This window comes from Enterobacter sp. A103, from assembly GCF_034427535.1.
In the GTDB taxonomy this organism is placed as follows: domain Bacteria; phylum Pseudomonadota; class Gammaproteobacteria; order Enterobacterales; family Enterobacteriaceae; genus Enterobacter; species Enterobacter asburiae_B.
In genome coordinates, this window is record NZ_JAXQPQ010000008.1 from 1 (window position 1) to 57,671 (window position 57,671).

Sequence of the window (57,671 nt, forward strand, 5' to 3'; positions counted from 1 at the left end):
ACCGGAGATGGAGAATACGTCTTCGATTGGCAGCAGGAATGGCTTGTCAATCGCACGCTCTGGTTCTGGGATGTAAGAATCCAGGAAGCCAGCCAGTTCGATGATTTTCGCTTCCCACTCTGCGTCGCCTTCCAGCGCTTTCAGAGCAGAACCACGAACGATTGGGGTATCGTCGCCCGGGAAATCGTACTGAGACAGCAGTTCACGAACTTCCATCTCTACCAGTTCCAGCAGCTCTTCGTCATCAACCATGTCGCATTTGTTCAGGAACACGATGATGAAAGGAACGCCTACCTGACGACCCAGCAGGATGTGCTCACGAGTCTGAGGCATTGGGCCGTCAGTCGCAGCAACAACCAGGATCGCGCCGTCCATCTGCGCAGCACCGGTGATCATGTTTTTAACATAGTCGGCGTGGCCTGGGCAGTCTACGTGTGCGTAGTGGCGAGTCGGGGTGTCGTACTCAACGTGAGAGGTGTTGATGGTGATACCACGAGCTTTTTCTTCTGGTGCGTTATCGATCTGGTCGAATGCACGAGCAGAACCACCGTAGGTTTTTGCCAGAACGGTAGTGATTGCAGCGGTCAGCGTTGTTTTACCATGGTCAACGTGGCCGATAGTACCGACGTTAACGTGCGGTTTTGTACGTTCAAACTTTTCTTTAGACATCGATTGTCCCTCTAAGACACGGATAAATCGGTGATATCACCACATCAACCAGGCGAAATGCCTGAATTGTTGAATACAGTAAAATTGAAACAGAGAGAAACGGGAAGGAGAAGTGAAGTGGTGCTGATACCCAGAGTCGAACTGGGGACCTCACCCTTACCAAGGGTGCGCTCTACCAACTGAGCCATATCAGCACGTATTGGAGCGGGCAGCGGGAATCGAACCCGCATCATCAGCTTGGAAGGCTGAGGTAATAGCCATTATACGATGCCCGCATCCTGAAACTCGGCTACCCAGTTCTTTCTGTAACAAAAAAAGAGATTTCTCTCTTTTTCAGTTTGAGCTGGCTAATTTTTCCAACCAGCTCCGGCGGCATTTACGCTGCCAGAAAGTGGTGGTGGGGGAAGGATTCGAACCTTCGAAGTCTGTGACGGCAGATTTACAGTCTGCTCCCTTTGGCCGCTCGGGAACCCCACCGGACTTGATGGTGCCGACTACCGGAATCGAACTGGTGACCTACTGATTACAAGTCAGTTGCTCTACCTACTGAGCTAAGTCGGCATCAAGTAGCGCGCATTCTATGGATACCTGCGCGGTCATGCAACTAAAAATTTGCATAAAACGTTCTTTCGCTCACATTTTATGCGAACAGCGTATCGGACGCTGTAAAAGTAGTCATTTGAGGTTAAATATTCAACATATCATCGTGATTTGCACCGTATTCACCGTAGCGTGACGGCTTCCGCGTTACGCAGCGCTTTCCATCTTTTTTCTTATTATTCCCGTCATCTGGTGTTAACCTCCTGCCCATTGTCCAAAATTAACTGTGTGATGAGCCACGATCCGGCAGTGTGATGCTGGCTCACTGAAGCATGCTTATGAGCAAAAAAGAGCAAACGTTAATGACGCCTTATCTTCACTTTAACCGCAGCCAGTGGGCTGCCCTGCGTGATTCCGTCCCTATGACGCTGACGGAAGGTGAAATCGCACGGTTAAAAGGGATAAACGAAGATCTGTCCCTGGAAGAGGTGGCAGAAATTTATCTCCCCCTCTCTCGCTTGCTTAACTTCTATATCAGCTCGAACCTGCGTCGTCAGGCCGTGCTGGAGCAGTTTCTCGGGACGAACGGTCAACGCATTCCTTATATCATTAGTATCGCAGGCAGCGTGGCCGTGGGTAAAAGTACCACCGCGCGCGTCCTGCAGGCGCTGTTGAGCCGCTGGCCGGAACACCGCAGCGTGGAGCTGATCACCACCGACGGCTTCCTGCACCCGAACGAGGTGTTAAAAGAACGTGGGCTAATGAAGAAGAAAGGTTTCCCGCTTTCTTATGATATGCACCGTCTGGTGAAATTTGTCTCTGACCTGAAATCCGGCGTGCCGCACGTGACTGCGCCAGTCTATTCGCACCTGATCTACGATCGCATCCCGGGTGGGGATAAAACCGTGGTCCAGCCGGACATCCTGATTCTGGAAGGTCTGAACGTGCTGCAAAGCGGGATGGACTATCCTCACGACCCGCATCACGTATTCGTCTCGGACTTCGTCGATTTCTCTATTTATGTCGATGCGCCGGAAGACCTGCTGCAAAACTGGTACATCAACCGTTTCCTGAAGTTTCGCGAAGGGGCGTTCACTGACCCGGATTCCTATTTCCACCACTATGCCCAGCTTTCTGAAGAAGAAGCGATCAACGTGGCGACGGGGCTGTGGAATGAGATCAACTACGTGAACCTCAAAGAGAACATCCTGCCGACGCGCGAGCGTGCAAGCCTGATCCTCACCAAGAGCGAGAAGCACGCCGTCGACCAGATTCGCCTGCGGAAATAATCGAGCAGACATAAAAAAAACCGGCCTAGCGCCGGTTTTTTTCGTTATGCCTGTGGCTTCTCGCCATTTTCATCCTGATCGACCGCGAAGCAGGCAACCAGCTGGCCGCCATAATCCTTCAGCTGCGGCTGGAGCTGGGTGCACGGACCAAAGCGGCGACTGCAGCGGGCGTTGAATGCACATCCCGGAGGCGGATTCAGCGGGCTTGGCAGCTCACCCGTCAGCTTAATACGCTCACGACGATCGTCCGGGTTCAGACGCGGCGTTGCAGAGAGCAGCGCCTGGGTATACGGGTGACGAGGGTTATTAAAGATCTGGTCTTTAGTTCCCTTCTCCACGCAGCGCCCCAGGTACATCACCATCACTTCATCAGCAATATGCTCCACCACCGACAGGTCGTGGGAGATGAACACGTAAGACAGCCCCAGCTCCTGCTGGAGATCCATCATCAGGTTCAGCACCTGCGCACGCACGGATACGTCGAGCGCGGAGACCGGCTCATCGGCAATCACCACGTCCGGATCGAGCATCAGCCCGCGCGCGATAGCGATACGCTGACGCTGGCCGCCGGAGAACATGTGCGGATAGCGGTCATAATGCTCGGTTTTGAGGCCGACCTTCGCCATCATCGCAAGCGCTTTTTCACGGCGCTGCTCTTTGCTCAGATTACTGTTGATCAGCAGCGGCTCTTCCAGAATCTGCCCGACTTTTTTACGCGGGTTCAAAGAACCATAGGGGTTCTGGAACACAATCTGGATTTTCTGGCGACGCAGCTTCTGCGCCTGCGGATCGTGCTTGAGCAGGTCCTGCCCCTGATAGTAGAGCTCCCCGCCGGTCGGCACTTCAATCATCGTCAGCAGACGGCCCAGCGTGGATTTACCGCAGCCTGACTCCCCCACCACCGCCAGCGTTTTGCCGCGTTCGAGGTTAAAAGAGACGCCGTCCAGCGCTTTCACCAGGCGTTCAGGGGCAAACAGCCCCTTCTTCACCGGGTAGTATTTTTTCAGATCGATGGCCTGCAACAGCGGCTGTTGCGTGGTGGCCTGTTGCGTACTCATAGTGTTGGCCTCCCGGCATCATCGAGTGGGTAGTGGCATTTCGACTGACGACCGTCAGCAAGCTGGTTAAGCTCTGGCTCTTCTGCCCGGCATTTGTCCGTCGCATACGGACAGCGCGGATTGAGCAGACAGCCCTGCGGACGGTCATATTTACCCGGTACCACACCCGGCAGCGACGCCAGACGCGCTTTGTCCTGGGCAAACTCCGGCAGCGCGCGTAAAAGCGCCTGGGTATACGGGTGACGCGGCGCGCGGAAAATATCGTGTGAATTTCCGGTTTCGACCACCTGACCGGCATACATCACGATGATTTTGTGCGCGGCTTCGGCCACCAGCGCCAGATCATGCGTAATCAGCACCAGCGCCATATTCTCTTTCTGCTGCAGCTCCAGCAGCAGTTCGATGATTTGCGCCTGAATGGTCACATCCAGCGCCGTCGTCGGTTCATCCGCAATCAGCAGTTTTGGTCGACAGGCAATCGCCATCGCGATCATCACGCGCTGGCTCATCCCACCTGAGAGCTGATGCGGGTAAACGTCCAGACGCGATGCCGGGTCCGGAATACCCACCTGGTTCAGCAGGTCGATCGCCCGCTGACGACGGGTTTTCTTATTCCCGCCCTGATGCACCTTAATCGCTTCCATAATCTGGAAACCAACGGTGTAGCAGGGGTTCAGGCTGGTCATGGGATCCTGGAAAATCATCGCCACTTCGGCGCCCACCAGCTGGCGGCGCTGTTTTTCAGAAATGCGCTTCAGATCCTGACCGTTGAACTGCAGGTTTTCCGCCATCACGCGGCCCGGGTAATCAATCAGCCCCATGATCGCCAGTGAGCTCACTGACTTACCGGAACCGGACTCCCCGACAATGCCAACCACTTCGCCCTGATTTACGCTGTAGCTGATGCGGTCCACGGCGCGAAACGGGGTGCCTTCGTCGCCGAAGTGCACCGATAATTTATCTACATTTAATAACGCCATCTCGTGCCTCTTACTGCTTCAGTTTGGGATCAAGCGCATCACGCAGGCCATCACCCATCAGGTTAAATGCCAGCACCGTCAGCAGAATTGCCAGACCCGGGAAGGTGACAACCCACCAGGCGCTTTGTGCGAACTGCAACACGTCGGAGAGCATGGTGCCCCACTCCGGTGTTGGCGGCTGCGCACCCATGCCCAGGAAGCCAAGAGCGGCCATATCAAGAATGGCGTTAGAGAAACCGAGCGACGCCTGAACAATCAGCGGCGCCAGGCAGTTAGGGAAGATATTCACGAACATCTGGCGCATCGCACCGGCACCCGCCACGCGAGAGGCCGTGACGTAATCGCGGTTCACTTCCACCAGTACCGCCGCACGGGTTAAACGCACGTAGTGAGGGAGCGCCACGAAGGTCAATGCCAGCGCGGCATTGCCTATCGACGGGCCGAAGATTGCCACCAGCACCAGCGCCAGCAGCAGGCTTGGCAGCGCCAGCATGATATCGACGATACGCATGATGATGTTATCAACGATGCCGCCGAAGTAACCGGCAACCAGGCCGAGTACAACGCCCATGATCAGCGACAGCACAACAACGAGACAGCCGACCAGCAGCGACAGGCGCGCGCCGTACATCAGACGCGACAGCACGTCGCGGCCCACGTCATCGGTACCCAGCAGGTGCGTCAGGCTACCGCCATCCTGCCACGCAGGCGGCGCGAGCAGCGCATCGCGGAACTGGTCCGCCGGGTTATACGGTGCGAGGAAGTTCGCAAACACCGCAATCAGGATCATGATTACGACATACACCAGCCCTACCACCGCGCCTTTATTGCGCTTGAAGTAGTGCCAGAATTCCTGCAGCGGCGTCATAGGAACCGGTGCAGCGACCACTTTATTTTGAGTGACTTGTGACATGATGGTCCCTTACTTCTTATGACGAATACGCGGGTTCACCACGCCGTACAGCAAATCGACCAGCAGGTTGACGAGGATAATCATCGTCGCGACCAGCAGTACACCGCCCTGCACAACCGGATAGTCACGGCGTTGCAGCGCGTCAATCAGCCAGCGTCCAAGGCCCGGCCAGGAGAAGATGGTTTCGGTCAGGATCGCCCCCGCCAGCAACGTACCCACCTGGAGGCCGATAACGGTCACCACCGGCAGCATGGCATTACGCAGCGCATGGACGATGATGACGCGCATACGCGTCAGGCCCTTTGCGCGCGCGGTGCGGATATAATCCTCACCCAGCACTTCCAGCATCGATGAACGGGTCATTCGCACGATCACCGCCAGAGGAATAGTGCCCAGCACCATGGCAGGCAGGATCATGTGCGCCACGGCATCAATGAAGTTGCCCTCTTCGCCCCAGATAGCCGTATCGATCAGCATAAATCCGGTGAGCGGGTTGGAGTCATCAAGGAAGACCATATCGCTGACGCGCCCGGAGACCGGTGTCAGGTTAAGCTGCACCGATACCAGCATGATCAGCATCATGCCCCACCAGAAGATAGGCATGGAGTAGCCGGTCAGCGCCAGGCCCACGGCGGTGTGGTCAAAAATAGAGCCACGCTTGACGGCAGCCAGTACCCCAACAGGAATACCCACCGCAGTGGCGAAAATCATAGCGCAGACGCCAAGCTCCAGCGTCGCTTTAAAACGCGGCACGAACTCGTCCCACACCGGAAGACGGCTTTTCAGCGAAATCCCTAAATCACCGTGCAACACGCCCCATATATAGTGGAGGTACTGCTGCCACATCGGCTTATCGAGACCGAGTTCCGCCAGCAGCTGTGCATGGCGCTCAGGGGAAATACCACGCTCGCCCGCCATAATCATTACCGGGTCGCCGGGGATCATATGGACGAAGGCAAAAGTGAGAAGGGTGATACCGATAAACGTGGGGATAACAAGTCCCAGACGTCGGAGGATGAACTGCAACATAACCCGGATTCTCTCTGATGACGCACGACCAGTGGCGTGACGTCTGTATTGCTCACAAATGTAAATTCCCTCTCCCAGCGGGAGAGGGTTAGGGTGAAGGGCGTGCATGCATCCCCTCACCCCTGCCCTCTCCCGGAGGGAGAGGGAGAACACCCTACTTATTATTCAACAGATACGTTTTCGAAGTGGTGTTTGCCCAGTGGATCAACCACGTAGCCCTTCACTTCTTTACGCACTGGCTCGTACACGGTGGAGTGAGCAACAATCAGCGCCGGAGCCTGATCGTGCATAACAACCTGAGCCTGCTTGTACAGTTCAATACGTTTGTTGTGATCGTCGGTCGCACGCGCCGGCTGGATCAGGTCTTCAAACGGCTTGTAGCACCAGCGAGAGTAGTTAGAACCGTCTTTCGCCGCCGCGCAGCTGAACAGGGTGGCGAAGAAGTTGTCCGGATCCCCGTTATCACCGGTCCAGCCCATCATTACCGCCTGGTGCTCACCCGCTTTGGCGCGCTTCAGGTACTCGCCCCACTCGTAGGTCACAATCTTGGCCTGAACGCCAACTTTAGCCCAGTCAGCCTGAACCATTTCCGCCATACGGCGTGCGTTCGGGTTGTACGGACGCTGTACCGGCATCGCCCACAGCTCAACGGTAAAGCCTTTATCCTGGCCCGCTTCTTTCAGCAGCGCTTTCGCTTTCTCAGGATCGTAGGTGTAGTCTTTAACGTCGTCGTTATAGCCCCACATGGTTGGTGGGATCAGGTTTTTGGCAGCAACGCCAGCGCCCTGGTAAACCGCTTTGATGATCGCTTCTTTGTTCACAGCGTAGGTCAGCGCCTGACGCACTTTCACGTCATCAAACGGTTTCTTCTCGGTGTTGAAGGAGAGATAGCCCACGTTCAGGCCAGCCTGCTCCAGCAGGTTGATGTTCTTGTCCTGCTTCATGCGGGCGATGTCAGCCGGGTTCGGGTACGGCATCACCTGGCATTCGTTTTTCTGCAGTTTTGCATAACGCACTGACGCATCAGGCGTGATGGAGAAGACCAGACGGTCGATCTGCGGCTTGGTGCCCCAGAAGCCTTCGAACGCTTTGTACAGAATGCGGGAGTCTTTCTGGTACTGCAGCAGCTGGAATGGACCGGTACCGATTGGGTTCAGGTCGACTTTTTCCGGCGTACCGGCTTTCAGCATGTTGTCCGCGTACTCTTTGGACAGAATTGAAGCGAAGTCCATGGCCAGGTCAGCCAGGAATGGCGCTTCCGGACGCGTCAGCACGAACTGAACCGTTTTATCGTCCACTTTTTTCACTTCAGCGATCAGGTCTGGCAGACCCATCCCTTCGAAGTATTCATAGCTGCCGCCAGACACTTTGTGGTACGGGTTCTGAGCGTTTTTCTGACGGTCGAAGGAGAACACAACGTCGTCGGCGTTAAAGTCGCGCGTTGGTTTGAATTCTTTGCTGTCCTGCCACTTCACGCCCTGGCGCAGGTGGAAGGTATAGGTTTTACCGTCTTCGCTGACGTCCCACTTCTCGGCCAGACCCGGAATCACTTCCGTGGTACCGGTTTTGAATTCAACCAGACGGTTATAGATCGGTACAGAGCTTGCGTCGTAAGTCGTACCAGAGGTAAAGAGCTGTGGGTTAAAGCCTTCCGGCGAGCCTTCAGAACAGTAAACCAGGGTTTTTGCCTGTACGCTTGCTGCCACGGTCATAGCCACCAGGCTCAGACCAAGCTTCAGCATCCCTGACTTCTTCAAGGAAATACTCATTATTCTGCTCCAATGTGATGTTTTGCTTTGTTGTGTTACGCCGCCAGACCTTTATTTATTTTTTACCCGGTCCGGTCGGTGATGCCCGAAGGCTTTAAAGGGATGGAGAATCCTTTCAGAAGAGCGTTTGAGTTGCAGCGCAGATCGTCCCTGAAATGCCCCTCATGCCCTACAATCTGTCAACAGAATGTGAAAACGTCAATACAGGTGACGGGGATTTACGCTGAGTGTGAGAAACCGCAAACAAAGATTAAAAAAACTATGCATGCCAGTTTTCAGCAGGGAAATTTATGCTACTCGCTATCTTGCAGCACAAGTCTCTTCATATTTCGCAACAATCAGTGATTAACTTTTATTCAGAATGGGTAAATTTTCTTGCAGAATGGTGATTATCTGAGCACTAAATACCGCGAACGTTAAAACGCACAGCGAAAAATGCTGAGGTTATCCATAAGCAACGCGAAAAAAGATCAATCTATATATAAAAAAATACAATGGATTATGTCACAAAATCGTTAACAGGCAGGGAGAAGCAGGCCTAAGGGGCGTTTTGGATACTCTGACGGGATAAGATCATAATGCAAAAAGGGCTAACCTTGCGGTTAGCCCTTTTCAGAATGTGGTCGGCGAGAGAGGATTCGAACCTCCGACCCACTGGTCCCAAACCAGTTGCGCTACCAAGCTGCGCTACTCGCCGAATGCGGAGCGCATCTTACTGCTGAGGTGCGCCCCCGTCAATCCCTTATTTTCAAAAAGCCATTCAACTGGCGATATTCTCGCCAGGGCAGCTACTGCGCGGCTTTTACGCTGTTATCAGGGAGTTTACACCAGTTGTTGTTTTCGTTAATCCCACCATTCGGTGAGGTATAGCCGAGACAACCCATAATGGTGTCGTACAGCTCAACGTGACGGCGCGGCACCTTCATCTCCGCCTCTTTTTTCAGCTGAGCAAACATCTTCGCCTTCTCCGGATTTTCAAGATACTTATCCGACATCCACATGATCATCGGCACGCGGAACTGCTCCGGCGGTGCCAGCTTGCGCGGCGTACCGTGCAGGTGCTCTTTCTCATTGATGGATTCACCGTGGTCTGCTGCGTAAATCACAATCGCTTTTTTATCGCGCAGCTGGTCGATCACCCGGCTCAGGAAGGTATCCACGTACAGCACCGAGTTATCGTAGGCGTTGATCAGCTCCTGCTTGCTGCAGTCTTTATTAATGCCCACGCACTCAGGCTGCCACTTCGCAAAATCACGCGTGTAGCGCTGGTAATAGCTGTAATGCGACCCTTTGGTATGCAGAATAACCAGATGCTTACCCTGCGGATGGTTCTTGAGGGACTGCGACATCTCTTCCAGCAGCAGCATGTCGTCGACGTTTTTACCGCGGTTACGCGGCTCGGCGCCAATCTGCTCGCGGTACGCGATGTTATCTGCAAGGGTGTTGGTGTAGAACCACATCTCACTTTGCATCGCGAACAGGTCAGAGCTAAACCCAAGCTGCTTCAGCACGGCAAACACGTTCTGCTCTTTCAGCGTGCGTTGCGGGTTATCGCTTGCACCGCCTTCACGCACAAACATACAGCGCAGCGAGAGCTTGGTTGCGGTATCGCAGGAGTAGCCACGGTAAGCCACCAGGTTTTTCTCCTGCGCCAGCTTTGGCGTGGTGTCCCGGTTATAGCCGAGAATACCCATATGATCCCAGCGCGTCGTTTCGCCGATGACGAAGACGACGTACGTATCATCAATCCCGTCGGCTGGCGGCTGGTAGGTGAATTTTTTCGTTGGATTGATCAGCGATTTCACATCACTGGATTCGTCCGCCTGCGCCCAGGCATACAAACCTAACGCTGACAGCCAGTTAGACGGCAAATAGGAGTTTGCCACCACGCCGCCATAGCTTGGCATATCCACGCCCGTCGCTTTTTCGACGCGTTTTTGCTGCGTTTCCATCAGGCGGATTGGCGCCCATACCAGCAGTCCGGCCAGCAGGACAACGACGATATTGCGGATCCGCTGTCCACGCGTGCGCAGCTGGCGTAACAGTGTATAGCGGCACGTATTGTTCCAGATAAAGAACAGCGGTATCAGACAGGTTAAAACTGTCCAGACGATAAAGCCTTTCCCTACCACCTCTTTCGAGAGATCGATATCCGTGGTCATCACCGAGGCAACGATACCGTACCCAATGACCACGTTCATAAAGGTCATGTAATAGCTTGCGGCGGCGGAAATAATCACCACCAGCGAGGCCAAAATTTGCCAGGTACGTCGGCCAAAAAGGGACAGCAGGCGTAAGAGGAAGAAGGTAGCGAGGACGGAGCCGAACACTTCAATGGCGGCAAAAATACCATTACTCACGGTAAGGTGTTCAAAATAACCTTCCACTCTTCTGAACAGTACCGCGCCATTCAGAAATAATCCGATATAGACAGCCAGCATCAGACACAATCTTTGCTGGGTAAGAGACCTAATGTATTTCATGCAAACAACCCTGGGGGAAGGGGTATAAAAACCCGACGAATCTCAAAGAGAAAGCGGACAGAGTACGTAAATGCGTAAGGAAGCGTTATTAGAAACGTCTACAAGCGCGATAAGTAGACCACAGCGGGAGAGAAAAGTGGCAGCAGAGAGTGTGATCGGTGTAAATTTTTACAAATTATCGAGACGGGAAGCCTCTCGCATAAAGAAAAAAGAGGCCACAGAGGCCTCTTTCATACTGCTTACGCGTGCGCTTCTTTGAATACTTCACGCTGCGGCTGGCGAATCGTGGTCGAGAGCGCCAGCGAGATAATCAGCAGGGCAAATATGACGCAGAAGGTCACGTAGAACCCACCGAACAGAGAGGCAATCAGCGAGCCGCAGATGCTGCCGATCCCGAAGCCAAGATAGATAACGCCGTAGTTTTTCGCCAGATTGTTCAGCCCAAAGAACTCGCTCACCAGTGACGGGAAGACGGTAATCGTGCCGCCGAAGTTAAAGGCCACGCAGGCAATCGCCGCAAAGAAGGTGGCTTCATTCAGCGGAGCGAACAGCAGCGCCGCCATACCGACCAGCGAAACCACCTGCCCAATCGTAATCACACGGATGCGGGCAATTTTGTCAGACAGAATGCCGAGCACCAGGCGACCGGAGAGGTTGGCTATGGAGATGACCGTCACCGCATTCGCCGCCGTGACCGCATCCAGCTTCACCATCCCCTGCGCGATATCCTTCGCCACGCCGATGACATACAGTCCGCTCATGCAGGCCGTCAGGAACATCACCGCCAGCATCCAGTACTGCGGTTTACGCATGGACTGCGCGAGGGTGAAGTCGTTCTCCACCACGCCGTTAACGGATTTGACCTCCTGCTGCGGCGCATCGGTCATCAGCGTGGCGCCGAACAGAATCATCACCAGCACGATTGCGCCCCAGATCATAAAGGTGTTTTCGAGGCCAACGGACGCCAGCAGATGGGAGTCGATAAATTTGAACCCGAGGCTGCCCAGGCCATAGGAACCGATGGCGAACGCGGAGATTAAGCCTTTACGCTCCGGGAACCACTTCACGCAGTTCGACAGGGTCAGCAGGTAACCTGCGCCATCGGCCAGACCCACCAGCACGCCGGCGCTCAGCCACAGCATCATCAGGTTGCTGGAGTGCGCCGTCAGGAAAAAGCCTAAACCCAGCAGAATGCCGGACGCCATGGTCACACGCTTCACCCCAAAACGCTCCTGCAGCTTGCCCGCGACGGAAGACGAAATCGCCAGACCCAGGCTCAGCAAACCAAAGGAGAACGCGACCTGGCTGACCGGCGCGCCGAGTTTATCGGAAAGCGCGCTGTTAAACAGGCTCCAGGTATAGACCGACCCCAGCGCAAACTGGGTGACAATGGTGCCAAAGAGCGTAAGCCAGCGCGTGCGGTTATAAGTTGATGTGTTCATGGCAGTTGTCCTGCAAGAGAAATTAAGGAAGTTCGCTGAGGACAACGATAAACAAAACCTTAATACGCCTGGGGTAAAACGGCATGAAATGCAGGCGGAACGGAATGAAATGCCTGGAATCGGGAATGAATGGCCTGGCCCGGGAATAAAGCGACAGCGTGTTAGTACCCGCTATCGCTGTAAAGCCCGTGGTTGTTGTATTCGAGATGTTATCGTAACGTTTAAAAAAGTAACAACTCTAGAAATTTGCGCTAACGCCTAGGGTGTATAAAAACTCCTCACCGGTGGTGGTGTGCTCCCCCTGAGCCAGCGACGCATAGGCCGCCACGTGCGTATTAAAAGGAATATCCGTTCCCACGGTGACGTCCATCCAGCTACCGTTTTGGGCAGGGGCTGGCGTTTGCGGCATGCCAAACTGCGATTTCCACTGGTTTTCACCAAACTGCTGGTTATAGCTAATCTGCGCCCACGGACGGAGATCGCCATACTGGGTATTCACGCGCCACCCCAGCGTGCTGACGCTGGCATGCCAGAGCGGGTCGGTGAGTGCCTGCGTCGACGCGCTATCACCAAACTCGTTGATCATCATGGGAGCCGTGCCGTCGTACCGCCACGCCACTACCGGACCGGTGGTGATACGCGCTGAAACCGGAAAATTCCAGCCCACGCTCATCGCCCCCTCCGTCGTGCTGCCAGACGGTATATTCAGGGCAAGACCCGGCGCGTTTTGCGAAGACTGAATACGCTCAGCAAGAATATCCTCATAACGCGGTTGGTGATCCGCGTCCCATGTATAGCGTTCCGCCGTATTATTTTGGGCGTCTGAAACGATATATTCCTGTTGCCAGGCAGACGCTGTATTACAAAAGAACAGGCAGGCTGAAATTCCCACCAGGCCAGAAGCAGCATGGCGACCACTGATTTTTTTTATCATCATCAACGCGACCCCAGAGAGAGCCGAATTCGGCGATATTTGTCGTTATTCAGGAAGAGCTTATAGCCCTTGTATTAACTATTGTCTTTATAGTAAACACGTCAAGCCAGTCAGAATGAAAATTTTGCGAAATCAGTATCAATAAGGGAGATGACGGATGGAACGTTGCGGTTGGGTGAGCCAGGATCAGCTTTATATCGACTATCACGATCGGGAATGGGGCGTGCCGGAAACGGATGGCAAAAAACTCTTTGAGATGATCTGCCTGGAGGGCCAGCAGGCGGGGTTGTCATGGATTACGGTACTGAAGAAACGCGAAAACTACCGTAACGCCTTCCACCAGTTCGATCCTGTCGCCGTCGCCGCCATGACTGATGAGGATGTGGAACGGCTGGTGCAGGACGCCGGCATCATCCGCCATCGCGGTAAGATCCAGGCCATCATCGGCAACGCACGCGCTTACCTGGCGATGGAACAAAACGGCGAATCGTTCTCAGATTTTGTCTGGACGTTTGTGAACAACGATCCGCAGGTCACCCAAGCCGCCACGCTCGCGGAAATCCCGGCCTCTACCCCGGCCTCGGATGCGCTCTCGAAGGCCCTGAAAAAACGCGGCTTTAAGTTTGTCGGTTCCACCATCTGCTACGCCTTTATGCAGGCCTGTGGCCTGGTCAACGACCACGTTACCGGCTGCTTCTGTCATCCGGGAGGCCATCATGATCCGCAAATGGCAAAGTGAGAATACCGCGCCGCTTCTGAGCCTCTGGCTTGAAAGCACCACGGAAGCGCATCCGTTTATCGAGCCGGGTTACTGGAAAGAGAACGAGGCCATGGTGCGGGACGTTTACCTGCCGTCGGCGGAAACCTGGGTCTGGGAACAGGATGGCGAGCCATACGGATTTATCAGCGTGATGCAGTCTCAGTTTGTCGGCGCGCTGTTTGTCGCACCGTCATGCATCGGGAAAGGCATCGGGCGCGCGCTGCTGAACCATGTTCAGCAGCGCTTCCCGCATTTAACCCTGGAGGTATATCAGAAAAATGTGCGGGCGGTGAATTTCTACCATGCTCAGGGCTTTCGCATTGAAGACAGCGCCTGGCAGGATGATACCCAGCACCCGACGTGGATCATGAGCTGGCAGGCGGATCAAACGCCGTTAAGGTAAGCTCGGGTCCCTGATATTTTTCTACCCAGGCCAGCGCCGTGTTCCCTGCGCAACCGTTCCCCAGCTTCGAGCTGGGGAGATCTTTGGTCAGCACGTTAACCGCCCCGTTTTTACAGATCCCTCCCTCGGCGGGCTCAAGGTCGGGCCATGCGCCCTGATGAATGCAGATCACGCCCGGTTTAATTCCGTCGCTCACCACCGCCCCTGCCAGCACCTGCCCGCGCGAGTTCCAGACGCGCACCACGTCGCCGTCCGCGATCCCCCGGGCTTTCGCATCGAGGGTATTCAGCGTGACCGGCTCTCGCCCGGCGACCGCATACTGCTCGCGCAGAGACGTATAGTTAAGCTGGCTGTGCAGACGGTGCGCGGGATGCGCAGACAACACCTGCAGCTGTTCCGGCTGGGCGTTGCCGTGCCACTCGTCCGGCTCGAGCCACATAGGGTGTGGCGGGCAATCAGCATAGCCAAAGCTGGCGATGCGCTCGCTATAGATCACGATCTTTCCGCTCTCGGTTTTCAGCGGGTGGCTCTCCGGGTCGCGGCGGAAATCGGCAAAACGGACAAACTTCGCGTTCTGTTCGCTCTCCGGCATCTCGACGATCTGGTTCGCTTCCCAGAATTCGGCAAATGGCGGAAGCGTCACGCCCTGCGCCGCGCCGCGCTGGCCGGCAATCTGGTAGAAGGTTTCCAGCCATTGCAGATCGCTTTTCCCTTCGGTAAAACGCTCGCGACCGCCCGCTTCCCACAGCTCGCTCAGTTCAGCAAACACGTCAAAATCATCACGCGCTTCGTCTCGCGGGGCCACTACGCGCTTCATCGGGACCATATGCTGGTTGCTGTAGTCGCCGGTCATAGTGAGATCGTTACGCTCAAACGAGGTGGTCGCTGGCAGGACAATATCTGCATGCTTAGCCGAGCCGGTCCAGAAGCACTCGGAAATCACCACCAGCTCCGGCTTCTGCCAGGCGCGGATCAGGCGGTTGGTATCCTGATGGTGCGTGAAGTTCGACCCGCCCGCCCACCAGACAAATTTAATGTCCGGGAAGTGGCGGTCCAGACCGTTGTGCTGATAGAAACCGCCCGGGTTTTCCAGGGCTTCAACAATACGCGCCACCGGTATTTTATCCACGGCATCGACGCCGCCCTGCACCGAGCCTTGCAGAGACGCCAGCACCGCCGCTTTACGCGTCGGGTTACCGCCGTTTGCAAAGTGATAGGAGAGACCAAAACCTCCGCCCGGCGTGCCGATCTGCCCAAGCATTGCGGCAAGCGTTACCAGCATCCAGTGTTTTTGCTCGCCAAACTGCTGACGCTGCATTCCCCAGCCGGACATTAACATCGTGGTATTTTTATGGAACAACGCCGCCAGTTCGCGGATTTTCTCCGCAGGTACGCCGCAAATATCTGCCGCCCACGCTGCCGTTTTCGCCACCCCATCGGATTGGCCCGTCAGGTAGTCGGCGAATTTATCGAAGCCGGTGGTACAGCGCGTCAGGAATTCAACATCGTGCCAGCCGTTTTCTACCAGCGTATGGGCGATCCCCAGCATCATCGCCACGTCGGTGCCCATATGGGGGGCAATCCACTCGGCGCTGTCGCCGAAGAAATCCATAGTTTCAGAGCGCATTGGGTCAATGCAGATGATGCGCTTGCCGCTTTTGCGCAGCGCGTCGAAATACCCAATCCCCTGCTCGTCGCTGGCATTCCAGGCAATTTTCAGCGTATTGAGCGGGTTGGCGCTCCAGAGCACTACCACGTCGGTATGCGCCAGCACCAGCGGCCAGCTGGTCTGCTGCTGGTACACTTCGTTCCCCCCTACGACGTACGGCATGATCGCCTGCGCCGCGCCGGTGGAGTAATCCCCGAGATGGCCGGTATAGCCTCCCGCCAGGCTCATGTAGCGCTGCAGCAGCGTCGAGGCCTTGTGCAGCACGCCGTTAGAACGCCAGCCGTAGGAGCCGGCAAAAATGGACGACGGACCGTAGCTGTCGCGAATGCGCTTATGCTGGGCGTGGATCAGCGCCAGCGCGTCATCCCAGCTCACGCGAACAAACTCATCCTGACCGCGGATCCCCTGTGGCTTATCCGGCGAGGCCAGAAAACCTTTACGCACCATCGGCCAGCGCACGCGCGTTTTGCTATGCACCTGATCGCGAACGACGGTCTGTAACGAGTTGGGATGTTGGGTTGGCAGTGCCCCGCGGGACGACAGAACATTTTCGCCATCGGTTTCGACCAGCATCGGCCCCCAGTGGGCGGCGGTCAGAATGGTTTTCGTTGAGGTGCTCAAGCGTGCGCTCCTGGTTGCGTGCAGGTTTACGGCCTTCTTTCTGAGGCAGTTTATGGTTTGTCACAAATTTCAGAGTTATACCCGGAATTTTCTCCGTATCTGGACGTCATAATCAACTGCCACGCTCGCCGTGGCAAAGAATAAAAAGGATTAAGGAAAGAAGATGAAAAAACGCGTACTCGTTATTGCCGCTCTGGTGAGCGGTGCACTGGCTGTTTCTGGCTGCACAACTAACCCTTACACCGGTGAGCGTGAAGCGGGTAAATCCGGCATTGGCGCGGGTATCGGCTCGCTGGTCGGCGCAGGCGTGGGGGCGCTCTCCTCCTCCAAGAAAGACCGCGGTAAAGGCGCGCTGATTGGCGCAGCGGCGGGCGCGGCACTGGGTGGCGGCGTCGGCTATTACATGGACGTGCAGGAAGCGAAGCTGCGCGACAAAATGAAGGGAACCGGCGTGAGCGTGACGCGCAGCGGCGATAACATCATCCTGAATATGCCGAACAACGTGACCTTCGACAGCAGCAGCGCGACGCTGAAACCCGCGGGCGCGAACACGCTCACCGGCGTGGCGATGGTGCTGAAAGAGTACAACAAGACCGCCGTGAACGTGATGGGCTACACCGACAGCACCGGCAGCCAGGATCTGAACATGCGTCTGTCCCAGCAGCGCGCCGATGCCGTAGCCAGCTCGCTGATTACCCAGGGCGTTGAAGCCAACCGCATCCGCACCAGCGGCATGGGCCCTGCCAACCCTATCGCCAGCAACAGCACGGCGGAAGGCAAAGCGCAGAACCGCCGCGTTGAGATTACGTTAAGCCCAATTCAGTAGGTAAAAGCAAAACGGCAACGCTCGTTGCCGTTTTTAGTGGTTGCACCCTATCCCGTGGGAGAGGGTTGGGGTGAGGGCACCAGACCGCACCCTCCGGTAAGCGCAGCGCCACCGGGCAAATTACTTGATTCGTCTGATTTTCCCGTTAAGGTATTCTCACTAAATTCAGGGAAATCAGCGATGAGCAAACCAGCCCGGGCCACCATTAGCGACGTGGCGAAAGCCGCTAAAACCGGTAAAACCAGCATTTCGCGCTACCTTAACGGCGAGAAACACCTGCTGTCCGACGCATTGCTGGCGCGTATTGAACAGGCCATTGCCGATCTCGACTACCGTCCCAGCCTCATGGCGCGCGGGCTCAAACGCGGCCGCACCCGCCTTATCGGGCTTATCATCGCCGATATCACCAACCCCTATTCCGTTAACGTCCTCAGCGGTATTGAAGCCGCCTGTCGCGAGAAGGGCTTCACGCCGCTGGTCTGTAATACCAACAACGAAGTCGACCAGGAGCTGCATTACCTCGATCTGCTGCGCAGCTACCAGGTCGAAGGGATTGTGGTTAACGCGGTGGGCATGCGGGAAGAGGGTTTAAATCGCCTGCAGCAATCCTCCCTGCCCATGGTCCTCATCGACCGTAAAATCCCGGAATTTGCCTGCGATGTGGTCGGGCTGGATAACACCCAGGCCGCTACTACCGCCACCGAACATCTGATCGAACAGGGCTTCGAGGCGATTCTGTTTCTGAGTGAACCGTTAGGGATGGTCAATACCCGTCGCGAGCGCCTGAGCGCATTTCGCACCACGCTGGAGCGATATCCCGGCGTGATCGCCGAAAATGCCGAAACGCCGCTTCACGAAGCCGACCAGCTCGACAACACCCTGCGCCAGTTCCACACGCGCCATCGCGGGATGCGCAAAGCCGTTATCTCCGCAAACGGGGCGCTGACGCTTCAGGTCGCCCGCTCGCTTAAGCGCATTGGCCTGCACTGGGGCAGCGATATCGGTCTGCTGGGGTTTGATGAACTGGAGTGGGCGGAACTGGCGGGCGTCGGCATTACGACCCTCAAACAGCCCACCTGGCAGATTGGCTATGCTGCTGTTGAACAAGTGGTTCGTCGTATTGAAGGCACCAGCGATGCCGTTCGCGAGCAGGTCTTCTCCGGCGAGCTGATCGTTCGCGGCTCCACGGCGCGTTAATTTTCCCTTGTGATACCGATCATAAATTCAACATCCTGACCTTTTCTTTGGAACCGGTTCCATCTAGCGTAATAGTATTGATATGTTGCGATGGAGTCCGAAGATGGGCAGGAAAATTATGGTGGTCACCGCCGCGTACGGTGCGGAACAGGTGCGACAGGCAGGCGGTCAGCGGGCGATGCTTCCCGTTATTGCAGGCGCAGGGGCAGACGGCGTGGAGATCCGCCGGGAACTGTTCAGCAGCGAAGAGCTGCTGACGCTGCCTGCGCTGGGAGAATCCATTGAGCTGCTCGGCCTGCTGGCGTGCTACTCCGCCCCCGCCGCCCTGTTTATGCCCGACGGCACCCTCAACCCGGATCTGACCCGCTATCTCTCTGAGGCCAGCACCCTGAACGCCCTGTGGCTGAAGGTTTCCCTGGGCCATTTCCGCGACGCGCAGCCTCTCGACGCCCTGCGTACCCTGCTGAACGCAAGCGGCATGGCGCTGGTCGTGGAGAACGATCAGACCGACTGCGGACAGCTCGCGCCGATGCAGCGCTTCCAGGCCGCCTGTCGGGAAATGGCATTGCCCGTCACGCTGACCTTCGACATGGGCAACTGGCTGTGGGTCGGTGATTCCCCCGAAGAGGCCGCGCGTCACCTTGCCCCTGCGGTGAGCTATATCCACGTGAAAGCCGCCGTGCCGCATAAAGATAACTTCCGCGCCGTGGCGCCGGACCACGCTGATGCGCGCTGGCTGGATCTGCTCGGCCAGCTGCCTGCCGATGCCCCGCGCGGTATCGAGTTCCCGCTGGAAGGGACGGATTTAACCGCCGTTACCCGCCATTACGTCAACCTGCTGCGCGAGGAGTAAACCATGCACAAGACGCTGGATGTCATCACCATCGGCGAGGCCATGGCGATGTTTGTCGCCACTGAAACGGGCGAGCTGAGCGCGGTGGAGCACTTTATCAAGCGTGTGGCGGGCGCAGAGCTGAACGTCGCGACCGGCCTGGCGCGTCTCGGCCTGAATGTGGGCTGGGTCAGCCGCGTGGGGGACGACAGCTTTGGCCATTTCGTTCTCGACTCGCTGAAAAAAGAGGGGATTGATGCCGCAGGCGTCACCCTCGACGGACGCTTCCCTACCGGCTTTCAGCTTAAATCAAAGGTCGAAAATGGAACCGATCCCATCGTGGAGTATTTCCGTAAGGGATCGGCCGCAAGCCACCTCTCAGTGGCGGATTACCACGCCGACTATTTCGCCTCCGCGCGCCATCTGCACCTCAGCGGCGTGGCGGCAGCGCTGTCCGCCAGCTCGTATGAACTGCTGGATCACGCGGCAGCCACTCTGAAAGCCCAGGGAAAAACGATCTCTTTCGATCCGAACCTGCGCCCGGTGCTGTGGAAAAGCGAAGCGGAAATGGTCGAGAAGCTCAACCGTCTGGCGTTCAGAGCGGACTGGGTTCTGCCGGGCCTGAAAGAAGGGATGATCCTGACCGGTAAAAGCACGCCGGAAGGCATTGCCGATTTCTACCTGAATAAAGGGGTAAAAGCGGTGGTGCTGAAGACCGGCGCCGATGGCGCATGGTTTAAGACGGCCGACGGCGAACAGGGCGCGGTCGCGGCGGTCAAGGTTGAGAACGTGGTCGACACCGTCGGCGCGGGCGACGGTTTTGCCGTGGGCGTGATTAGCGCCCTGCTGGAAGGCAAAACGCTGCCGCAGGCCGTGGCGCGAGGCAACAAAAGTGGCTCGCTGGCCATTCAGGTGCAGGGCGACGGCGAAGGATTACCCACGCGAGCAGAGCTTAACGACTAAACATCCCCCTCACCCTAACCCTCTCCCCAGAGGGGCGAGGGGATGACTTGCTCCCTCTCCCCTCTGGGGAGAGGGCCGGGGTGAGGGGCATAAATCGCACTCAGCAAAACAAGCCACCGTGTACCCTACAGACAACGGCGGTAACAACCTCAACAACAGAGGCAAGCCTATGAACAGTTCGACCAATGCAGTAAAACGCTGGTGGTACATCATGCCAATCGTGTTTATCACGTACAGCCTGGCGTATCTTGACCGTGCCAACTTCAGCTTCGCGTCCGCGGCGGGGATCACAGAGGACCTTGGCATCACCAAAGGTATCTCCTCCCTGCTGGGAGCCCTTTTCTTCCTGGGCTACTTCTTCTTCCAGATCCCCGGCGCGATTTATGCGGAACGCCGCAGCGTGCGTAAGCTGATCTTCGTCTGTCTGATCCTGTGGGGCGCCTGCGCGTCACTGACCGGCGTGGTGAACAATATTCCTGCCCTGGCCGCCATTCGCTTTATCCTCGGCGTCGTTGAGGCGGCGGTTATGCCGGCGATGCTGATCTACATCAGCAACTGGTTTACCAAATCTGAACGCTCGCGCGCGAATACCTTCCTGATCCTCGGTAACCCGGTGACGGTACTGTGGATGTCGGTGGTGTCTGGCTACCTGATCCAGTCCTTCGGCTGGCGCGAGATGTTTATCATCGAAGGGGTCCCGGCAGTGATCTGGGCATTCTGCTGGTGGGTGCTGGTGAAAGATAAACCTGCCCAGGCGAAATGGCTTTCCGAAGACGAAAAAGCGGCGCTGCAGGCGCAGCTGGATAAAGAACAGCAAGGCCTGAAGGCGGTACGTAACTACGGTGAAGCCTTCCGCTCGCGCAACGTGATCCTGCTCTGCGCGCAGTACTTTACCTGGAGCATTGGCGTGTACGGCTTTGTGCTGTGGCTGCCGTCGATTATCCGCAGCGGCGGCGAAAACCTCGGGATGGTAGAAGTGGGCTGGCTCTCTTCCGTACCGTACCTGGCCGCGACCATCGCCATGATCGTCGTCTCCTGGGCGTCGGACAAGCTGCAGAACCGAAAATTGTTTGTCTGGCCGCTGCTGCTGATCGCTGCTTTTGCCTTTATCGGCTCGTGGGCCGTGGGTGCAAATCACTTCTGGGCCTCTTATACCCTGCTGGTGATCGCCGGTGCCGCCATGTATGCCCCGTACGGTCCGTTCTTTGCCATCATCCCGGAAATGCTGCCGCGTAACGTCGCGGGTGGCGCGATGGCGCTGATTAACAGTATGGGTGCGCTGGGGTCGTTCTGCGGCTCCTGGTTCGTCGGCTACCTGAACGGTGCCACCGGCAGTCCGTCCGCATCGTACATCTTTATGGGGGTGGCGCTTTTCGCCTCCGTGTGGCTTACTCTGATTGTTAAGCCTGCTAATAATCAACAGCATCCTGTCGGCGCACGCCACGCCTGAATCCTTAAAAATCAACGGAGATTAGCATGAAGCCGTCCGTCATTTTGTACAAAGCACTGCCGGAAGATCTGCAGAAACGCCTTGAAGAATACTTCACCGTCACGCAGGTGAAGAACCTGAGCCCGGAAACCGTGGCGCAGCACGCCGAAGCGTTCGCCAGCGCCGAAGGCCTGCTGGGTTCAAGCGAGAAAGTGGATGTCGCCCTGCTGGAGAAAATGCCGAAGCTTCGTGCTACCTCTACCGTTTCCGTGGGTTACGACAATTTCGATGTGGATGCCCTTAACGCCCGCAAGATCCTGCTGATGCACACCCCCCATGCCCTGACGGAAACCGTGGCCGATACGCTGATGGCGCTGGTACTCACCACGGCCCGTCGCGTGGTGGAAGTGGCCGAGCGCGTGAAAGCGGGCGAATGGACAAAAAGCATTGGACCGGACTGGTTCGGCGTGGACGTTAACGGCAAAACGCTGGGCATTGTTGGCATGGGGCGCATTGGGCTGGCACTGGCGCAGCGCGCGCATTTTGGTTTTAACATGCCGATTCTGTATAACGCGCGTCGCCATCACAGTGAAGCCGAAGAACGCTTCAACGCCCGCTACTGCGAGCTGGATACTCTGCTGCAGGAAGCCGATTTTGTTTGTCTGGTTCTGCCGCTGACGGACGAAACGCGTCATCTGATTGGCAAATCCGCATTTGAAAAAATGAAGAAATCCGCCATTTTCATCAACGCGGGTCGTGGCCCGGTGGTGGATGAGAAGGCGCTGATTGAAGCCCTGCAGAACGGTGAGATCCATGCCGCAGGTCTGGACGTGTTTGAACAGGAGCCGCTGCCGATGGACTCCCCGCTGCTGGCAATGCCAAACGTCGTCGCCCTGCCCCACATCGGTTCCGCAACCCATGAGACGCGCTACAACATGGCGGCCACTGCGGTCGATAACCTTATCGCCGCCCTAAGCGGAAAGGTGGAGATAAACTGTGTGAATCCGCAGGTGCAACGATAGAAACGAAAAAACCCGCCAGAAGGCGGGTTTTTGAATTTTGTGCTACTGGATTGGAAGCTTACAGGCTTACAACGTTACCAGCTGCTGGGCCTTTAGCGCCGCTTTCGATGGTGAAGGACACTTTCTGACCTTCGTCCAGAGATTTGTAGCCATCGTTCTGGATAGCAGAGAAGTGTACGAACACGTCTTTAGAGCCATCGTCAGGAGTGATGAAGCCGAAACCTTTATCAGCGTTGAACCATTTTACCAGACCAGTCATTTTAGCAGACATAGAAATTACCTTATTAACAAATATATTGAGCCTTCCGGCTTGATGGATTGCGTTACAGATTTTTAAGCGATGAAGGAAGGGTCACAACGAAGGGTATCTATGGATAACAATCTGGACTGCTTTACTAAACTGCTTTAGGTCTGTGTAACAAACCGACGGGGATAGTTATACCGATGTGGTAGAAGAATGACAAGCGTTATTTTCGATAAGCATAAAAAAAACCCCGCCAGGCGCGGGGTTTTTTCGGTTTATTCTGTGGCCGTGACAGCGGCACTCCAGGCCTGGCTAAAGGCCTGATGCTGGGAGGCCAGCGGCCCAATCAGCGTATTGTACTGGCTTGCCTGCTGCGAGGTCGGGAACTGAATGCCGTTGGCAACAAAGCTCACCTGAGTATCCTGCTGGGCAATAAAGTCGCCCACCTGAACCAGCTGCTGCGTGAAGATTTGCGCGGCCGGAATCAGCGGCTGCAGCGCTTCAGACGGTTTCGTCACCACTTTCTCATATACTTTGTCGAAGACAGGTTTGAGATCGTCACCCTGCTTCAGCGCAGAACGTGAAGCGTCAGCCTGCATTTTCGCATTCTGCAACTGCTGGCTCAGCACGCCAAGCGCACCGTTGGACTGGCGAAGCGGTTCACGCTGCGTCATATAATCCTGCGGAACGCGAATGGCGTTCACGCTATCCACTACCGGACGGATACCGGAATCCATCGCCTGGCTCACCTGCTGTGAATAACCATAAAGAATGGCGTAATCGGACACGAAGGGGCCAAACTGTTTTTTCTGATCCGCAGTCAGCGTCGGCAACCGCTCGCCGCTGCGCATCACTGTATTCTGCAGAAAATCGATAAACGCTTTGCGCTGATCGCCTTCTTTATCAAAACACCCACTCAGGCTAACAACCATCAACAACGCCGCAATAGGCGCAAACCAGCGAGAGCAGGACTTTCCTGTCGCCATTTTATTACTCCTTTCACCCAAAAAAGCGCACACCGGCACACGCGTGCCCGACGCTGACAAGGATAGTCCAGGTCAGCCTTGCAAGATACTCTTTTCATGCAAAACGGCTATTGCCGATTTATTTCTTACCATTTACAAAAAAATACCTGCCGAAGCCGACATATGACTAATCAGGTAATTAGCATAACTATCCATATCGCTGAATCGGGTAAAGCGATCGTTATCGCACGATTAATCACACCCGTGACGATCCTGGGTTCGTATTAGGGACTATTCTTAACTGGCTCTCTGATGTTCTTGATCACGATGTGAGATTTAAGAGGAGTCCTCAATGGAATATAAAGATCCTGAGTTTGAACTGCTGAGCAGTCTGGAACAGATCATTTTTAAAGACGTACCGCAGGCGATTACCCTGCAACAAAAATCCAATCCCTTTACAGAATATGAGCAATTGCGCAAAGGGACAGGACTGAAAACGGAAGAATTCGCCAGAGCGATGGGTGTCAGCGTGGCTATGGTGCAGGAGTGGGAGTCAAAACGTGAGAAACCCACCCCAACCGAGTTAAGGCTGATGCGCCTGATTCAGGCCAACCCTGCACTCAGCAAACAGATAGCGTAGTGAAGATTGAATGCCCCCGCCTTTGCGGGGGCTTGTGTTTTAAAGGCTCTCGCAACGCCAGCCCGCCTCTTCCCATACCCATTCATGCGTTAACGTTAAGCCTCTTAGAAAAGCCTCATCGTGCGATACCACCAGCAGAGCCCCGGGGAAACCGACCAGCGCCGCTTCGATGGCCTGGACCGAGGCTAAATCCAGATGGTTGGTCGGTTCATCCAGCAGCAGAAGCTGCGTGGCCTCCGCACGCCACAGCACGCATGCCAGGGCGGCCTTAAGACGCTCGCCGCCGCTGAGCTCCGCCAGCGGGAGCGTAACTTTGTCGGCCCCTAGTTGAAGCTGCGCCAGACGGGTTCGCAATACCCCCTCTTCCAGAGGCGTATGACTCAGGTTGAGATGCGTCATGACCGACTGTGAAAGATCGAGCCGGGAAAGATCTTGATCAAGATAAGCGCAGCTGACTGAAACCTTACAGGTACCCGAACGGGGGGCTATCTCGCCGAGGATGGTTTTTAACAGCGTCGATTTTCCGCAGCCGTTCGGTCCCTTTAACGCCACGCGCATCGGTCCGTCCATCCGCCAGTTGAGCGGAGGAACCGGCACATGCGGCGGCAGCACCAGATCCTCCAGCACCAGTACCTGCTTCCCGTCCGGGATCTGACTCCCCGGCAGGGTGAACATTACCGGGTTATCTTCTTCAACGCGTTCACGCGCCTTGTTTACCGCGGCGTTCAGGGCTTCATTTTGCTCGCTATGCTGTTTTTTCCAGGAGCCAATCCGCTCTTTTGCCGCGCCTTTATATTTGACCCGCTCGAACGATGCGATATTCAGGGTATCAACGGTGCGCAATGTCTTTGCCGAACGCCGCTGGCTGTCATCATGCTCTTTTTGCATGCGTGCCCGAGTGCGTTTGCGCTCGATTGCAGCATGTTCCAGCGCCGCGCGGGCCGCCTGCTGTTCGGCATCGCGCTGGGTTTGATAATCCGCATAATTCCCGCCGTAGCTGCGCAGGCCCGAGGCGCTCAGTTCAAGGATACGCGGCACCTGGGCCAGCAACTCACGGTCATGGGAAGCCACCAGCACGCCGCCCTGAAAACGGCTGAGCTGGTCGTAGAACCACGCCCGGCCCTGTCGGTCCAGATGGTTAGTGGGCTCGTCCAGCAGTATGAAATCCGCCTCAGCCGTAAACGCCCCGCACAGCAGGGCGCGGATGCGCTCGCCGCCGCTGAGTTCACCCGCGGGTTTATCCGGGTCAAACAGTGGGAGCTGCGCATTGCTAAACGCCTCGCTCAGACGCTCGGCAACATCCCAGTGGCCGTCGAGCAGCTCCAGATCGTCAGGCTGGTAATTGCCGCTGTCGATGCGCTTACGCGCCGAAAAAATCGCGTCATACCCGAGCAGTTCAGCAAGCGTCGTCTGCGGAGAAATGACGTGCTGCTGCGCCACCCAGGCATGCGAGCCAAAGCGTTCAATATGACCGGAAGCCGGTTCGTCCAGCCCCGCCAGCAGACGCAGCAGACGCGTTTTCCCGCTGCCGTTGCGGCCAACCACCGCGCACAGGGCGGGTTCCAGCGTGAGATTCAGCGGACCAAAAAGGATATCGCCCGTCGGAAACTGACAGGTGATCTGATGCAAAATAAAAGAAGGGGACTGCGCAAAATGAGCCATAAGCACTCCTGAATGAAATCAAAACATCCCCTGCCGACGCGGTGGCGTTTAGCAAGGATCGAAATTCATCAGTCGTGTTTGTTCATTTTTGGGGGGCGCTCCAGCGTGAGAAAGTTAACGCGATAAGGATAGCGGTAATGTGTTGACGGTTTCAAGGTTAAATTTTGGACGACTTATACTCCCTCTCCCTTTGGGCTGAGGGATCCCCACCAAATATTGTCTGCACAGACGGCCCCCTCTCCCTTGAGGGAGAGGGCTGGGGTGAGGGGGAACATACGGCTGTGGGGGTTGTTCCTTGCTACTCTGTAACGACATGGCCTGTGAACGTGCCAGGGCGGCTCAATCGCCACCGCCATGGCGTCGCTGTCAAACCTCTACCCGCAGTATGCTTCTCATTACGGTAATTTTGCGAGCCTCTTTCCAGAAATGGTAATATCCTCAGCGACATAGCTCAAAACTGTTGCCGCCTGTTTTGATGAGCAGTAAGTTCTCTTCGCACCTGCAAAATCAGGTGCCGGGATTGGAACCCTGAATCACTTCACTGGCGACACAGGCTCTGTGTCGTACGGCCTGTTGCATCTCAATGGCGGGCCGGACAGGGGCGCTGCAAAGCGCGCTGGTGTCAGTGAGGCCAGTCGTTCCAACCTTGTTCGGTTCCGCCACCAGCGAGCCTGGAACCTCCCGTGGCGGAAGATATACCACTCACTGAGGTTATTTTATGTCATTGATTAACTCTTTAATCACCCTGCCCTTCAACCATGCCACCGACTTCACCGAACTGGCGGATAACTGCGAACGTTTTACCGACGCACTGGTAGATTGCGAAGAACCCGCCCCAAAAATGGCGCTTTACGGCAGACTTTATGCCTGTCTGAATCTTCTGCAACCCACGCTTCTGGAACCTGTTCCGGACGCTTTAAAAGCCAGCCTGACCGTGAAGGAACTCCCGTCACGCGTTCCGGCTTTCGAACCCGAATGCGATCAGCTGGGGCGCTACTTTCAGGAGCTTACGCAGATGCTGATGAACGGCTCACTGCCGCGACAATCTGAAATCGTGATGGAAGATTTGCTGTGCGAGCTGGTCAGCTACTTTGCCGATACGCTGAAGGCACCGCGCTGGCTGCAGACAGACGAAGGCACAATCGCGATCGGCTAAACCTGCCGGATGGCGCTGCGCTTATCCGGCCTACAAAAGACCCATAAAAAAACCCGCCGAAGCGGGTTTTTAGCATGTGTAACAGCGGCACATCACTGCAGCAGCGAAATATCCGCTACGCGCAGGAACAGCTCGCGAAGTTTCTCGAGCATGGAGAGACGGTTAATACGCAGTTCTTTATCTTCTACGTTCACCATCACTTTCTCGAAGAAGGCGTCGATCACGTCACGCAGCTCGGCCAGCTCCACCAGCGCTTCCTGGTAGCGACCTTCCGCGAAGTACGGCTCGAGCTTGTCGCGCAGCACCACAACCTGCATCGCCAGAGCGATCTCTTCCGGCTCTTTCAGGGTTGCGGCGTTCACGCGCTCGTTCAGCGTCTCGTCGGATTTCGCCAGAATGTTGGATACGCGCTTGTTGGCCGCGGCCAGGGCAGATGCCGCTTCCAGCGTACGGAAGTGGGAAACCGCCTTCATACGCGCATCGAAATCAGCCGGACGGGTTGGACGACGCGCCAGCACCGCCTGAATGGTGTCAACGGTGTAACCTTCGTCCTGATACCATGCGCGGAAACGACCGAGCATAAAGTCGATCACGTCATCCACAACCTTCGCGTTGGTCAGCTTGTCACCGTACAGACGCACCGCTTCTTCGGTCAGCGTCTGCAGATCGAGGTTCAGGTTCTTCTCAACGATGATACGCAGCACGCCCAGCGCAGCACGACGCAGCGCAAACGGGTCTTTGTCGCCTTTCGGATGCTGACCGATACCGAAGATACCCGCCAGGGTGTCCATCTTATCGGCAATCGCCACGGCGCATGCAACCGGGTTGGACGGCAGGTCGTCACCCGCAAAGCGCGGCTGATACTGCTCGTTCAGGGCCACGGCCACGTCTTCCGCTTCGCCATCGTGACGCGCGTAGTGCATGCCCATCACGCCCTGGGTGTCGGTAAATTCGAACACCATGTTGGTCATCAGGTCGCACTTGGACAGCAGGCCTGCACGCGTCGCGTGGTTGACGTCTGCACCGATTTCACGGGCAATCCAGCCGGACAGCTCCGCAATGCGGTCGGTCTTGTCGCGCAGCGTACCCAGCTGCTGCTGGAACAGCACGGTCTGCAGGCGCGGGAGATGATCTTCCAGACGCTTTTTACGGTCGGTATTGAAGAAGAACTCCGCATCTGCCAGACGTGGACGCACCACTTTCTCGTTACCGGAGATAATCTGGATCGGATCTTTCGATTCGATGTTCGCCACGAAGATGAAGTTTGGCAGCAGCTTGCCGTCGTTGGCATAGACCGGGAAGTACTTCTGGTCACCCTTCATGGTGTACACCAGCGCTTCAGCCGGAACGGCCAGGAATTTCTCTTCGAACTTCGCCGTCAGCACAACTGGCCATTCAACCAGAGAGGTGACTTCTTCCAGCAGGCTGTCGCTCAGGTCTGCGTTACCGCCAATCTTGCGCGCCGCGTCTTCCGCGTCCGCTTTGATTTTGGCTTTACGCTGCTCGTAGTCGGCAATGACCTTACCGCGCTCCAGCAGGATCTGCGGATACTGGTCGGCATTGTCGATGGTGAACTCTGGCTCGCCCATAAAGCGATGGCCGCGGATCACGCGATCGGACGCCACGCCCAGAATGGTCGCCGGGATAACGGTATCGCCCAGCAGCAGGGTCACGGTGTGCACCGGACGCACGAAGTGCACGTCAGACGCGCCCCAGCGCATCAGCTTAGGAATCGGCAGCTTCGCCAGAGACGTGGCAATCATGTCCGGCAGCAGCGCTTCAGCACTTTCGCCTTTCACGTGCGCACGATACAGCAGCCACTCGCCTTTATCCGTGGTCAGACGCTCGGCCTGATCAACGGTGATGCCGCAACCGCGCGCCCAGCCTTCAGCCGCTTTGCTCGGCTTGCCTTCCGCGTCAAACGCCTGGGCAATCGCCGGGCCACGTTTTTCGACTTCGCGATCCGGCTGAGACGCCGCCAGATTTGCCACTTTCAGCGCCAGACGGCGCGGTGCAGCAAACCACTCAATTTTACCGTGTGCCAGGCCAGCGTTATCCAGCTCGGCGGTCACGTTCGCAGCGAAAGATTCAGCCAGGCTGCGCAGGGCTTTTGGTGGCAGCTCTTCGGTGCCGATTTCCACCAGGAAAGTTTTCTCAGACATGGCCGCCTCTTATTTGTTTCGGTTGCACATCGGGAAGCCAAGGGCTTCACGGGACGCATAGTAAGCTTCTGCAACGGCTTTGGTCAGGGTACGAATACGCAGAATGTAGCGCTGACGTTCAGTCACGGAGATGGCTTTGCGGGCGTCCAGCAGGTTGAAGCTGTGGGCGGCCTTCAGAATACGCTCGTAGGCAGGCAGCGGCAGCGGAGTTTCCAGCGCCAGCAGCTGCTGCGCTTCTTTCTCATACTGCTCGAAGCAGGTGAACAGGAAGTCCACGTCCGCGTATTCGAAGTTATAGGTGGATTGCTCCACTTCGTTCTGATGGAACACGTCGCCGTAGGTGGTTTTACCCAGCGGGCCGTCGCTCCAGACCAGGTCGTAAACGCTGTCTACGCCCTGAATGTACATCGCCAGACGTTCCAGACCGTAGGTGATTTCACCGGTGATTGGCTTACATTCCAGACCGCCAACCTGCTGGAAGTAAGTGAACTGGGTCACTTCCATGCCGTTCAGCCACACTTCCCAACCCAGACCCCAGGCACCCAGCGTTGGGTTTTCCCAGTTATCTTCCACGAAACGAATGTCGTGGATGGTTGGATCCATACCCAGCTCTTTCAGCGACCCGAGGTACAGTTCCTGAATGTTGTCTGGTGATGGCTTAATCACCACCTGGAACTGATAGTAATGCTGCAGACGGTTCGGGTTCTCACCGTAACGACCATCGGTCGGACGACGGGAAGGCTGCACATACGCGGTCGCCATTGGCTCTGGCCCCAACGCGCGCAGGCTGGTCATCGGGTGTGAAGTGCCGGCGCCGACTTCCATGTCCAAAGGTTGAACAATGGTACAGCCCTGACGAGCCCAGTAATCCTGTAAGGTCAGGATCAGGCCCTGGAAGGTCTTGGTATCAAACTTTTGCATAGTATTTCGTGCTGGATACGTGTGGTTTTAAATGGAAGGGACCAGTATACCCGCTGGCTGCAAGATATACAGTACGAAACGGGGTTGTTTAGGGAAAATTGGGGAAATAAGCCTTCCGGCCAGAACGCTGACGGCGTCTGGCTGTTGATTATACGAGCAGGCTAGCGCATGGAGAGATGTAAAAACTGACCGTCCGCATCAAACGAGCAGACAAAGCCCTCTTTGCGCGACGTATGTCCCCGCAGCTCATAGCTTCCCTGAAAACGCTCAAACCCGGTGACATCAATTTTCTGTACGTCCGAGTTATAGCGGCGAGCGGCCCGATCTTTACAGAGCGCTTCCATATTCAGTGAACGTTCCGGGCTCATTTTACCCTGCTGCGCTTTCTGCACAGGTGCTTCTTGCGGCGCGCTGCATCCCGCCAGGCTCAACAGCAGAAAGAGTGACGCCACACGCTTCATCATCATTTTTATTACCGCCCTGGTCAGTGGCTGTTATTTTTAGTATCAAAGCTTTTATAGATTACGGTCCGGCATTCTGCGAATCTCGCGGCCTCCCTACAAGCCTGCTGAATAAAACTCAGAATTTTCCAAGCGAAGACTTTTGGACAATGGCAGTCACACTCAATTTACAGGGAATACGAGGAACTGATGCAGTCAAAAATTAACTGGATTGATAACCTGCGAGGAATAGCGTGTCTGATGGTGGTCATGATCCACACGACGACCTGGTACGTCACGAATGCCCACAGCATCAGCCCCGTTAACTGGGATATCGCCAATATTCTCAACTCTGCGTCACGCGTCAGCGTGCCGCTGTTCTTTATGATTTCCGGCTTTCTCTTTTTTGGCGAGCGTAGCGCGCAGCCGCGGCACTTCATCCGCATCGCGGCCTGCCTGGGGTTCTACAGCGCCGTTGCCCTGCTCTATATCACGCTGTTCACCTCCATTAACGCCGGCCTATCGCTGAAATACGTGCTGCAAAAACCGGTGTTCTATCACCTGTGGTTCTTCTTCGCCATTATCGTTATCTATCTGGTCTCCCCGCTCATCCAGGTAAAAAACGTCAGCGGTAAAATGCTTCTGGCCCTGATGGTGGTTATCGGCATTGTCGCCAACCCGAATACGCTCTCACAGAAAATCGACGGATTTGAGTGGCTGCCGGTCAATCTCTATATCAACGGCGATACTTTTTACTACGTGCTTTACGGCATGCTGGGGCGCGCCATCGGGATGATGGACACGCAAAAACGCGGGCTGAACTGGCTCTGCGGGGCGCTGTTTATCGCTGGCGTGGCAGTGATTTCACGCGGGACGCTGCACGAATTGCAGTGGCGCGGCAATTTTGCCGATACCTGGTATCTCTATTGCGGGCCGATGGTCTTTATCTGTGCCGTTTCGCTGCTCACGCTTGCCAAAAATACCCTGAACGCGCGCGCCCTTCCCGTGCTGAGTATTATCTCGCGGCACTCTCTCGGGATTTACGGTTTTCACGCGCTGGTGATCCACGCGCTGCGCACGAGAGGCATTGAGCTAAAAAGCTGGCCGGTGCTGGATATGGTCTGGATTTTTGCCGCCACGCTGGCGATCAGCCTGCTGCTGTCGATGCTGCTGCAAAAAATAGACGCTCGCCGCTTCGTCAGCTAATGCTTCGCTGCCGGGCGCGATGGTACTGGCGCGGGGAGGAAAACCCCGCCGCCAGTGAAGCCTGCTCCACGCCGCGCCCCTGCAATAGCCACTGCTCCGCCACCGCCAGACGCAGCTGTTCCAGATAATCGCGAACGCTAATCCCTAAATGTGACTGGAAAAGCCGGGTGAGATGACGCGGGCTGACGTGCGCCAGTGCGGCAATGTCAGGCAAGCTCCACGTTTTTTGCGGCTCGGCGGTGAGCGCATCCTGCGCCCGATGAATCGCCGGGTGAAGATGATTGCGATAGCGTAGCCACGGAGAGAGCTGGGGATCGTCACCGGAACGACGGAACCAGACCACCATCTCACGCGCCACGGTCAGCGCCTTTTCGGGGCCGCACAGGCGGTTAATCATGTGCAGCGCCAGGTCGATGCCTGACGTGATCCCCGCGCTGGTCCAGATATTCTCATCCTGCACAAAGATGCGGTTTTCTTTAATCGTCGCCGTGGGGGCCGCGGTGCGTAAACGGCTAATAACGTCATGATGGGTCGTGCACTGTCGGTTGTTCAGCAGGTCCGATTTCGCCGCCAGTAAGGCCCCTGAACAGACGCACATCACGGTGATTTCCTGGCGCTGGATCTGCGGCTGCAGGCGCATCAGCCAGTGCTGGATCTGCTGCGCCTGTGGCGTTGAGAACTGACTGCGGGAGTCGCTCACACCCGGCAGCACCAGCAGACTACCTTCCGGCAGACGCTCCGGCAGCGGCTGAATGCCGCTCATCGTCAGGCCAATCGACGTCGGAACCTCAGGCTGCGGGCCAATGTAATGCAGGCGAAACGCGTCGCCTGCCAGCACAAAGGTTTCTGCCGGGCCGGTCATGTCTAATGACAGCACCCCGGGCAACATCACGAACCAGACGTCGATGCGCATTACAGTGACTCCAGCGTCTCCGCTACCGTTTTAACCTCGGCAAAACGCCCGGACAGTACCGTCTCGGTACGATGGCGAATTTCCGCTGCGCTAAGGGTTATCCCCTTGTACGTCATGGGAAACGTCAGCGTTGCCTCACTAACAAAGGTCACAGCATAACCTAGATCGGATGCCACCCGGGCGGTGGTTTCACAGCATTGTTCAGTGCGAATGCCGCAGATAATCAGCTGGTTGATATCACGCTCGCGCAGCCAGCGGTCAAGCCCGGTATCCGTAAATGCATTATGGACGTGTTTCTGGAAAACCACATCCGGCTGATGACGTAAAAAGGCCATCGGTTTGACATAGCCGCTTTCGAGGGTGAAAGGACCGTCTTCATCCACGTGAAAAATATCAACGACCGGAATATTGCGCGCCTGGCAGCCTTCGATCAGCCCCAGCATCGCCTGCTGAAAGGCAGGAATTTCGTCCTCCTGCCAGTAATTGCGGTGATGGAAGGACTGCTGAGTATCGATGTTGATTAATGCAATGCGTGACATGATAAATCTCCTCGCCAGTGGGTGTAACACCATACTGGCAAGGAAATGAAGGCACGCACAGACCAAAAAAGGACATCCTCGTGCCTCTCCCGGACAAGCGTATTTACGACATCAGCGGCAACAGCTGTTGGTAGATTTTGCGGAACACGTCGCGCCTCTCCGCGTACCGCGCATGGCGCGCCGCGTCAGGCAAATGCGCCTGTTCAAGCGTAAGCTGCGGCAACAGTTGCGAAAGCGGTTGTTCCGGATGAATGGCTATCTGCGCCAGACGCGCGGCACCGAGCGCGGGCCCAACATCCCCTCCGGTGCGGAAATCCAGCTGCAACCCGCTGATATCAGACAGCATCTGTCGCCAGTAAGGGCTTCGCGCACCGCCGCCAATCAGGGTGACGCTCGTCGGTTTCAGGCCGCAGTCGTGCACCACGTCCATCCCGTCGGCCAGCGCATAGCCCACGCCTTCCAGAACCGCACGCGCCAGTTCTGCCGGGCCATGTTGATGGGTTAAGCCAAAGAACACCCCTTTCGCTTCCGGGTTGTTGTGCGGGGTACGCTCGCCGGAAAGATACGGTAAAAACCAGACGGTACCCGCAGCGTCATCCGCCTGCTGGGCTGCGGAAATGAGCGCCGGAACGTCGGCCATGCCGGTGAGTTTTGCCGCCCAGGCCAGGCAGGATGCCGCGCTGAGCATCACCGACATCAAATGCCATTTCCCGGGAAGGGCATGACAGAAACTGTGCACAGCGCTTTCAGGATTACTGCGATACCCGTCGCTGACGGCAAAATAGACGCCGGACGTTCCCAGCGACAGCATCGCCTGCCCCGCCTCAACCATGCCGACACCGACAGCGCCCGCCGCGTTATCGCCGCCCCCGGCCACCACCGGTACGGCAGGCATATTCCAGCGTTCAGCAACGGCTGGCAGCAGCGCGCCTGTCACCTCACAGCCTTCGTACAGCGTTGGCATATGTTCCCGGGTCAGATAGCATGCATCCAGCATCGCCTCGCTCCAGTCGCGCTTCGCCACGTCGAGCCACATGGTGCCGGCGGCATCGGACATGTCGCTGGCGAAATCGCCCGTTATGCGAAAACGCAGATAGTCTTTCGGCAGCAGGACTTTCGCCACCTGACGGAAAATCTCCGGTTCGTGGCGCTGCACCCACAGCAATTTGGGCGCAGTAAAGCCGGGCATCATCAGGTTGCCGGTAATCTCCCGGGAATTGGGCACGCGTTCCTCAAGAAGCGCGCACTCTTCCGCACAGCGGCCATCGTTCCAGAGGATCGCTGGACGCAGCACGCGATGCTGGCTGTCGAGCAGCGTAGCGCCGTGCATTTGTCCGGCAATTCCCAGCGCTTTCACGTCACGAAGGCTGTGCTGCTCACCTAAGGCTTTAATTGCGCGATCCGTCGCCTGCCACCACTGCTCCGGATCCTGTTCTGACCACAGCGGATGCGGACGTGAAACCTGCAGCGTTTCCGTCTGCGTTGCTAAAACGTCGCCCTGCTCGCTCAACAGGATGGCTTTCACACCCGATGTGCCAAGATCGATCCCGATATACATTACGGTGACTCCTTTAACAGAAATGCCCGGTGGCGCTAACGCTTACCGGGCCTACGTGCATTTTCAGCTCAATCACTTATCAAACAGATAGTGGTTTACGAGATTTTCCAGCAGTTCCTGGTGCCCGCTCTGGTGCTGCGGCGCCAGCTGCTGTTGTTCAGCGTACTTCGCAATTTCCGCCAGCGATAACTGACCTTTCAAGATTTGCTGGCCCAGCTCACTGTTCCAGCCGCTGTAACGCTTCGCTACGCGTTTATCCAGCTCGCCGTCTTCAATCATACGAGCCGCCACTTTCAGCGCCAGCGCCATGGTGTCCATCGCGCCAATGTGGCCGTAGAACAGATCATATTTGTCGGTGCTCTGACGACGCACCTTGGCGTCAAAGTTCAGGCCGCCGGTGGTGAAACCGCCCGCTTTGACGATTTCGTACATCACCAGCGCATTCTCTTCCACGCTGTTCGGGAACTGATCGGTGTCCCAGCCCAGCTGTGCATCGCCACGGTTCGCATCGACAGAGCCGAAAATGCCCAGCGCAATGGCAGACGCGATCTCGTGATGGAAAGAGTGGCCCGCCAGCGTGGCGTGGTTGGCTTCAATGTTCACTTTGATCTCTTTTTCCAGACCGAACTGCTTCAGGAAGCCATACACCGTCGCCACGTCGTAGTCATACTGATGCTTGGTCGGTTCCTGCGGTTTCGGCTCAATCAGCAGCGTGCCGCGGAAGCCGATTTTGTGCTTATGGTCGACAACCATCTGCATAAAGCGGCCAATCTGCTCGCGCTCCTGACGCAGGTCGGTGTTCAGCAGCGTTTCATAACCTTCACGGCCACCCCACAGGACATAGTTCTCGCCACCCAGCTGATGCGTAGCGTTCATTGCCGTCACCACCTGCGTGGCTGCCCAGCTAAACACTTCCGGATCCGGATTGGTTGCCGCGCCCGCGCCGTAGCGTGGGTTGGTGAAGCAGTTTGCCGTGCCCCAGAGCAGCTTCACGCCGCTTTGCTGCTGTTTCGCCGCCAGTACATCCACCATCTGCGCAAAATTGTTCAGATACTCTTTCAGCGACGCGCCTTCCGGCGACACGTCCACGTCATGGAAGCAGTAGTACGGTACGTTCAGCTTGTGGAAGAACTCAAATGCGACATCGGCTTTGCGCTTTGCCAGCTCAATGGCCTCACCCGGCTGCTGCCACGGGCGGTCAAAGGAACCCACGCCGAACATATCGGCGCCGTTCCAGCAGAAGGTATGCCAGTAACATGCGGCAAAGCGCAGATGATCTTCCATGCGCTTACCCAGCACCAGCTCATCCGGGTTGTAGTGACGAAATGCTAAAGGATTGGTCGTTTTTGGGCCTTCGTAACGAACACGATCGAGTTGGTCGAAATAAGCTTGCATATTGAGCTCCATAATCAGGGTATGCGGCGAGTCGTTGATACAGGAGTAATAGTGAATAGACATTTTGGGTTGCTCAATTACGTTATTTCACACTGCTATTGAGAGAATGCACAACTGTGCGCTGGCTCGCAAAATAATGCGCAGACAAACTATTTTTCGGCGCGTATTCCAGAATCAAATGTAATTAAGACGTTACGTATTTTAAAATCCGATCGCGGTCATAAATTCAGAAATAAACCAAATATCATAATGAGAAGATAAAAATCTGTAATTGCCAGCCCGCCTTTCCGCGTTAAAAATTTGCTGCGTCTCAGCAGTGAATGTTTCTTTTATCTCAGCAACACATACCCCTACAAAAAGGCCTAATAATTATGAAGATAAAGAACCTGACTCTAACGCTCTGCACTACGCTCCTCCTTGCAAGCTTTGCAGGACATGCCAAAGAGGTCAAAATTGGCATGGCGATTGACGACCTGCGCCTGGAGCGCTGGCAAAAAGATCGCGATATTTTTGTGAAGAAAGCAGAATCTCTCGGCGCAAGCGTGTTTGTTCAGTCGGCTAACGGCAACGAAGAAACACAAATGTCGCAGATCGAGAATATGATCAACCGTGGCGTCGATGTTCTGGTCATTATCCCCTATAACGGCCAGGTATTAAGTAACGTGGTGAAAGAAGCCAAACAGGAAGGCATAAAAGTCCTGGCCTATGACCGTATGATTAATAATGCGGATATTGATTATTATATTTCGTTCGACAATGAAAAAGTCGGGGAATTACAGGCGCAAAGCCTGATCGACAAAGTGCCTCAGGGCAATTATTTCCTGATGGGCGGCTCTCCGGTAGATAACAACGCCAAACTGTTCCGCGAAGGGCAAATGAAAGTCCTTAAACCGTACATCGACAACGGGAAAATTAAAGTGGTTGGCGATCAGTGGGCCGACGGCTGGCTGCCAGAAAACGCGCTGAAAATTATGGAAAACGCGCTGACGGCCAACAACAACAAAATTGATGCGGTTGTGGCCTCCAACGATGCCACTGCAGGCGGTGCTATCCAGGCCCTGAGCGCACAGGGGCTGGCCGGAAAAGTCGCCATTTCAGGACAGGATGCCGATCTCGCTGGCGTAAAACGCATTATCGCAGGCACCCAAACCATGACGGTCTACAAACCGATTACCCAGCTGGCCAATACGGCGGCGGAAATCGCCGTGGAGCTGGGTAATGGCAAACAACCTAAAGCAGACGCAACGCTGAATAACGGCCTGAAAGACGTTCCGGCTCGCCTGCTCACGCCGATTGAAGTCAATAAAGAGAACATTGACGCCACCGTGGTTAAAGACGGTTTCCACAAGAAGAGCGAACTGTAATCCGGCGCGGCCCCTGCTCTGCGGGGGCGCATCACGTTGTACTGTTCTTCCCTCGGGTTATGTGGAGCGGTTATGCCCTATTTACTTGAAATGAAAAGCATCACCAAGCGCTTCGGCACGGTGAAAGCCGTCGATAACGTTAGCCTCCGGTTGAACCCCGGCGAAGTGGTTTCACTGTGCGGCGAGAACGGCTCGGGCAAGTCGACGCTGATGAAAGTGCTGTGCGGGATCTACCCACACGGCAGCTACGAAGGCGAAATCGTCTTTGCCGGTGAAGTGATTCAGGCGACACACATCCGCGATACCGAACGCAAAGGCATCGCCATCATCCACCAGGAGCTGGCGCTGGTGAAGCATCTCACCGTGCTGGAGAACATCTTCCTCGGGGCCGAAATTTCCCACCGCGGCGTGCTGGATTACGACACCATGACGCTCCGCTGCGAAAAGCTGCTGGCGCAGGTGAGCCTCAACATTTCACCGGATACCCGCGTGGGGGATCTGGGCCTGGGTCAACAGCAGCTGGTCGAAATAGCGAAGGCGCTAAATAAACAGGTCAGGCTGCTGATCCTTGATGAGCCAACGGCCTCGCTCACCGAACAGGAAACCGCGGTTCTGCTCAACATCATCCGCGATCTGCAAAACCACGGCATCGCCTGTATCTACATTTCGCACAAGCTGAACGAGGTCAAAGCCATTTCGGACACCATCTGCGTGATCCGCGACGGGCAGCACATCGGCACACGTGAAGCCACCGGGATGAGCGAAGATGACATCATCACCATGATGGTGGGCCGCGAGCTGACGGCGCTCTACCCGAATGAGCCTCACGCTAAGGGCGATGAAGTGCTGCGCGTGGAAAACTTGACCGCGTGGCACCCCGTTAACCGCCACATCAAGCGCGTCAATAACGTCTCGTTTTCTCTTCACAGCGGTGAAATTCTTGGGATTGCCGGCCTCGTCGGTGCCGGGCGCACCGAAGCCGTACAGTGCCTGTTTGGCGTGTGGCCGGGGCGCTGGGAGGGCACGCTTTATATCGACGGCCAGCCGGTGAAAATCGACAACTGCCAGCAGGCGATTGCCCACGGCATTGCCATGGTGCCGGAAGATCGTAAGAAAGACGGCATCGTACCGGTGATGGCGGTGGGTAAAAACATTACGCTTGCGGCACTCGATCGGTTCTCCGGCGCGCTGAGCAGCCTGGACGACGCCGCCGAGCAGCAGTGCATCCTCCAGTCGCTTGCCCGGCTGAAGGTCAAAACCTCCTCGCCGGAACTGGCTATTGGCCGTCTGAGCGGGGGAAACCAGCAGAAGGCGATTCTGGCGCGCTGCCTGCTTCTCAATCCACGCATATTAATTCTTGATGAGCCAACGCGCGGGATTGATATCGGTGCCAAATATGAAATCTACAAACTGATTAATCAGCTTGTACAGCAAGGGATTGCCGTCATTGTCATTTCGTCTGAATTACCCGAAGTGCTCGGACTGAGCGACCGCGTGCTGGTCATGCATGAGGGAAAACTGAAAGCCAACCTGATTAACCAGAACCTGACGCAGGAGCAGGTGATGGAAGCCGCTTTAAGGAGCGAACGTCATGTCGAAAAGCAATCCGTCTGATATCAAAGTCGCTGTTCCGACGCCCGGTGCGTTCGCGGGCTTAAAAGCGCTTAACCTGCAGGTTTTCGTGATGATCGCGGCCATTATCGTCATCATGCTGTTCTTTACCTGGATGACCGATGGCTCGTACTTAAGCGCGCGTAACGTCTCCAACCTGCTCCGCCAGACCGCCATCACCGGCATCCTGGCCGTGGGCATGGTGTTCGTGATTATCTCCGCGGAGATCGACCTGTCGGTCGGGTCGATGATGGGTCTCCTCGGCGGCGTGGCGGCGATTTTTGACGTCTGGCTCGGCTGGCCGCTGCCGCTGACCGTGGCGGTCACGCTGGTGCTGGGTCTGGTACTTGGAGCCTGGAACGGCTGGTGGGTTGCCTACCGTAAGGTGCCATCGTTCATTGTCACCCTGGCGGGGATGCTGGCCTTTCGCGGGATCTTAATCGGCATCACTAACGGTACCACCGTCTCCCCGACCAGTGCAGCCATGTCGCAGATTGGCCAGAGTTACCTCTCAGATAGCGTGGGCTTTATCATCGGTGTGGTGGGGTTGCTGGGGTTTGTCGCGTGGCAGTGGCGTGGACGCATGCGCCGTCAGGCGCTGGGGCTGGCTTCTCCAGCGTCAACGTCGGTAGTGGGGCGTCAGGCGCTCACGGCGGTCATTGTGCTGGGCGCCATCTGGCTTTTAAACGACTATCGCGGTGTCCCGACACCCGTCCTGCTGCTGGCGCTTTTACTGCTGGCCGGTATGTTTATGGCGACGCGCACCGCGTTTGGCCGCCGTATTTATGCCATAGGCGGCAACCTTGAAGCTGCCCGCCTCTCAGGTATCAATGTCGAACGTACCAAGCTGGCAGTTTTCGCCATTAACGGCCTGATGGTCGCTATCGCCGGGCTGATCCTCAGCTCGCGTCTGGGCGCCGGTTCTCCCTCCGCCGGTAACATCGCCGAGCTGGATGCTATCGCCGCCTGCGTCATTGGCGGCACCAGCCTCGCAGGGGGTATCGGGAGCGTGGCGGGCGCGGTCATGGGGGCATTTATCATGGCGTCGTTGGATAACGGGATGAGTATGATGGACGTCCCGACGTTTTGGCAGTATATCGTCAAGGGGGCCATTCTTTTACTGGCAGTCTGGATGGATTCGGCCACCAAGCGACGGGCCTGATAACCGTATTGTGACTTAATTGGGAAGTGAGCCATGTTTGAAAAGCGTCACCGCATTACGTTGTTATTCAATGCCAATAAGGCCTACGACCGTCAGGTGGTGGAAGGCGTTGGTGAATATTTGCAGGCGTCGCAATCCGAATGGGATATTTTTATTGAAGAAGATTTTCGCACCCGTCTGGAGAACATTAAAGACTGGCTGGGCGATGGCGTCATCGCCGATTATGACGATCCCGTCATCGAACAGCTGCTGACCGACGTCGACGTCCCGATTGTGGGCGTCGGCGGCTCCTACCATTCGCCCGAACACTATCCGCCGGTCCACTATATTGCCACCGATAACCATGCTCTGGTCGAGGCCGCCTTTCTTCATTTAAAAGAGAAAGGCGTCCATCGCTTCGCGTTTTATGGGTTACCAGCCACCAGCGGCAAGCGCTGGGCCGTAGAACGCGAGCACGCGTTTTGCCAGCTGGTCGCGCAGGAGAAATACCGTGGCGTGGTCTATCAGGGGCTGGAGACCGCGCCGGAAAACTGGCAGCACGCGCAAAACCGCCTGGCGGACTGGCTGCAAACGCTGCCGCCGCAAACCGGTATTATCGCCGTGACGGACGCTCGCGCGCGGCACGTGCTGCAGGTCTGCGAACATTTACACATTCCGGTGCCCGAAAAGCTGTGCGTGATTGGCATTGATAACGAAGAACTGACCCGCTATCTGTCTCGCGTGGCGCTCTCCTCCGTTGCTCAGGGCACGCGTCAGATGGGCTATCAGGCGGCGAAGCTGCTGCATCGTCTGCTCGATAAAGAATCTCTGCCGCTTCAGCGTTTGCTCGTGCCTCCTGTCCGCGTCGTGGAACGTCGCTCAACCGATTATCGCTCCTTAAGCGACCCGGCCGTCATTCAGGCCATGCACTACATTCGCAACCACGCCTGCAAAGGGATAAAGGTCGATCAGGTGCTGGATTCGGTGGGCATTTCGCGTTCGAATCTGGAGAAGCGTTTTAAAGAAGAGGTGGGCGAAACCATTCATGCCGTCATCCATGCTGAAAAGCTGGAGAAAGCACGCAGCCTGCTCATTTCCACGTCGCTGTCGATCAACGAAATCTCGCAGATGTGCGGTTACCCGTCTCTGCAATACTTCTATTCGGTGTTCCGCAAGGAGTATGACACCACGCCGAAGGAGTATCGGGATCGCCATAGCGAGGTGCTGATATAGAAAAGAAAACGCCTTCCAGTGGAAGGCGTTTTTTTGAGATTACATATGGGCGGCGATTAAGCGCTGGTTATCCTGGTACATGGCGAACAGATAGTTGTTATAGCTCTGTCCCTTTGTCGAATAACCTTTCAGCTTGTGGATCATCGTACTGGCCGTCACTTCCTGGTCCGCTTTACGCAGCTGAGCGCGTGATTTACGGAACGATGAGTAGGCAGGATGCGTGTTCAGATTCACCACATAGGCGCTGACGGAATCTTTCACAGATTCAAACTGCGAATAGCCTTTCACCTTGCCAGGTGCATTGTTACAACGACCTTTCACACATTTCATGCCGAAAAGGTTGTTGTTGCTACGCGCAAGCTTAGAAGTACCCCAGCCGCTTTCGGCAGCAGCCATGGTCGCAACCATGCTGCCCGGGATGATATCCACACGCTCAAGGAGAGCATTCCACGGCACACGACGCGTGTTACCGTTCCAGCTCAGCTTATAGCGCTTCGTGATATCTTTCAGACGCGCGCGCTCTGACGGCGACCAGCGGCTATCGTACTGCTTGGAAATCAGCCAGTTACGATCCGCAGCAATCGCGGCATTTTGACTCGTGATGTAAGGCATTACCGTCCGGAGAAACGCTTTTTTCCTTGGTGTTCCGGAAGGGTATTTTCGCAAATCAGGAAGTGAACTACTCTTTGCACTATTGCGAGAATACTCTTGTTTACTGCTAACCTTACTACTTGTCGTCTTTATTACGTGGGCTTTCTTACTCGTTGTATCCGTGTGCGTCTTCGCAAGCACCTCACCCGAAAATGCCGTGGTGAGTAACATGAGTATCGCAGCCCCATATCGTCGAATGGGAGTCGATATCATTAGGTCTCCTGGTCGGATGTAATCATCCCAACACCTTATTTTTTTCACAAATTTGAGAGCGGAATCTCAAATCATATCAAAAATAGACTTCAAGAGCACGTATAGAAATAGTCCAATTCCGAAACTATGTCACCTGAAACTTGCTCATAAAAACATCATTCCACAAAAACTGTGTGCGCTATCGCAGATAACTACCTAATTTTGCGCGAGATCACTCATCCTCACGCTTCCTCCTGGCAGAAAGCGACAGGGGATGAGTTTTTGCCCCTCGCCTGATGGCACACTGGTCAAAAATGCCGCGACAGGAAAAAGGAATGAAACGTACCGCATTAGCCTTTCTGATGTTACCCGCACTGGCGCATGCCGACTGGTCATCGCCGGGGTTTAGCGCATTTAGCGCCGAAGGCACCGGGGTCTTCACCAGCCAGGCAAAGCTTGCGAAGGGTACGCGTCCTCTGACGCTGAGTTTTGACAAGACGTGCTGGCAGCCTGCGGACGCGATAAAACTCAATGAGATGCTGTCGCTCAAGCCCTGTGACGGCACGCCGCCGCAGTGGCGTCTTTTCCGCGACGGTGACTACCAGATACGGATTGATACCCGCTCCGGCACGCCCACCCTGCTGCTGACGATTCAGAGTGCCATAGAACAGCCGGTTGCAAACGTCATCCGCCAGTGTCCGAAGTGGGACGGCAAACCGCTGACGCTGGACGTTAGCAGTACCTTCCCGGAAGGCTCCGTCGTGCGCGACTACTACAGTAAACAGACGGCGACGGTGCAGAATGGAAAAATCACCCTGCAGCCAGCCGCCCACAGTAACGGCCTGCTGCTGCTTGAGCGCGCCGAAACCGACAAGCCCGCGCCGTTTAGCTGGCAAAACGCCACCGTCTATTTTGTGCTGACCGACCGTTATGTGAATGGTGACCCGGGCAACGACAACAGCTACGGTCGCCACAAAGACGGTATGCAGGAGATTGGCACCTTCCACGGCGGGGATCTCAGAGGACTTACCGGCAAGCTCGATTATTTACAGCAGCTGGGAGTGAACGCGCTCTGGATAAGCTCCCCGCTTGAGCAGATCCACGGCTGGGTAGGCGGTGGCACCAAAGGTGATTTCCCGCATTACGCCTATCACGGCTACTACACCCAGGACTGGACGAAGCTCGACGCCAACATGGGAACCGAAGATGATTTACGCCATCTTGTCGACGAAGCGCACAAGCGCGGGATCCGCGTTCTGTTCGATATCGTCATGAACCACGTTGGTTATGCCACGCTGGCAGACATGCAGGAATTTCAGTTTGGCGCCCTGTACCTTCAGGGTGATGAGCTGAAAAAGACGCTGGGAGAACGCTGGACGGACTGGAAGCCGGGCGCGGGCCAAAGCTGGCACAGCTTTAACGACTACATCAACTTTAGCGACAAAGCCGCATGGGAGAAATGGTGGGGCAAAAAATGGATCCGCACGGACATCGGCGATTACGACAACCCCGGCTTCGACGATTTGACCATGTCGCTGGCATTTCTGCCGGATCTGAAAACGGAATCCACGACGCCTTCCGGATTGCCTAACTTTTACCAACACAAGCCCGACACCCACGCGAAGGCCATCCCGGGATATACCCCGCGCGATTATCTGACCCACTGGCTCAGCCAGTGGGTACGTGACTACGGCATCGACGGTTTCCGGGTGGATACGGCTAAACACGTTGAGCTTGCGGCCTGGCAACAGCTGAAAGACCAGGCAAGCCAGGCGCTGGCCGCCTGGAAAGGGGCGAACCCGGACAAAAAGCTCGACAACGCACCGTTCTGGATGACCGGGGAATCCTGGGGCCACGGGGTGATGCAAAGCGATTATTACCGCCACGGTTTTGATGCGATGATCAACTTTGACTATCAGGAGCAGGCGGCAAAAGCGGTGGATTGTCTGGCCGATATGGATCTCACCTGGCAGCAGATGGCGGAAAAGCTGCAAAGCTTCAACGTGCTGAGCTATCTCTCATCACACGATACGCGTCTGTTCCGCGAAGGGGGCCAGCGCGCGGCGGAGCTGCTTCTGCTGGCACCCGGCAGCGTACAAATCTATTACGGTGATGAATCCGAGCGTCCGTTCGGGCCGACAGGTTCTGACCCATTACAGGGCACCCGATCAGATATGAACTGGCAGGACGTCACGGGCAAGCAGGCCCTAACCGTCGCCCACTGGCAAACGCTGGGCCAGTTCCGCGCCCGCCACCCGGCGATCGGTGAAGGCAAGCAAACCACGCTGTCGCTGAAAGAGGGGTATGGATTCGTGCGCGAGCATAATGACGATAAGGTGATGGTGGTATGGGCAGGTAATCAATAACGGCACATTCCAGTTCCCTCTCCCTGTGGGAGAGGGTCGGGTGAGGGGAAACCCACCAGAACTATTCACTACACAAATACACTTCCGCCCTATAAAACAACAAATCCGACCACATCACCCGATTTGCACCAGCACGGTGCTAGCGTTATGGTTACCCACTTTCAAAATAAGCTCGACAGATCACCTGCTATGACGTTTTCACTTTTCGGCGACAAATTTACCCGCCATTCAGGCATTACTCGCCTGATGGAGGATCTCAACGACGGGCTGCGCACACCGGGCGCAATCATGCTCGGCGGCGGAAACCCGGCTCAAATCCCGGAGATGAATACCTATTTCCAGACGCTGCTCGCTCAGATGCTGGAAAGCGGCAAAGCAACCGATGCGCTTTGCAATTACGACGGCCCGCAGGGTAAAACCGAACTGCTGGCACTCCTCGCCGAAATGCTGCGTGACGAGCTGGGTTGGGATATCGAACCACAGAATATTGCACTAACAAACGGCAGTCAGAGCGCATTTTTCTACTTGTTTAACCTGTTCGCAGGGCGTCGCGCCGACGGCACCACCAAAAAAGTGCTGTTCCCGCTGGCACCAGAGTATATCGGCTACGCTGATTCCGGCCTGGAAGAGGATCTGTTCGTCTCCGCGCGCCCGAACATCGAGCTGCTGCCGGAAGGCCAGTTCAAATATCACGTCGATTTTGAACACCTGCATATTGGTGAAGAGACGGGCATGATCTGCGTATCGCGCCCGACTAACCCAACGGGCAACGTGATCACCGACGACGAACTGATGAAGCTGGATGCGCTGGCGAATCAGCACGGCATTCCGCTGGTGATCGATAACGCCTACGGCGTGCCGTTCCCGGGCATTATCTTCAGCGAAGCACGTCCGCTGTGGAACCCGAACATTGTCCTGTGCATGAGCCTCTCTAAGCTGGGTCTGCCGGGCAGCCGCTGCGGCATCATCATCGCCAACGAGAAAATCATCACCGCCATTACCAATATGAACGGCATTATCAGCCTTTCACCGGGCGGCATTGGCCCGGCGATGATGTGCGAAATGATTAAGCGCAACGACCTGCTGCGTCTGTCGAATGATGTGATCAAGCCATTCTATTACCAGCGCGTTCAGGAGACGATTGCGATACTTCGCCGCTATTTGCCGGAAGAACGCTGCCTGATCCACAAACCTGAAGGAGCAATTTTCCTGTGGCTGTGGTTTAAGGATTTGCCTGTCACCACCGAACTGCTCTACCAGCGCCTGAAAAAGCGCGGCGTTCTGATGGTACCGGGCGATTTTTTCTTCCCAGGACTGGATAAGCCGTGGCCGCATACGCACCAGTGCATGCGCATGAACTACGTACCCGATCCGGAAAAAATCGAAGCGGGTGTTAAAATTCTCGCCGAAGAAATTGAAAAAGCCTGGCGCGAAGGCAATTGTTAAATATTAAGGCTCTTCGGATGAAGAGCCTTATTTTTATCGTGATCTATATATTTTATAAAGGATATATCCTTCAGCTTTATTTCCCTATTATTTAAAGGGATTATTTAGGATAATTCCTGTTGTTTTAATGGCACTGTAGTAATTCAAAAATAATTAAGGAGACGTTAAATAATAATTTAATCAACTCATTGTTATATAAGATTTAAAACAAGCAACGCTGGTAAGAAAATATCCTCGAAGCGCGTCCGTGTGCATTTTTAAAATAGTGCATATACTCACTAATACGCCGCTCGGCGTTCTATTGCGTGGAGTATTTTTATGCTACCTAATAATGCTAGTCGCATCAGCGTAATTGCTGCTGCGGTACTGCTCGCGTTCTCTCTTTCTGCCTGCAGTGGAAGCGGTGGCGGATCTCACTCAACAGCCAAAAATAACCCCGCAACCGGAAGTAATACCGGCTCGGGTGATGGAAGTGGCACAACAGCTAATAATGGTGGTTCAGGCAGTAACGGATCTGGCTCAGGCTCAGGCTCAGGTTCAGGAACAGGCACGGGCTCAGGCTCAGGAACGGGAACCGGAGGTAACGGCAGCGGAGGGACCGGAACGGGCAGTGGCGGCACAACCACTGCAGGCGTGAATACTGTGCTGGGTGATGCCGGTAAAACGGTGACCAGCGTCGGCTCTACGGTGGACAGCCTGGGAAGCCAGATCCCGACAAATAATCCTGTCACATCAACCGTTTCAACCACCGTCAGCGGTGTTGGCAGCGCCGTTGCTACCGTGGGGACGGGCGTCACCTCCGGCATTGGCGATCCGGGTAACGCGAACGGTGTTGGTACGACGGTTCAGGGCGTGACCACGTCGGTCACCTCCTTGGGCAATACCGTCTCTACGGTAGGCACGGGCCTGGCAAGTTCGACATCGGGAACACCGGTTAGCGGCGTAACAGGCCTGACGGGCAGCGTGGTAAACAGTACCGGGCAGTTAGTCAGTAACACCGGTACAGGTTTAACCAACACGGTCAGTAGCCCTGCGGTAGCTCAGGTAACGACCGATACCACGACTGTGGTGAACAAGACGCTGGGCGGTGTACAAGGCGTGACGCAAAGCGTGGGCACCACAACAGGTCTGGGTACTCCGGTCAACGGCCTGCTGACGCAGGTAGGAAACACCGTGAGCGGCGTAGGCACCAACGTTAGCAGCAGTAATAGCGGGCTTAGCGGCGTAGGTCAGGTCGTTCAAAACGTCGGCCAGACGGTGACGGATACCGGTACGCTAGTGAAACCCGCCACCTCGACGACCGGAGGAGGATCGGGCTCTCTCACAGCTAATGCAAATGTGGCGGCCACGAACAACAGCCTGGGTGCGACGGTCAATACAACCCTCAATACCCTGACGTCGGGCGTTACCGCCAGCACAACAACACGTTAACCACCGGTCTACTGACGCCAAAACAGTAAAACGGTTATTGCCTTTCTGCGCCCCTGCTTCAGGGGCGCTTCGTACAGCGACACTCCCCCTAACCGGGAATGATGAACAGGGATAGCGCGATGAAAAACCATTTCCTTTTTTCGCTGACGGGGCTGGTTGTGTTGAGCATGGCCCGCGCCGATACACTGCCCTCTATTATTAACCCTGATAACCCGGCGCAAGTTTCTCGTAACGTTGCCCCAGAACAGACTGAGACCGTCCCACAGCCGAAAGTCAAAATAGAAAAACCGCAGTCAACGCTGACGCCTGAAACGCCCATTACCATTCATCACATTCAGTTTATTGGCGGCACGCGTTATCCCTTGCAGGAATTACTTAAACCCTTCAGGCCTTACGCCGGAAAAACCGTGCCGCTAAAAACGCTTACGGGGCTGGTAAATGATATTACGGCGCGCTACAAGGCCGACGGTTTTCCGCTCTCCTATGCCTGGCTGCCCGATAATAATTTCCAGCAGGGAAATATTAAAATTGTCCTGGTCGAAGGGTACGTGGCGCACAGCGACATAACCAGTAACAACCCCAATATCGCCGCGCGCCTTAAACGCTTGTCAGAAAAAATCATGGCGGAAAAACCGCTGTCTCAGGATACGTTCGATCGCTATAGCCAGCTGATGACCCGCACCCCGAACGTTCCGGTCACGGCCAACGCGCAGCTGCCAACCAATATCTATGGCGCGGCGGCGATGCAGATAACCGGTAATGAGGAGCGGAGCTGGAATATCGCCTCCACGATCGACACCCGTAAAGGGCAAGATTTAATGATGCTGAACGGGACGCTCAGCAACCTGACAAGCTATGGCGATCAGCTTGGCGTGGCTACGCTTATACCGTTAGATAGCAACACGCGAAAAAACTATGTGGGTCTGAACTGGCAGCAGTTTTTAAACGATGAAGGGCTGACGATGCAGATCAAAGGCAGCTATTACCGTGAAGATCCGCGAGATTTTTCCCCCCTGCTCTCTTTGCCCAATAATATTCAGGTCGATTCGAAGCAAAAAACAACGCAATACAACGGCGGCGTTACGTTTGGCTATCCATTGCTGCTGACGCAAAAATCACAAATTAATCTGACTAGCGGTTTTGATTATACCGACCGCCAGGATGACTATGCCCTGCAGGCCAGACTGCAGGGCAAAACCTATAGTCTGGACTCCGTCAACCAACACGCGCGTTATCCGGCGCTGGAAGTGGGTATCAATGGTGCACATCAATTCACAACTGCCAGCATCAGCGGCAGACTCAACGTACGACAGGGTATTGATGCGATGGGTGCCGATATCGTCTCAGTCCCTAAACCCGATATTAATTTTACGCTCACAAAAAGCTATCTGGACGCTGCCTGGCTGTTTGCCGACAAATGGCGGCTATCAACATCCTGGGAGGGAGACTGGTCAAATAACACATTGCCAGAGCCCGAACGCGTTAGCTTCGGTGCCCAGCGCTTTGGCCGTGGATATCAGGACAGTGAAGCAAGCGGTGATTACGGCTACGGCGGGCAGGTAGAACTGCGCTATATCAAGATGCGAAAAGAGAGCACCTGGCTTGCCACCGTCCAACCCTATATCCTGGCCGATACCGCGCAAACCTGGTTTAACACGTCCGGTTTGCCTCATCAGCGGCTCGGGTCAGTGGCTGCCGGGGTGATGATAGGCGATACGCGCCACTATAGCGTCACGGTTGAGGCGGCAAGACCCGTCGGGGATGTTCCGACAGACAGTCGCAACAGGGACTGGCGCTACAGTCTGACGTTCACGTGGAATTTCAATAAAATGCAGTAAGCTTTTCAGCCCTAATACTGACAGGAGCAACGCAGCGCAACGCGTGGGTTGGACAGGCCTCCACGCAGGCCGGTCCGCCTTCGCGATGCAGGCATAAATCACATTTCAGCGCCTGCGGCTTATTTCCCTCCAGGCGCACCTGCATCGCCCCAAACGGACATGCCACCACACAGCTTTTGCACCCAATGCAGCGCGTCTGCTCAACGAGCCAGGCTCCCGCCGTACGGCTGATGGCATGGGTTGGACAGACGTTAGCACACGGCGCATCCTCGCACTGATGGCAACCCACAGCCGTAGTGTATGAACTCCCCTTAACCACCCGAAGGCGAGGCGAAAAGGCATTAGCGGAGACGGCGCCCTGATGCGACACCGCGCAGGCCACTTCGCAGGTGCGGCACCCAATGCATTTTTCCGCATCCGCCATGATAAATCGGTTCATGTGTTACGCCTCGCGTGCATTAAAAACCGGTACTGCACACATCTTACATACTGCCCGATTCAGCGAAGGTGTTATGGGTCAAATAGGAGGCACTCAGCCGGAATTAATATGCTCTTTACAGTACCGCCGTTTCCAGACGGCAGGTGTTAAGCCCGTATGCTTTGAAAATATTTGCCGAAAATAGCCCACGTCATTAAAACCACAGCGGTTTGCCACTTCGGTAAGCGACGCAGAGCCATCCAGCAACAGCTTTTCCGCTGCCCTGACGCGCTGGCGATGTATCGCCTCCGTCAGGGTTAATTGGAAAGTCCGGCGAAATACGCGCCCCAGGTAATCGGCATTGCAATGCAATGCTTTTGCCAGCTGCGACGTCGAAAGCGGTAAATGAAACTGCGTGCGAATAAGCTGCTTCGCCTTCCACGCCATCGCCGCACCAGCCTGATACGCGCTGTCTTCATACCCTGAAGAGAGCGACACCTGCTATAAAATCATCTCCAGCGCCAGCACTGCACGCTAACCTTTATACCCCGGTTCAGTTGGGCAAATAGGGGAGTAGCAGAGATGCGGATTTGGTGGATAAACATAAACAAGAATAATGTCACCTTTATGGATATATAATATTTTTATCAAGCTCAGTGATGCCGAGTTCACGGATTATCATCGACTGAAAGACAATGTGATCTAACCCTCGGTATTGTTTTTTTACAGCAGTTCAGCTCAGGTATACCATTGTCTGACATGCATTTTAGTGTTATTCCATAAAGACACACAGCTAAAAATAAGGACATCCCATGGAATTCACAGAAAGATTAAATGCCTTATCAAATAAAATAAAACAACAACTTGATGTAATTAATACTGAAGAAGCAACAAAAACTGCATTTGTAATGCCATTCATTCATAACGTTCTGGGTTATGATGTTTTTGATCCTTCAGAGGTAACACCTGAATTTGTCTGTGATGTTGGTACAAAAAAGGGCGAAAAAATCGATTATGCTATAATGAAAAATAATGACGTTCAGATACTTATTGAGTGTAAGAAAATTGGCGAACCATTAAATATAAATCATGCTTCGCAGTTATTCAGGTATTTTCATGTAACAAACGCCAGAATTTCAATACTCACCAATGGACAAAATTATAAATTTTTTACAGATCTGGATGCTCCCAATAAAATGGATGAAAAACCATTTTTGGAAGTAGATCTTCTTGATATTGACGAAAATATAATACCTGAGCTAAAAAAATTAACTAAGTCTTCGTTTGATTTAGAATCAATTATCAATGCTGCTGGTGAATTAAAATATGTCAGCCAAATCAAAAAAATCCTGCATTCTCAGCTAAATAATCCTGAAGATGACTTTGTGAAATTTTTTGCATCCCGAGTTTATGATGGGATTTTGACTCAAAAAGTCAGAGAGTCTTTTTTTAACTTGACCAAAAAAGCTGCAAGCCAGTACATAAATGATCAGGTTAATGAGCGACTTAAGTCAGCTATTACCGGCATAACCCCAGCGATCATCGATACTCCAAATGAGTCATCACAGATTGAGGAAGACGAACATAAAGATGAAAGTGATGTGGTTACAACGCTAGAGGAGCTCGAGGGATATCATATTGTTAAAGCAATCACCAGAGCAGTACTGGAGGCACCCCGTATAACTCACAGAGATACCAAAAGTTACTTTGGTATTCTTGTAGATGACAACAACCGCAAACCCCTTTGCCGATTGCATTTTAATCGTACGCAAAAATACATCGGACTTTTCGACATAGAAAAAAACGAAACGCGTCATCCTATAACGACAGTCGATGATATCTATTCCTTTGCTGATATCCTGAAAGCGACAGCAGCTCTATATAATTAATTTTTTACCCAGGCAGCACGCGACGTGCTGCCTCAGCCTGGAACGTCAGGGAAAAAGCCGCTGGCACTACCGTCGAAGTCAGAATGAATGTAAGCCGGATAAAACATAACGACTCCTGATATCCGTGCTTAATTCCCGCCCGTCGCCAAATCCGGACGAGAGTACCAGGTTTGATTTTCTTTAAGAATGATACACATGATGCACACCTTTATTGATGGCGCAGATCGCATTAGCGTATCAGGAATATTAATGTGGAAGCCATGACGGGAAGGGAAAACGGGAGATCGGTACTCTCAAATATGCCCTGCGGCGCTTCGCTGCACGGGCCTACGTAAAACTGCGATGGCAGTCCATGTAGGCCGGGTAAGGCGAAGCCGCCACCCGGCTTTAGCGCATCAGAAACACCAGGTCAGGCCGGTCATCAGCGCGAAGCTGTCGTCGCGGTCGATCATCGGGCTGTTCTTCACGTCGTCAGGCAATACGGTGTAGACCGCGCTGGCGTTCAGGTACAGCTTCTGGGTTAACTGATATTTGGCCGCCAGGCCAACGTATGGTGTCCAGCTGTCACCGGCTGTGTATTCATCCAGACCTGAGCGGCGAGACTCGCTGCCGGATACGCCGTAGTAGTAGTCGTTATAGCTTTCGTCGCTATAGAAAATACCGACAGAGGGCGTCAGGGTCAGGCGTTCCATCCTGATTGGACGGAAGTATGAAACCTCGCCGATCATACCGCCGCTTTCATCCGTGGCATCGCCCGAGACCGCCACTTTCAGCGAGCCCCAGCTTTCGTGGCGGTAGTACGCGCCGCCGAGGAAGGCAGAGGCTTTACGCTCATCAAGATTTTTCATCTGATGGTCGTCGTTGTCATCAGGATCGAAATGCAGCGGCATCCACGATGCGGTCAGGCTGAGTTCATTTTTTGCGTCTTTCCACAGGATCCATCCGCCCGTGGTCTGGCGAACATAAAAGCTCTCGCCTTCGTAGCTAATTAACGGTACTGCGGTAGTATTTTCGTTATAGCCTTTGTAAGGAGACTCATTAAATACAGCCCCCGCTCCTAGTGAAAAGTCACCGGCCATTGCTGAGGATGTTGCAAATAACGTGGCAGCGATGAGTAAATTGTATTTAATAGTCATTACATATAATCCATTAAAATGCCAAACAAGCGAGGCGCATAATAATGGTTACAAATTTGCCAATGCAACGCTGCGGTTTATATAATATTATATACAAAATCATATAGATGGGTGTGCATGATGAATAAATTACAGCTAAAGCCGCGCGAGTTAAAAATTATTTCCGTCATCGCAGCCACCCACAGCATTGGTGATGCCGCCGCCCTGCTGGGCATGGCGCAGGCCAATGTCAGTAAATATCTGTCTGATTTTGAAACGCGGGTTGGGCTCAAGGTTTTTGAGCGCACCACGCGCCAGCTGGCCCTGACCCAGTTTGGGGAAGCGTTACTCCCGTACATTGATGCCACGCTGGATAAGAACCGTCAACTCGTTAATTTTATTGCTGATTATAAGCATGAAAAGCGCGGAAAGGTCACGATCTATGCCCCTACAGGTATCGTAACTTATCTCGCGCGCCACGTGATCCATCAGATAGAAGATATCGGTGACATCCGCATCTCCCTGAAAACCTATAACCTGGATCGGAATGAATTTTCAGAAGGCGTTTCTTTTCCGGATGACTGCGACATTTTAATTACCTATGCGCCGCCGAAAGACGAAAGTCTGGTTGCCAGCGTGTTAACAAAATATTCTGTTACGGCATTCGCTACCGTAGAATATTTAAATAAACACCCCTTAACGGGACCTGAAGGTTTAATTAATCACTCCTGTATTCTCATTGACTCCATGCTGATCGATGATGCAAACATCTGGCGTTTCCGCGTGCACGGCAGTGATAGCGTGCATGACTACCGGGTGACCGGTAATTATATTTGCGACAATACGCAGACGGCCCTGGAGCTGGCAAGAAATAATCTTGGGATTGTTTTTGCGCCAAAAGAGAGTCTGAAAAAAGAATTAACGCAAGGGATGCTGGTTCCCTGCTTCCCGCATCAGGAAGAGTGGTGGCTCGATCTGACGGCCATCTTCCGCAAACGCGAATACCAGCCCTGGCGCGTGCAATACGTTCTGGATGGCGTTCTGAACTGCCTGCGCCAGCAAATTGCTCAGGCCGCCCATGGACGGCCTGAGCTGGGCGATTAGAATAGCCCCAGCGGTTTATCGGAGTAGCTGACCAGCAAACATTTCGTTTGCTGATAATGCTCCAGCATCATCTTGTGGGTTTCACGCCCGATACCCGATTGCTTATAACCGCCAAATGCAGCGTGGGCAGGATAGGCGTGGTAGCAGTTGGTCCAGACGCGCCCGGCCTGAATGCCTCTGCCCATTTTATAGGCCAGATTACCGTTGCGGCTCCAGACGCCAGCTCCCAGGCCATACGGCGTGTCGTTGGCAATCTCCAGCGCCTCCTCCATCGTTTTGAAGGTGGTTACGGCCAGCACCGGTCCGAAAATTTCCTCCTGGAAGACGCGCATGTTGTTCTGACCGAACAGGATCGTCGGCTCCAGGTAATACCCTTCCTGCAGATCCCCGCCGAGCACCTTACGGCGACCGCCGGTCAGAATATCCGCCCCCTCTTTCTTGCCGATATCGATGTAGTTGAGGATGGTTTCCAGCTGTCCGTGCGAGACCTGCGCCCCCATCTGCGTGACGTTATCGAGCGGGTTACCGCTGCGGATAGACTCGACGCGGCGAATGGCCCGCTCCATAAAGCGCTCATAGATGGACTCCTGCACCAGCGCGCGGCTTGGGCAGGTGCAGACTTCGCCCTGGTTAAACGCAAACAGCGCAAACCCTTCCAGGGCTTTATCGAAGAAGGCATCCTCTTCCTCCATCACGTCCGCGAAGAAGATGTTCGGGGATTTCCCGCCCAGCTCCAGGGTCACCGGAATGATGTTCTGCGTGGCGTACTGCATAATCTGCTGGCCCACTTCCGTCGACCCGGTAAACGCCACTTTAGCGATCCGTTTCGAGGTAGCCAGATATTCCCCTATCTCACCGCCCGCACCGTTGACCACGTTAATCACGCCCGGCGGCAGAAGATCGCCAACGATTTCCATCAGCAGCAGCACCGAGAGCGGGGTCAGACGCGCCGGTTTCAGCACAATGCAGTTCCCTGCCGCCAGCGCGGGCGCCATTTTCCAGCTCGCCATCAGCAGCGGGAAGTTCCACGGAATGATTTGCCCGACGACGCCCAGCGGCTCGTGGAAGTGATACGCCACGGTGTCGCTGTCTACCTCACTTATTCCACCCTCCTGAGCGCGAATGCAGGAGGCAAAATAGCGGAAGTGGTCGATGGCCAGCGGCACGTCTGCAGCCATCGTTTCCCGGATCGGCTTGCCGTTATCCCAGGTTTCCGCCGTCGCCAGCAGCTCCAGATTCTGCTCCATCCGGTCAGCGATTTTGAACAAAATAGCCGCGCGGTCCTGAACGGAGGTATGGCCCCATTTATCTTTCGCTTTGTGCGCCGCATCCAGCGCCAGATCGATATCGCGCTTGCCAGAGCTGGCTATTTCGCACAGCGGCTGGCCGGTTACGGGGGTCAGGTTGGAATAGTATTCGCCGTCGACGGGGGCTACCCAGTCGCCGCCAATAAAGTTGTCATAACGAGGCTTCAGCTTGAGGGGAAAACCATACTCGCCGGGCTGGATACGCGATGAGGGAGGATTGTTTGTCATGACCGTCTCCTTGCTGTTGGTGTACATCAAGGGTAGTTCCGGCTGGCGATTTTCTCGCCAACCGGTAACGGCTTTACGACGGGGGTCACGGAGTTTCAGGAAATAATAACGAATCGCGCAATAAATGATCGTTACCGCGACGGCGTGTAAAGCCGATGCGGTTGAAATACTCCAGGATCTGAATCGCCAGCTTGCGGCCCACGTTCAGCCGGTCGCGGAAATCGGCCGCGCAGGTAGAGCCCCGCTCCTGATCCAGCTCGCGGATCAGGTTCGCAAACGCCACAATACGATCGTTACGGTAATAACGATCTTTCACGATCGCGACTATCAGCCCCTGCTGCGCCGCATGGCGCAATACCTGACGCATCACCTGCTCGTCGGTATTCGTTTCGCGGGCCAGATCGCGAACCCACCACGGCTCATCGCCAAACAGCGAGGCCACTTTTTGCCATACTGCCTCTTGCTCAGCGGTGAACCCGGCCTTGTGATCCGGAAGATGCAGCCAGCCGTGGTGGCTTTTGATCGCCCCGCTTTCGCGCATGTTTTCAATCAGCACCAGCACGAGCGCATCGTCTTCCATCGGCAGCGCCATGCGCCGCAGACGCTCACGGCCCGGGCCAGGCTCATCCTGATGCTGTTCATGGTACGTTGCGAGCGTGTTCAGTATCTTACGCTGCCAGCGTGCCGCAACCGGGGCGTTTAGCAGACTGTTTCCAGCCTGAATAAAGCCCGGCTGCTGGGCCAGCAGGCGTAACCCTTCCTCGCTCAGCTGGCGTGCCCATGCAAAATCACGCAGGCTCACCGCACCGCGCTCAAGATGCACCCGCAGCGCGGCGTTATCATCGCTGGCCTGCGCCAGCGCTGCCAGCCACTGCAGATATTCAGGCTTACGCTTGCCGCGTCGCGGTGGATTCAGCGCGACCACCCGCGCCCCGGCCAGCGTTTCCCGCGCGGAAATATCACGCAGTACCAGACGATCGTTGTCTGCAAGCCAGAGCGGTGAATCGAATACCAGTTCGGCAAGATCGTTTTCCAGCAGCGACACGCGTCCGGTGATATGGCTGGCCGCGTGGTGAATATGCAGCGGCTGCCATTGGGTCAGGGGCACGTTTGTCTGCAGGGAGACAATGACGCGTTCAGACGGCTCAGGTGGGGCATCGGCCAGCAGCCAGTCGCCGCGGTTAAGCTGCTCTTTTTCCGCATCCCCGGCAATGTTCAGCGCGATCCGCTGCCCGGCATGAGCACGCTCCGCGGGCTGGTTTTGCGCATGCAGGCCGCGCACGCGCATCGGTTTGTTAACGCCCGTCAGCCAGAGCGTATCACCTACGTTCACTTCACCGCTCAGCGCCGTACCGGTCACCACCAGCCCCGCGCCTTTGACGGTAAACGCCCGGTCAATCGCCAGACGGAAGCGGTGATGGCTGGCGTGGTCACGCGACGAAAGCTGCTGTAAGTGGTGGCGAAGTTCATCGATACCGCGCCCTTCTGTCGCCACGGTGACAAAAAGCGGTGCATCGGCAAAACCATACTCCTGCAAGGTCGCCTGTACCGCTTCGCGCACTTCGCTGACGCGAGCGTCATCCACGCGATCGGCTTTGGTCAGCGCCACGGTCAGCTGCGGGTTACCGGTCAGCTGCAGGATCGCCAGGTGCTCACGGGTTTGCGCCATGACGCCATCATCGCAGGCCACCACCAGCAGGGCATGATC

At 55.3% G+C, this 57,671-nt stretch carries 48 protein-coding genes, 5 tRNA genes and 3 pseudogenes (1 of these 56 running past the window's edge); 24 read left to right on the forward strand and 32 right to left on the reverse strand.

What is annotated here, in order from left to right; all coding sequences use genetic code 11:
- The 5 genes from SPH27_RS18080 to SPH27_RS18100 all read right to left on the reverse strand — a co-directional run.
- A partial coding sequence (locus SPH27_RS18080; RefSeq protein ID WP_322435757.1) for a GTP-binding protein occupies positions 1-669 on the reverse strand: 669 nt, incomplete at its 3' end.
- 118 nt (positions 670-787) lie between these two features.
- Positions 788-863: transfer RNA gene (locus tag SPH27_RS18085), tRNA-Thr, on the reverse strand.
- A 6-nt stretch (positions 864-869) separates the two neighbouring features.
- A tRNA-Gly gene (locus tag SPH27_RS18090) sits at positions 870-944 on the reverse strand.
- A gap of 117 nt (positions 945-1,061) precedes the next feature.
- Positions 1,062-1,146 (reverse strand) — tRNA-Tyr (locus SPH27_RS18095).
- A gap of 8 nt (positions 1,147-1,154) precedes the next feature.
- Positions 1,155-1,230 (reverse strand) — tRNA-Thr (locus tag SPH27_RS18100).
- 317 nt (positions 1,231-1,547) lie between these two features.
- Between SPH27_RS18100 and coaA the strand changes: the two genes are divergently transcribed.
- Positions 1,548-2,498 (forward strand): type I pantothenate kinase, encoded by a 951-nt coding sequence (gene coaA / locus SPH27_RS18105; RefSeq protein ID WP_021242480.1) that lies wholly within the window; start codon positions 1,548-1,550, stop codon positions 2,496-2,498.
- Positions 2,499-2,542: 44 nt separating this feature from the next.
- Here the strand turns inward: coaA and dppF are convergent, their stop codons facing one another.
- The 9 genes from dppF to SPH27_RS18150 form a co-directional block, all read right to left on the reverse strand.
- Positions 2,543-3,556 carry a dipeptide ABC transporter ATP-binding subunit DppF gene (dppF, locus tag SPH27_RS18110; RefSeq protein WP_023309965.1) on the reverse strand — a complete coding sequence of 338 codons (1,014 nt, stop codon included), beginning with the start codon at positions 3,554-3,556 and terminating at the stop codon, positions 2,543-2,545.
- Complete coding sequence (gene dppD / locus SPH27_RS18115) at positions 3,553-4,536, reverse strand: dipeptide ABC transporter ATP-binding protein (RefSeq protein ID WP_008502772.1); 984 nt, start codon at positions 4,534-4,536, stop codon at positions 3,553-3,555. The genes dppF and dppD overlap by 4 nt, the downstream gene beginning before the upstream one ends.
- 10 nt (positions 4,537-4,546) lie before the next feature.
- Positions 4,547-5,449, reverse strand: coding sequence for a dipeptide ABC transporter permease DppC (gene dppC, locus SPH27_RS18120; protein WP_029742039.1), 903 nt, complete (start codon positions 5,447-5,449; stop codon positions 4,547-4,549).
- Between the two features lie 9 nt (positions 5,450-5,458).
- On the reverse strand, positions 5,459-6,478 hold the full coding sequence (gene dppB / locus SPH27_RS18125; protein WP_023334097.1) for a dipeptide ABC transporter permease DppB: 1,020 nt from the start codon (positions 6,476-6,478) through the stop codon (positions 5,459-5,461).
- Positions 6,479-6,639: 161 nt separating this feature from the next.
- Positions 6,640-8,247 (reverse strand): dipeptide ABC transporter periplasmic-binding protein DppA, encoded by a 1,608-nt coding sequence (gene dppA / locus SPH27_RS18130; RefSeq protein WP_039261188.1) that lies wholly within the window; start codon positions 8,245-8,247, stop codon positions 6,640-6,642.
- A gap of 620 nt (positions 8,248-8,867) precedes the next feature.
- A tRNA-Pro gene (locus SPH27_RS18135) sits at positions 8,868-8,944 on the reverse strand.
- A 91-nt stretch (positions 8,945-9,035) separates the two neighbouring features.
- Positions 9,036-10,730, reverse strand: coding sequence for a kdo(2)-lipid A phosphoethanolamine 7''-transferase (gene eptB, locus SPH27_RS18140; RefSeq protein WP_039261186.1), 1,695 nt, complete (start codon positions 10,728-10,730; stop codon positions 9,036-9,038).
- Positions 10,731-10,969: 239 nt separating this feature from the next.
- Positions 10,970-12,172 carry an MFS transporter gene (locus SPH27_RS18145; protein ID WP_207167908.1) on the reverse strand — a complete coding sequence of 401 codons (1,203 nt, stop codon included), beginning with the start codon at positions 12,170-12,172 and terminating at the stop codon, positions 10,970-10,972.
- Between the two features lie 238 nt (positions 12,173-12,410).
- A complete protein-coding gene (locus tag SPH27_RS18150) occupies positions 12,411-13,109 on the reverse strand; it encodes an autotransporter domain-containing protein (protein ID WP_058841890.1) in 699 nt (232 codons plus the stop codon).
- Positions 13,110-13,263: 154 nt separating this feature from the next.
- Between SPH27_RS18150 and tag the strand changes: the two genes are divergently transcribed.
- Both tag and SPH27_RS18160 read left to right on the forward strand, forming a co-directional pair.
- Complete coding sequence (tag, locus tag SPH27_RS18155; protein ID WP_024909083.1) at positions 13,264-13,845, forward strand: DNA-3-methyladenine glycosylase I; 582 nt, start codon at positions 13,264-13,266, stop codon at positions 13,843-13,845.
- Positions 13,823-14,269 carry an N-acetyltransferase gene (locus SPH27_RS18160; RefSeq protein ID WP_032661790.1) on the forward strand — a complete coding sequence of 149 codons (447 nt, stop codon included), beginning with the start codon at positions 13,823-13,825 and terminating at the stop codon, positions 14,267-14,269. Before tag ends, SPH27_RS18160 begins: the two co-directional genes overlap by 23 nt.
- Here the strand turns inward: SPH27_RS18160 and SPH27_RS18165 are convergent.
- A complete protein-coding gene (locus SPH27_RS18165; protein WP_048980590.1) occupies positions 14,232-16,511 on the reverse strand; it encodes a molybdopterin guanine dinucleotide-containing S/N-oxide reductase in 2,280 nt (759 codons plus the stop codon). The two genes, SPH27_RS18160 and SPH27_RS18165, sit on opposite strands and share 38 nt — an antisense overlap.
- A gap of 211 nt (positions 16,512-16,722) precedes the next feature.
- Between SPH27_RS18165 and SPH27_RS18170 the strand changes: the two genes are divergently transcribed.
- From SPH27_RS18170 to ghrB, 6 genes are all read left to right on the forward strand, one after another.
- Complete coding sequence (locus SPH27_RS18170) at positions 16,723-17,385, forward strand: OmpA family lipoprotein (RefSeq protein WP_024909080.1); 663 nt, start codon at positions 16,723-16,725, stop codon at positions 17,383-17,385.
- Positions 17,386-17,565: 180 nt separating this feature from the next.
- Positions 17,566-18,582 carry a LacI family DNA-binding transcriptional regulator gene (locus SPH27_RS18175; RefSeq protein ID WP_023309954.1) on the forward strand — a complete coding sequence of 339 codons (1,017 nt, stop codon included), beginning with the start codon at positions 17,566-17,568 and terminating at the stop codon, positions 18,580-18,582.
- A 103-nt stretch (positions 18,583-18,685) separates the two neighbouring features.
- Complete coding sequence (locus SPH27_RS18180) at positions 18,686-19,435, forward strand: sugar phosphate isomerase/epimerase family protein (RefSeq protein WP_045400220.1); 750 nt, start codon at positions 18,686-18,688, stop codon at positions 19,433-19,435.
- Positions 19,436-19,438: 3 nt separating this feature from the next.
- Positions 19,439-20,377 carry a sugar kinase gene (locus tag SPH27_RS18185; protein WP_322435758.1) on the forward strand — a complete coding sequence of 313 codons (939 nt, stop codon included), beginning with the start codon at positions 19,439-19,441 and terminating at the stop codon, positions 20,375-20,377.
- 169 nt (positions 20,378-20,546) lie between these two features.
- Positions 20,547-21,827 carry an MFS transporter gene (locus tag SPH27_RS18190; protein ID WP_048980837.1) on the forward strand — a complete coding sequence of 427 codons (1,281 nt, stop codon included), beginning with the start codon at positions 20,547-20,549 and terminating at the stop codon, positions 21,825-21,827.
- A 26-nt stretch (positions 21,828-21,853) separates the two neighbouring features.
- Positions 21,854-22,828, forward strand: coding sequence for a glyoxylate/hydroxypyruvate reductase GhrB (gene ghrB, locus SPH27_RS18195; RefSeq protein WP_048980836.1), 975 nt, complete (start codon positions 21,854-21,856; stop codon positions 22,826-22,828).
- A 58-nt stretch (positions 22,829-22,886) separates the two neighbouring features.
- On the opposite strand, the gene cspA is transcribed toward ghrB, so the two are convergent.
- Together cspA and SPH27_RS18205 are read right to left on the reverse strand one after the other, a co-directional pair.
- Positions 22,887-23,099, reverse strand: coding sequence for an RNA chaperone/antiterminator CspA (cspA, locus tag SPH27_RS18200; protein WP_003860775.1), 213 nt, complete (start codon positions 23,097-23,099; stop codon positions 22,887-22,889).
- A 248-nt stretch (positions 23,100-23,347) separates the two neighbouring features.
- On the reverse strand, positions 23,348-24,058 hold the full coding sequence (locus tag SPH27_RS18205) for a DUF3053 domain-containing protein (RefSeq protein ID WP_023309949.1): 711 nt from the start codon (positions 24,056-24,058) through the stop codon (positions 23,348-23,350).
- A 331-nt stretch (positions 24,059-24,389) separates the two neighbouring features.
- On the opposite strand from SPH27_RS18205, the gene SPH27_RS18210 reads away from it, so the two are divergent.
- Positions 24,390-24,677: an HTH-type transcriptional regulator gene (locus SPH27_RS18210; protein WP_029740975.1), complete on the forward strand. Its 288-nt coding sequence runs from the start codon at positions 24,390-24,392 to the stop codon at positions 24,675-24,677.
- A 39-nt stretch (positions 24,678-24,716) separates the two neighbouring features.
- On the opposite strand, the gene SPH27_RS18215 is transcribed toward SPH27_RS18210, so the two are convergent.
- On the reverse strand, positions 24,717-26,339 hold the full coding sequence (locus tag SPH27_RS18215; RefSeq protein ID WP_322435759.1) for an ABC-F family ATP-binding cassette domain-containing protein: 1,623 nt from the start codon (positions 26,337-26,339) through the stop codon (positions 24,717-24,719).
- A gap of 718 nt (positions 26,340-27,057) precedes the next feature.
- Here SPH27_RS18215 and SPH27_RS18220 point away from each other — a divergent pair.
- Complete coding sequence (locus SPH27_RS18220; protein WP_047059758.1) at positions 27,058-27,495, forward strand: hypothetical protein; 438 nt, start codon at positions 27,058-27,060, stop codon at positions 27,493-27,495.
- A 92-nt stretch (positions 27,496-27,587) separates the two neighbouring features.
- Here the strand turns inward: SPH27_RS18220 and glyS are convergent, their stop codons facing one another.
- The 3 genes from glyS to SPH27_RS18235 all read right to left on the reverse strand — a co-directional run bounded on the left by glyS (position 27,588) and on the right by SPH27_RS18235 (position 31,045).
- A complete protein-coding gene (gene glyS, locus SPH27_RS18225) occupies positions 27,588-29,657 on the reverse strand; it encodes a glycine--tRNA ligase subunit beta (protein WP_182071969.1) in 2,070 nt (689 codons plus the stop codon).
- Between the two features lie 9 nt (positions 29,658-29,666).
- A complete protein-coding gene (gene glyQ / locus SPH27_RS18230; protein WP_003860141.1) occupies positions 29,667-30,578 on the reverse strand; it encodes a glycine--tRNA ligase subunit alpha in 912 nt (303 codons plus the stop codon).
- A gap of 161 nt (positions 30,579-30,739) precedes the next feature.
- Positions 30,740-31,045, reverse strand: coding sequence for a YsaB family lipoprotein (locus SPH27_RS18235; RefSeq protein ID WP_033147005.1), 306 nt, complete (start codon positions 31,043-31,045; stop codon positions 30,740-30,742).
- A 183-nt stretch (positions 31,046-31,228) separates the two neighbouring features.
- Between SPH27_RS18235 and SPH27_RS18240 the strand changes: the two genes are divergently transcribed.
- Positions 31,229-32,224, forward strand: a complete 996-nt coding sequence (locus SPH27_RS18240; RefSeq protein WP_048980311.1) for an acyltransferase — start codon at positions 31,229-31,231, stop codon at positions 32,222-32,224.
- On the opposite strand, the gene SPH27_RS18245 is transcribed toward SPH27_RS18240, so the two are convergent.
- From SPH27_RS18245 to xylA, 4 genes are all read right to left on the reverse strand, one after another.
- Positions 32,217-33,137 (reverse strand): GlxA family transcriptional regulator, encoded by a 921-nt coding sequence (locus tag SPH27_RS18245; protein ID WP_048980308.1) that lies wholly within the window; start codon positions 33,135-33,137, stop codon positions 32,217-32,219. The genes SPH27_RS18240 and SPH27_RS18245 overlap by 8 nt on opposite strands.
- Positions 33,137-33,676 (reverse strand): isochorismatase family protein, encoded by a 540-nt coding sequence (locus tag SPH27_RS18250; protein WP_048980305.1) that lies wholly within the window; start codon positions 33,674-33,676, stop codon positions 33,137-33,139. Before SPH27_RS18250 ends, SPH27_RS18245 begins: the two co-directional genes overlap by 1 nt.
- A 103-nt stretch (positions 33,677-33,779) precedes the next feature.
- Positions 33,780-35,234 carry a xylulokinase gene (gene xylB / locus SPH27_RS18255; protein WP_048980302.1) on the reverse strand — a complete coding sequence of 485 codons (1,455 nt, stop codon included), beginning with the start codon at positions 35,232-35,234 and terminating at the stop codon, positions 33,780-33,782.
- A 72-nt stretch (positions 35,235-35,306) separates the two neighbouring features.
- The gene (gene xylA / locus SPH27_RS18260; RefSeq protein WP_087823749.1) at positions 35,307-36,629 is read right to left on the reverse strand and encodes a xylose isomerase; all 1,323 of its coding nucleotides are present in this window, start codon (positions 36,627-36,629) and stop codon (positions 35,307-35,309) included.
- A gap of 371 nt (positions 36,630-37,000) precedes the next feature.
- Between xylA and xylF the strand changes: the two genes are divergently transcribed.
- The 4 genes from xylF (at position 37,001) to xylR (ending at position 41,978) form a co-directional block, all read left to right on the forward strand.
- The gene (gene xylF, locus SPH27_RS18265) at positions 37,001-37,993 is read left to right on the forward strand and encodes a D-xylose ABC transporter substrate-binding protein (RefSeq protein WP_032650791.1); all 993 of its coding nucleotides are present in this window, start codon (positions 37,001-37,003) and stop codon (positions 37,991-37,993) included.
- A 72-nt stretch (positions 37,994-38,065) separates the two neighbouring features.
- Positions 38,066-39,607, forward strand: coding sequence for a xylose ABC transporter ATP-binding protein (locus SPH27_RS18270; protein ID WP_096150905.1), 1,542 nt, complete (start codon positions 38,066-38,068; stop codon positions 39,605-39,607).
- On the forward strand, positions 39,585-40,766 hold the full coding sequence (xylH, locus tag SPH27_RS18275) for a xylose ABC transporter permease XylH (RefSeq protein WP_047059745.1): 1,182 nt from the start codon (positions 39,585-39,587) through the stop codon (positions 40,764-40,766). Before SPH27_RS18270 ends, xylH begins: the two co-directional genes overlap by 23 nt.
- A gap of 33 nt (positions 40,767-40,799) precedes the next feature.
- The gene (gene xylR / locus SPH27_RS18280) at positions 40,800-41,978 is read left to right on the forward strand and encodes a D-xylose utilization transcriptional activator XylR (RefSeq protein WP_021242460.1); all 1,179 of its coding nucleotides are present in this window, start codon (positions 40,800-40,802) and stop codon (positions 41,976-41,978) included.
- 39 nt (positions 41,979-42,017) lie between these two features.
- Here xylR and SPH27_RS18285 read toward each other — a convergent pair whose 3' ends face one another.
- Positions 42,018-42,842, reverse strand: coding sequence for a protein bax (locus SPH27_RS18285; RefSeq protein ID WP_182071967.1), 825 nt, complete (start codon positions 42,840-42,842; stop codon positions 42,018-42,020).
- Positions 42,843-43,156: 314 nt separating this feature from the next.
- Between SPH27_RS18285 and SPH27_RS18290 the strand changes: the two genes are divergently transcribed.
- From SPH27_RS18290 to SPH27_RS18310, 5 genes are all read left to right on the forward strand, one after another.
- Positions 43,157-45,187 carry an alpha-amylase gene (locus SPH27_RS18290; RefSeq protein ID WP_182071965.1) on the forward strand — a complete coding sequence of 677 codons (2,031 nt, stop codon included), beginning with the start codon at positions 43,157-43,159 and terminating at the stop codon, positions 45,185-45,187.
- A 189-nt stretch (positions 45,188-45,376) separates the two neighbouring features.
- Positions 45,377-46,633, forward strand: a complete 1,257-nt coding sequence (avtA, locus tag SPH27_RS18295) for a valine--pyruvate transaminase (protein WP_182071963.1) — start codon at positions 45,377-45,379, stop codon at positions 46,631-46,633.
- 466 nt (positions 46,634-47,099) lie between these two features.
- Complete coding sequence (locus tag SPH27_RS18300; protein ID WP_318155491.1) at positions 47,100-47,270, forward strand: hypothetical protein; 171 nt, start codon at positions 47,100-47,102, stop codon at positions 47,268-47,270.
- A complete protein-coding gene (locus tag SPH27_RS18305) occupies positions 47,267-48,064 on the forward strand; it encodes a collagen-like triple helix repeat-containing protein (RefSeq protein WP_233476971.1) in 798 nt (265 codons plus the stop codon). Before SPH27_RS18300 ends, SPH27_RS18305 begins: the two co-directional genes overlap by 4 nt.
- A gap of 119 nt (positions 48,065-48,183) precedes the next feature.
- A complete protein-coding gene (locus SPH27_RS18310) occupies positions 48,184-49,902 on the forward strand; it encodes a ShlB/FhaC/HecB family hemolysin secretion/activation protein (RefSeq protein WP_182071959.1) in 1,719 nt (572 codons plus the stop codon).
- On the opposite strand, the gene SPH27_RS18315 is transcribed toward SPH27_RS18310, so the two are convergent.
- Positions 49,886-50,341: a 4Fe-4S dicluster domain-containing protein gene (locus tag SPH27_RS18315; RefSeq protein WP_182071957.1), complete on the reverse strand. Its 456-nt coding sequence runs from the start codon at positions 50,339-50,341 to the stop codon at positions 49,886-49,888. The two genes, SPH27_RS18310 and SPH27_RS18315, sit on opposite strands and share 17 nt — an antisense overlap.
- A gap of 93 nt (positions 50,342-50,434) precedes the next feature.
- Positions 50,435-50,776, reverse strand: a pseudogene (locus SPH27_RS18320) (helix-turn-helix domain-containing protein); the annotation flags it as partial.
- Between the two features lie 60 nt (positions 50,777-50,836).
- Between SPH27_RS18320 and SPH27_RS23120 the strand changes: the two are divergent.
- Together SPH27_RS23120 and SPH27_RS18325 are read left to right on the forward strand one after the other, a co-directional pair.
- Positions 50,837-50,959 (forward strand): annotated as a pseudogene (locus SPH27_RS23120) (hypothetical protein); the annotation flags it as partial.
- 173 nt (positions 50,960-51,132) lie between these two features.
- The gene (locus SPH27_RS18325; RefSeq protein ID WP_033147017.1) at positions 51,133-52,209 is read left to right on the forward strand and encodes a type I restriction endonuclease; all 1,077 of its coding nucleotides are present in this window, start codon (positions 51,133-51,135) and stop codon (positions 52,207-52,209) included.
- A 35-nt stretch (positions 52,210-52,244) separates the two neighbouring features.
- Here SPH27_RS18325 and SPH27_RS18330 read toward each other — a convergent pair.
- Positions 52,245-52,316: pseudogene (locus tag SPH27_RS18330) on the reverse strand (type II toxin-antitoxin system HicB family antitoxin); the annotation flags it as partial.
- A 288-nt stretch (positions 52,317-52,604) separates the two neighbouring features.
- A complete protein-coding gene (locus tag SPH27_RS18335) occupies positions 52,605-53,345 on the reverse strand; it encodes a MipA/OmpV family protein (protein ID WP_182071955.1) in 741 nt (246 codons plus the stop codon).
- Between the two features lie 117 nt (positions 53,346-53,462).
- Between SPH27_RS18335 and SPH27_RS18340 the strand changes: the two genes are divergently transcribed.
- Complete coding sequence (locus tag SPH27_RS18340; RefSeq protein WP_182071953.1) at positions 53,463-54,428, forward strand: LysR family transcriptional regulator; 966 nt, start codon at positions 53,463-53,465, stop codon at positions 54,426-54,428.
- Here the strand turns inward: SPH27_RS18340 and aldB are convergent.
- Together aldB and selB are read right to left on the reverse strand one after the other, a co-directional pair.
- Positions 54,425-55,963, reverse strand: coding sequence for an aldehyde dehydrogenase AldB (gene aldB, locus SPH27_RS18345; RefSeq protein WP_023309928.1), 1,539 nt, complete (start codon positions 55,961-55,963; stop codon positions 54,425-54,427). The two genes, SPH27_RS18340 and aldB, sit on opposite strands and share 4 nt — an antisense overlap.
- 85 nt (positions 55,964-56,048) lie before the next feature.
- Positions 56,049-57,671, reverse strand: partial view of a selenocysteine-specific translation elongation factor gene (gene selB / locus SPH27_RS18350; RefSeq protein WP_182071951.1) — the 3' portion only. Its footprint extends 225 nt past the window's final position; only the last 1,623 of its 1,848 coding nucleotides appear in the window; the start codon falls outside the window, past its right edge; its stop codon occupies positions 56,049-56,051.

Bases quoted from the DNA above. Each gene is read 5' to 3' on its own strand.
- SPH27_RS18270 (WP_096150905.1), top strand. From the start codon at position 38,066: ATGCCCTATTTACTTGAAATGAAAAGCATCACCAAGCGCTTCGGCACG.
- SPH27_RS18250 (WP_048980305.1), bottom strand. From the start codon at position 33,676: ATGTCACGCATTGCATTAATCAACATCGATACTCAGCAGTCCTTCCAT.
- avtA (WP_182071963.1), top strand. From the start codon at position 45,377: ATGACGTTTTCACTTTTCGGCGACAAATTTACCCGCCATTCAGGCATT.
- cspA (WP_003860775.1), bottom strand. From the start codon at position 23,099: ATGTCTGCTAAAATGACTGGTCTGGTAAAATGGTTCAACGCTGATAAA.
- aldB (WP_023309928.1), bottom strand. From the start codon at position 55,963: ATGACAAACAATCCTCCCTCATCGCGTATCCAGCCCGGCGAGTATGGT.
- dppA (WP_039261188.1), bottom strand. From the start codon at position 8,247: ATGAGTATTTCCTTGAAGAAGTCAGGGATGCTGAAGCTTGGTCTGAGC.
- xylF (WP_032650791.1), top strand. From the start codon at position 37,001: ATGAAGATAAAGAACCTGACTCTAACGCTCTGCACTACGCTCCTCCTT.
- dppF (WP_023309965.1), bottom strand. From the start codon at position 3,556: ATGAGTACGCAACAGGCCACCACGCAACAGCCGCTGTTGCAGGCCATC.
- SPH27_RS18300 (WP_318155491.1), top strand. From the start codon at position 47,100: ATGGAAGTGGCACAACAGCTAATAATGGTGGTTCAGGCAGTAACGGAT.
- dppB (WP_023334097.1), bottom strand. From the start codon at position 6,478: ATGTTGCAGTTCATCCTCCGACGTCTGGGACTTGTTATCCCCACGTTT.
- SPH27_RS18185 (WP_322435758.1), top strand. From the start codon at position 19,439: ATGCACAAGACGCTGGATGTCATCACCATCGGCGAGGCCATGGCGATG.
- SPH27_RS18160 (WP_032661790.1), top strand. From the start codon at position 13,823: ATGATCCGCAAATGGCAAAGTGAGAATACCGCGCCGCTTCTGAGCCTC.
- SPH27_RS18215 (WP_322435759.1), bottom strand. From the start codon at position 26,339: ATGGCTCATTTTGCGCAGTCCCCTTCTTTTATTTTGCATCAGATCACC.
- SPH27_RS18335 (WP_182071955.1), bottom strand. From the start codon at position 53,345: ATGACTATTAAATACAATTTACTCATCGCTGCCACGTTATTTGCAACA.
- xylA (WP_087823749.1), bottom strand. From the start codon at position 36,629: ATGCAAGCTTATTTCGACCAACTCGATCGTGTTCGTTACGAAGGCCCA.
- SPH27_RS18315 (WP_182071957.1), bottom strand. From the start codon at position 50,341: ATGAACCGATTTATCATGGCGGATGCGGAAAAATGCATTGGGTGCCGC.
- SPH27_RS18180 (WP_045400220.1), top strand. From the start codon at position 18,686: ATGGGCAGGAAAATTATGGTGGTCACCGCCGCGTACGGTGCGGAACAG.
- SPH27_RS18150 (WP_058841890.1), bottom strand. From the start codon at position 13,109: ATGATGATAAAAAAAATCAGTGGTCGCCATGCTGCTTCTGGCCTGGTG.
- xylR (WP_021242460.1), top strand. From the start codon at position 40,800: ATGTTTGAAAAGCGTCACCGCATTACGTTGTTATTCAATGCCAATAAG.
- SPH27_RS18165 (WP_048980590.1), bottom strand. From the start codon at position 16,511: ATGCTGGTCGAAACCGATGGCGAAAATGTTCTGTCGTCCCGCGGGGCA.
- SPH27_RS18145 (WP_207167908.1), bottom strand. From the start codon at position 12,172: ATGAACACATCAACTTATAACCGCACGCGCTGGCTTACGCTCTTTGGC.
- SPH27_RS18245 (WP_048980308.1), bottom strand. From the start codon at position 33,137: ATGCGCATCGACGTCTGGTTCGTGATGTTGCCCGGGGTGCTGTCATTA.
- dppD (WP_008502772.1), bottom strand. From the start codon at position 4,536: ATGGCGTTATTAAATGTAGATAAATTATCGGTGCACTTCGGCGACGAA.
- SPH27_RS18175 (WP_023309954.1), top strand. From the start codon at position 17,566: ATGAGCAAACCAGCCCGGGCCACCATTAGCGACGTGGCGAAAGCCGCT.
- dppC (WP_029742039.1), bottom strand. From the start codon at position 5,449: ATGTCACAAGTCACTCAAAATAAAGTGGTCGCTGCACCGGTTCCTATG.
- glyS (WP_182071969.1), bottom strand. From the start codon at position 29,657: ATGTCTGAGAAAACTTTCCTGGTGGAAATCGGCACCGAAGAGCTGCCA.
- ghrB (WP_048980836.1), top strand. From the start codon at position 21,854: ATGAAGCCGTCCGTCATTTTGTACAAAGCACTGCCGGAAGATCTGCAG.
- SPH27_RS18210 (WP_029740975.1), top strand. From the start codon at position 24,390: ATGGAATATAAAGATCCTGAGTTTGAACTGCTGAGCAGTCTGGAACAG.
- SPH27_RS18340 (WP_182071953.1), top strand. From the start codon at position 53,463: ATGATGAATAAATTACAGCTAAAGCCGCGCGAGTTAAAAATTATTTCC.
- xylB (WP_048980302.1), bottom strand. From the start codon at position 35,234: ATGTATATCGGGATCGATCTTGGCACATCGGGTGTGAAAGCCATCCTG.
- eptB (WP_039261186.1), bottom strand. From the start codon at position 10,730: ATGAAATACATTAGGTCTCTTACCCAGCAAAGATTGTGTCTGATGCTG.
- SPH27_RS18190 (WP_048980837.1), top strand. From the start codon at position 20,547: ATGAACAGTTCGACCAATGCAGTAAAACGCTGGTGGTACATCATGCCA.
- SPH27_RS18170 (WP_024909080.1), top strand. From the start codon at position 16,723: ATGAAAAAACGCGTACTCGTTATTGCCGCTCTGGTGAGCGGTGCACTG.
- SPH27_RS18285 (WP_182071967.1), bottom strand. From the start codon at position 42,842: ATGATATCGACTCCCATTCGACGATATGGGGCTGCGATACTCATGTTA.
- SPH27_RS18310 (WP_182071959.1), top strand. From the start codon at position 48,184: ATGAAAAACCATTTCCTTTTTTCGCTGACGGGGCTGGTTGTGTTGAGC.
- SPH27_RS18325 (WP_033147017.1), top strand. From the start codon at position 51,133: ATGGAATTCACAGAAAGATTAAATGCCTTATCAAATAAAATAAAACAA.
- coaA (WP_021242480.1), top strand. From the start codon at position 1,548: ATGAGCAAAAAAGAGCAAACGTTAATGACGCCTTATCTTCACTTTAAC.
- SPH27_RS18290 (WP_182071965.1), top strand. From the start codon at position 43,157: ATGAAACGTACCGCATTAGCCTTTCTGATGTTACCCGCACTGGCGCAT.
- SPH27_RS18235 (WP_033147005.1), bottom strand. From the start codon at position 31,045: ATGATGATGAAGCGTGTGGCGTCACTCTTTCTGCTGTTGAGCCTGGCG.
- glyQ (WP_003860141.1), bottom strand. From the start codon at position 30,578: ATGCAAAAGTTTGATACCAAGACCTTCCAGGGCCTGATCCTGACCTTA.
- SPH27_RS18240 (WP_048980311.1), top strand. From the start codon at position 31,229: ATGCAGTCAAAAATTAACTGGATTGATAACCTGCGAGGAATAGCGTGT.
- tag (WP_024909083.1), top strand. From the start codon at position 13,264: ATGGAACGTTGCGGTTGGGTGAGCCAGGATCAGCTTTATATCGACTAT.
- SPH27_RS18205 (WP_023309949.1), bottom strand. From the start codon at position 24,058: ATGGCGACAGGAAAGTCCTGCTCTCGCTGGTTTGCGCCTATTGCGGCG.
- SPH27_RS18220 (WP_047059758.1), top strand. From the start codon at position 27,058: ATGTCATTGATTAACTCTTTAATCACCCTGCCCTTCAACCATGCCACC.
- xylH (WP_047059745.1), top strand. From the start codon at position 39,585: ATGTCGAAAAGCAATCCGTCTGATATCAAAGTCGCTGTTCCGACGCCC.